This window comes from Caenispirillum bisanense (assembly GCF_900230255.1).
In the GTDB taxonomy this organism is placed as follows: Bacteria; Pseudomonadota; Alphaproteobacteria; order Rhodospirillales; family Rhodospirillaceae; genus Caenispirillum; species Caenispirillum bisanense_A.
Map to the genome: position 1 here is coordinate 383,982 of NZ_OCNJ01000002.1, position 55,795 is coordinate 439,776.

53 protein-coding genes and 1 tRNA gene (2 of these 54 only partly in view) are annotated in these 55,795 nt (G+C 70.5%); 33 read left to right on the forward strand and 21 right to left on the reverse strand.

Features of this window, described 5'->3' with window-relative positions; all coding sequences use genetic code 11:
• On the reverse strand, positions 1-1,745 hold the 5' portion of the coding sequence (locus tag CRP50_RS06320) for a cyclic nucleotide-binding domain-containing protein (RefSeq protein ID WP_141415070.1). It extends 55 nt beyond the left edge of the window; 1,745 of the gene's 1,800 nt are visible here — the first part of the coding sequence; it begins with the start codon at positions 1,743-1,745; the stop codon falls past the left edge of the window.
• A gap of 80 nt (positions 1,746-1,825) precedes the next feature.
• Positions 1,826-2,074, reverse strand: coding sequence for a hypothetical protein (locus CRP50_RS06325; RefSeq protein WP_097278135.1), 249 nt, complete (start codon positions 2,072-2,074; stop codon positions 1,826-1,828).
• A 476-nt stretch (positions 2,075-2,550) separates the two neighbouring features.
• Between CRP50_RS06325 and ggt the strand changes: the two genes are divergently transcribed.
• The 3 genes from ggt to CRP50_RS06340 are packed head-to-tail and all read left to right on the forward strand — an operon-like array spanning position 2,551 to position 6,456.
• Positions 2,551-4,386 (forward strand): gamma-glutamyltransferase, encoded by a 1,836-nt coding sequence (ggt, locus tag CRP50_RS06330; RefSeq protein WP_097278136.1) that lies wholly within the window; start codon positions 2,551-2,553, stop codon positions 4,384-4,386.
• Positions 4,387-4,433: 47 nt separating this feature from the next.
• Positions 4,434-5,786 carry an amidase gene (locus tag CRP50_RS06335; RefSeq protein ID WP_245913387.1) on the forward strand — a complete coding sequence of 451 codons (1,353 nt, stop codon included), beginning with the start codon at positions 4,434-4,436 and terminating at the stop codon, positions 5,784-5,786.
• Positions 5,776-6,456, forward strand: a complete 681-nt coding sequence (locus tag CRP50_RS06340) for a flavin reductase family protein (protein WP_097278138.1) — start codon at positions 5,776-5,778, stop codon at positions 6,454-6,456. Before CRP50_RS06335 ends, CRP50_RS06340 begins: the two co-directional genes overlap by 11 nt.
• Positions 6,457-6,529: 73 nt before the next feature.
• Here CRP50_RS06340 and CRP50_RS06345 read toward each other — a convergent pair whose 3' ends face one another.
• Positions 6,530-6,730 carry a hypothetical protein gene (locus CRP50_RS06345; RefSeq protein ID WP_141415071.1) on the reverse strand — a complete coding sequence of 67 codons (201 nt, stop codon included), beginning with the start codon at positions 6,728-6,730 and terminating at the stop codon, positions 6,530-6,532.
• A 522-nt stretch (positions 6,731-7,252) separates the two neighbouring features.
• Between CRP50_RS06345 and CRP50_RS06350 the strand changes: the two genes are divergently transcribed.
• From CRP50_RS06350 to CRP50_RS06360, 3 genes are read left to right on the forward strand one after another with little or no spacing between them, the layout of a single operon-like run.
• Positions 7,253-8,227 carry a DMT family transporter gene (locus CRP50_RS06350; RefSeq protein ID WP_097278140.1) on the forward strand — a complete coding sequence of 325 codons (975 nt, stop codon included), beginning with the start codon at positions 7,253-7,255 and terminating at the stop codon, positions 8,225-8,227.
• 56 nt (positions 8,228-8,283) lie between these two features.
• A complete protein-coding gene (locus tag CRP50_RS06355; RefSeq protein ID WP_097278141.1) occupies positions 8,284-8,532 on the forward strand; it encodes an antitoxin in 249 nt (82 codons plus the stop codon).
• Positions 8,529-8,945 (forward strand): type II toxin-antitoxin system VapC family toxin, encoded by a 417-nt coding sequence (locus CRP50_RS06360; RefSeq protein ID WP_097278142.1) that lies wholly within the window; start codon positions 8,529-8,531, stop codon positions 8,943-8,945. The genes CRP50_RS06355 and CRP50_RS06360 overlap by 4 nt, the downstream gene beginning before the upstream one ends.
• A 74-nt stretch (positions 8,946-9,019) precedes the next feature.
• Here CRP50_RS06360 and acnA read toward each other — a convergent pair whose 3' ends face one another.
• Positions 9,020-11,704: an aconitate hydratase AcnA gene (acnA, locus tag CRP50_RS06365; RefSeq protein ID WP_097278143.1), complete on the reverse strand. Its 2,685-nt coding sequence runs from the start codon at positions 11,702-11,704 to the stop codon at positions 9,020-9,022.
• Between the two features lie 505 nt (positions 11,705-12,209).
• On the opposite strand from acnA, the gene CRP50_RS06370 reads away from it, so the two are divergent.
• The 10 genes from CRP50_RS06370 (at position 12,210) to CRP50_RS06415 (ending at position 23,715) form a co-directional block, all read left to right on the forward strand.
• Positions 12,210-14,189, forward strand: coding sequence for an AMP-binding protein (locus tag CRP50_RS06370; protein ID WP_097278144.1), 1,980 nt, complete (start codon positions 12,210-12,212; stop codon positions 14,187-14,189).
• Between the two features lie 81 nt (positions 14,190-14,270).
• A complete protein-coding gene (locus CRP50_RS06375) occupies positions 14,271-15,080 on the forward strand; it encodes an ABC transporter ATP-binding protein (protein WP_097278145.1) in 810 nt (269 codons plus the stop codon).
• A 36-nt stretch (positions 15,081-15,116) separates the two neighbouring features.
• Positions 15,117-16,052 (forward strand): branched-chain amino acid ABC transporter permease, encoded by a 936-nt coding sequence (locus CRP50_RS06380; RefSeq protein WP_097278146.1) that lies wholly within the window; start codon positions 15,117-15,119, stop codon positions 16,050-16,052.
• A gap of 20 nt (positions 16,053-16,072) precedes the next feature.
• Positions 16,073-17,155, forward strand: coding sequence for a branched-chain amino acid ABC transporter permease (locus CRP50_RS06385; protein WP_097278147.1), 1,083 nt, complete (start codon positions 16,073-16,075; stop codon positions 17,153-17,155).
• A gap of 156 nt (positions 17,156-17,311) precedes the next feature.
• Positions 17,312-18,637, forward strand: coding sequence for an ABC transporter substrate-binding protein (locus CRP50_RS06390; protein WP_097278148.1), 1,326 nt, complete (start codon positions 17,312-17,314; stop codon positions 18,635-18,637).
• Between the two features lie 196 nt (positions 18,638-18,833).
• Entirely contained in the window at positions 18,834-19,685 is an 852-nt protein-coding gene (locus tag CRP50_RS06395; protein WP_097278149.1) for an ABC transporter ATP-binding protein, read from the forward strand.
• Positions 19,686-19,789: 104 nt separating this feature from the next.
• On the forward strand, positions 19,790-21,022 hold the full coding sequence (locus CRP50_RS06400) for a phenylacetate--CoA ligase family protein (RefSeq protein ID WP_097278150.1): 1,233 nt from the start codon (positions 19,790-19,792) through the stop codon (positions 21,020-21,022).
• Between the two features lie 541 nt (positions 21,023-21,563).
• Entirely contained in the window at positions 21,564-22,283 is a 720-nt protein-coding gene (locus tag CRP50_RS06405; protein ID WP_097278151.1) for an EI24 domain-containing protein, read from the forward strand.
• Positions 22,283-22,888, forward strand: a complete 606-nt coding sequence (locus CRP50_RS06410; RefSeq protein ID WP_097278152.1) for a hypothetical protein — start codon at positions 22,283-22,285, stop codon at positions 22,886-22,888. Before CRP50_RS06405 ends, CRP50_RS06410 begins: the two co-directional genes overlap by 1 nt.
• A gap of 95 nt (positions 22,889-22,983) precedes the next feature.
• The gene (locus CRP50_RS06415) at positions 22,984-23,715 is read left to right on the forward strand and encodes an SIMPL domain-containing protein (protein WP_097278153.1); all 732 of its coding nucleotides are present in this window, start codon (positions 22,984-22,986) and stop codon (positions 23,713-23,715) included.
• Between the two features lie 54 nt (positions 23,716-23,769).
• Here CRP50_RS06415 and holA read toward each other — a convergent pair whose 3' ends face one another.
• The 4 genes from holA to CRP50_RS06435 form a co-directional block, all read right to left on the reverse strand.
• Positions 23,770-24,798, reverse strand: a complete 1,029-nt coding sequence (holA, locus tag CRP50_RS06420; RefSeq protein ID WP_097278154.1) for a DNA polymerase III subunit delta — start codon at positions 24,796-24,798, stop codon at positions 23,770-23,772.
• Positions 24,795-25,310 carry an LPS assembly lipoprotein LptE gene (lptE, locus tag CRP50_RS06425; protein WP_097278155.1) on the reverse strand — a complete coding sequence of 172 codons (516 nt, stop codon included), beginning with the start codon at positions 25,308-25,310 and terminating at the stop codon, positions 24,795-24,797. Before lptE ends, holA begins: the two co-directional genes overlap by 4 nt.
• A gap of 14 nt (positions 25,311-25,324) precedes the next feature.
• Positions 25,325-27,919, reverse strand: a complete 2,595-nt coding sequence (gene leuS, locus CRP50_RS06430; RefSeq protein ID WP_097278156.1) for a leucine--tRNA ligase — start codon at positions 27,917-27,919, stop codon at positions 25,325-25,327.
• 119 nt (positions 27,920-28,038) lie between these two features.
• Positions 28,039-28,620, reverse strand: coding sequence for a DUF3576 domain-containing protein (locus CRP50_RS06435; protein ID WP_097278157.1), 582 nt, complete (start codon positions 28,618-28,620; stop codon positions 28,039-28,041).
• Between the two features lie 317 nt (positions 28,621-28,937).
• Between CRP50_RS06435 and CRP50_RS06440 the strand changes: the two genes are divergently transcribed.
• Positions 28,938-30,011 carry a porin gene (locus CRP50_RS06440; protein WP_097278158.1) on the forward strand — a complete coding sequence of 358 codons (1,074 nt, stop codon included), beginning with the start codon at positions 28,938-28,940 and terminating at the stop codon, positions 30,009-30,011.
• Positions 30,012-30,216: 205 nt separating this feature from the next.
• On the opposite strand, the gene CRP50_RS06445 is transcribed toward CRP50_RS06440, so the two are convergent.
• The 3 genes from CRP50_RS06445 to CRP50_RS06455 form a co-directional block, all read right to left on the reverse strand.
• Entirely contained in the window at positions 30,217-32,298 is a 2,082-nt protein-coding gene (locus tag CRP50_RS06445; RefSeq protein WP_097278159.1) for a sulfotransferase, read from the reverse strand.
• Between the two features lie 61 nt (positions 32,299-32,359).
• Entirely contained in the window at positions 32,360-33,361 is a 1,002-nt protein-coding gene (gene cbiB / locus CRP50_RS06450; RefSeq protein ID WP_097278160.1) for an adenosylcobinamide-phosphate synthase CbiB, read from the reverse strand.
• A gap of 44 nt (positions 33,362-33,405) precedes the next feature.
• A complete protein-coding gene (locus tag CRP50_RS06455) occupies positions 33,406-34,320 on the reverse strand; it encodes a LysR family transcriptional regulator (RefSeq protein ID WP_097278161.1) in 915 nt (304 codons plus the stop codon).
• A gap of 123 nt (positions 34,321-34,443) precedes the next feature.
• On the opposite strand from CRP50_RS06455, the gene CRP50_RS06460 reads away from it, so the two are divergent.
• The 3 genes from CRP50_RS06460 to CRP50_RS06470 all read left to right on the forward strand — a co-directional run bounded on the left by CRP50_RS06460 (position 34,444) and on the right by CRP50_RS06470 (position 37,924).
• On the forward strand, positions 34,444-34,659 hold the full coding sequence (locus tag CRP50_RS06460) for a hypothetical protein (protein ID WP_097278162.1): 216 nt from the start codon (positions 34,444-34,446) through the stop codon (positions 34,657-34,659).
• A 197-nt stretch (positions 34,660-34,856) separates the two neighbouring features.
• Positions 34,857-36,047: a hypothetical protein gene (locus CRP50_RS06465; RefSeq protein ID WP_097278163.1), complete on the forward strand. Its 1,191-nt coding sequence runs from the start codon at positions 34,857-34,859 to the stop codon at positions 36,045-36,047.
• A gap of 29 nt (positions 36,048-36,076) precedes the next feature.
• On the forward strand, positions 36,077-37,924 hold the full coding sequence (locus CRP50_RS06470; protein ID WP_097278164.1) for a hypothetical protein: 1,848 nt from the start codon (positions 36,077-36,079) through the stop codon (positions 37,922-37,924).
• Between the two features lie 96 nt (positions 37,925-38,020).
• On the opposite strand, the gene CRP50_RS06475 is transcribed toward CRP50_RS06470, so the two are convergent.
• Positions 38,021-38,746 carry a bactofilin family protein gene (locus CRP50_RS06475; RefSeq protein WP_217991998.1) on the reverse strand — a complete coding sequence of 242 codons (726 nt, stop codon included), beginning with the start codon at positions 38,744-38,746 and terminating at the stop codon, positions 38,021-38,023.
• Between the two features lie 213 nt (positions 38,747-38,959).
• A complete protein-coding gene (locus tag CRP50_RS06480; protein WP_097278165.1) occupies positions 38,960-39,883 on the reverse strand; it encodes an ornithine cyclodeaminase family protein in 924 nt (307 codons plus the stop codon).
• A gap of 162 nt (positions 39,884-40,045) precedes the next feature.
• Between CRP50_RS06480 and CRP50_RS06485 the strand changes: the two genes are divergently transcribed.
• Positions 40,046-40,630, forward strand: a complete 585-nt coding sequence (locus CRP50_RS06485; RefSeq protein ID WP_097278166.1) for a TetR/AcrR family transcriptional regulator — start codon at positions 40,046-40,048, stop codon at positions 40,628-40,630.
• Positions 40,627-41,310, forward strand: a complete 684-nt coding sequence (locus tag CRP50_RS06490) for a peroxiredoxin-like family protein (RefSeq protein WP_097278167.1) — start codon at positions 40,627-40,629, stop codon at positions 41,308-41,310. Before CRP50_RS06485 ends, CRP50_RS06490 begins: the two co-directional genes overlap by 4 nt.
• On the opposite strand, the gene CRP50_RS06495 is transcribed toward CRP50_RS06490, so the two are convergent.
• The 5 genes from CRP50_RS06495 to CRP50_RS06515 all read right to left on the reverse strand — a co-directional run bounded on the left by CRP50_RS06495 (position 41,285) and on the right by CRP50_RS06515 (position 46,195).
• Positions 41,285-42,979 carry a stimulus-sensing domain-containing protein gene (locus CRP50_RS06495; RefSeq protein ID WP_097278168.1) on the reverse strand — a complete coding sequence of 565 codons (1,695 nt, stop codon included), beginning with the start codon at positions 42,977-42,979 and terminating at the stop codon, positions 41,285-41,287. The genes CRP50_RS06490 and CRP50_RS06495 overlap by 26 nt on opposite strands.
• A 40-nt stretch (positions 42,980-43,019) precedes the next feature.
• On the reverse strand, positions 43,020-43,751 hold the full coding sequence (locus CRP50_RS06500) for a response regulator transcription factor (RefSeq protein WP_097278169.1): 732 nt from the start codon (positions 43,749-43,751) through the stop codon (positions 43,020-43,022).
• Between the two features lie 94 nt (positions 43,752-43,845).
• The gene (locus CRP50_RS06505) at positions 43,846-45,219 is read right to left on the reverse strand and encodes an ATP-binding protein (RefSeq protein WP_097278170.1); all 1,374 of its coding nucleotides are present in this window, start codon (positions 45,217-45,219) and stop codon (positions 43,846-43,848) included.
• Positions 45,216-45,875 carry a response regulator transcription factor gene (locus CRP50_RS06510; protein WP_097278171.1) on the reverse strand — a complete coding sequence of 220 codons (660 nt, stop codon included), beginning with the start codon at positions 45,873-45,875 and terminating at the stop codon, positions 45,216-45,218. Before CRP50_RS06510 ends, CRP50_RS06505 begins: the two co-directional genes overlap by 4 nt.
• Positions 45,872-46,195 (reverse strand): PepSY domain-containing protein, encoded by a 324-nt coding sequence (locus CRP50_RS06515; protein ID WP_097278366.1) that lies wholly within the window; start codon positions 46,193-46,195, stop codon positions 45,872-45,874. Before CRP50_RS06515 ends, CRP50_RS06510 begins: the two co-directional genes overlap by 4 nt.
• 123 nt (positions 46,196-46,318) lie before the next feature.
• Between CRP50_RS06515 and CRP50_RS06520 the strand changes: the two genes are divergently transcribed.
• From CRP50_RS06520 to CRP50_RS06535, 4 genes are read left to right on the forward strand one after another with little or no spacing between them, the layout of a single operon-like run.
• Positions 46,319-46,540 (forward strand): hypothetical protein, encoded by a 222-nt coding sequence (locus tag CRP50_RS06520; RefSeq protein WP_097278172.1) that lies wholly within the window; start codon positions 46,319-46,321, stop codon positions 46,538-46,540.
• Positions 46,533-47,066 (forward strand): hypothetical protein, encoded by a 534-nt coding sequence (locus CRP50_RS06525; protein WP_097278173.1) that lies wholly within the window; start codon positions 46,533-46,535, stop codon positions 47,064-47,066. The genes CRP50_RS06520 and CRP50_RS06525 overlap by 8 nt, the downstream gene beginning before the upstream one ends.
• On the forward strand, positions 47,063-47,491 hold the full coding sequence (locus CRP50_RS06530) for a DUF1924 domain-containing protein (protein ID WP_097278174.1): 429 nt from the start codon (positions 47,063-47,065) through the stop codon (positions 47,489-47,491). Before CRP50_RS06525 ends, CRP50_RS06530 begins: the two co-directional genes overlap by 4 nt.
• Before the next feature lie 2 nt (positions 47,492-47,493).
• Positions 47,494-47,967: a diheme cytochrome c gene (locus CRP50_RS06535; RefSeq protein WP_097278367.1), complete on the forward strand. Its 474-nt coding sequence runs from the start codon at positions 47,494-47,496 to the stop codon at positions 47,965-47,967.
• A 13-nt stretch (positions 47,968-47,980) separates the two neighbouring features.
• On the opposite strand, the gene CRP50_RS06540 is transcribed toward CRP50_RS06535, so the two are convergent.
• The gene (locus CRP50_RS06540; protein ID WP_141415072.1) at positions 47,981-49,216 is read right to left on the reverse strand and encodes a hypothetical protein; all 1,236 of its coding nucleotides are present in this window, start codon (positions 49,214-49,216) and stop codon (positions 47,981-47,983) included.
• A gap of 285 nt (positions 49,217-49,501) precedes the next feature.
• Here CRP50_RS06540 and CRP50_RS06545 point away from each other — a divergent pair, with 285 nt between their 5' ends.
• Entirely contained in the window at positions 49,502-50,167 is a 666-nt protein-coding gene (locus CRP50_RS06545) for a hypothetical protein (protein WP_097278176.1), read from the forward strand.
• Positions 50,168-50,212: 45 nt separating this feature from the next.
• Here CRP50_RS06545 and bla read toward each other — a convergent pair whose 3' ends face one another.
• A complete protein-coding gene (bla, locus tag CRP50_RS06550; protein WP_097278177.1) occupies positions 50,213-51,100 on the reverse strand; it encodes a class A beta-lactamase in 888 nt (295 codons plus the stop codon).
• Between the two features lie 193 nt (positions 51,101-51,293).
• Here bla and CRP50_RS06555 point away from each other — a divergent pair, with 193 nt between their 5' ends.
• Positions 51,294-52,163 carry a LysR family transcriptional regulator gene (locus CRP50_RS06555; protein WP_097278178.1) on the forward strand — a complete coding sequence of 290 codons (870 nt, stop codon included), beginning with the start codon at positions 51,294-51,296 and terminating at the stop codon, positions 52,161-52,163.
• A gap of 110 nt (positions 52,164-52,273) precedes the next feature.
• On the opposite strand, the gene CRP50_RS06560 is transcribed toward CRP50_RS06555, so the two are convergent.
• Positions 52,274-52,363 (reverse strand) — tRNA-Ser (locus tag CRP50_RS06560).
• 294 nt (positions 52,364-52,657) lie between these two features.
• On the opposite strand from CRP50_RS06560, the gene rplU reads away from it, so the two are divergent.
• From rplU to CRP50_RS06585, 5 genes are all read left to right on the forward strand, one after another.
• Positions 52,658-52,957: a 50S ribosomal protein L21 gene (gene rplU / locus CRP50_RS06565; protein WP_097278179.1), complete on the forward strand. Its 300-nt coding sequence runs from the start codon at positions 52,658-52,660 to the stop codon at positions 52,955-52,957.
• Positions 52,958-52,990: 33 nt separating this feature from the next.
• Complete coding sequence (gene rpmA / locus CRP50_RS06570) at positions 52,991-53,248, forward strand: 50S ribosomal protein L27 (protein WP_097278180.1); 258 nt, start codon at positions 52,991-52,993, stop codon at positions 53,246-53,248.
• 160 nt (positions 53,249-53,408) lie between these two features.
• Positions 53,409-54,509: a GTPase ObgE gene (gene obgE, locus CRP50_RS06575; RefSeq protein WP_097278181.1), complete on the forward strand. Its 1,101-nt coding sequence runs from the start codon at positions 53,409-53,411 to the stop codon at positions 54,507-54,509.
• Entirely contained in the window at positions 54,497-55,651 is a 1,155-nt protein-coding gene (gene proB / locus CRP50_RS06580) for a glutamate 5-kinase (protein WP_097278182.1), read from the forward strand. Before obgE ends, proB begins: the two co-directional genes overlap by 13 nt.
• Before the next feature lie 26 nt (positions 55,652-55,677).
• Positions 55,678-55,795: the 5' portion of a glutamate-5-semialdehyde dehydrogenase gene (locus CRP50_RS06585; protein WP_097278183.1), read on the forward strand. It continues 1,169 nt past the right edge of the window; the window shows 118 of its 1,287 coding nt (coding positions 1-118); its start codon is at positions 55,678-55,680; the stop codon falls past the right edge of the window.

Sequence of the window (55,795 nt, forward strand, 5' to 3'; positions counted from 1 at the left end):
TCCAGGTTCTTTTCCGCCACCTTGCCCAGCGCGCGGGAGCCGAGCACCCGGTAGGTCGCGACGGCGTCGCTGAAGCACTGCACCGCCTCCACCAGCGGTGCGCCGTTGCGGGTGTGCTTGGCGAGCAGGAAGAGGGCGGCGCCGAGGGAGTTGCGGCTGGCCGCCCACAGGTGCGGCACGGTCTCCTGGCGGCGGATCAGCAGGGCGTTGCGGCTGGTGATGATGGCGCGTTCCAGGACTTCCTGGTTGCGGTGGGCGTCGCCGTAGACCTGCAGCACCTGACTGACGTTGTGCATCACCTCCGACCAGTGCCACGGGAAGGCCTGGCGGGTGAAGACGGTCAGCGCGTACTGGAAGGCGCCGACGGCCTCGCGCAGGGCGTCGGGGTTGCCCTCGGCCATGTCGAGGCGGAACAGCACGACGCCGAGCCGGTTGTGCAGGCTGCCCCAGGTGGTGGGGTCGAGCGCCCGTTCGGTGCCGTAGATGGCCTGGCGGTAGGCCTCGGCGGCGGCGTGGAAGTAGTCGGGGCTGTTGGTGCGCTCGGCGATGGCCTGGTAGGTGAGGCCGAGCTGGCGCTGCAGCGCATACCACACGTCGGCGTTCTCGGCCGGCGTCCACTCGATGGCCGAGCGCAGCACGTCGCCGCCGTACTCCTGCATGCCGCTGCCGGGGTTGAGCCCGCCGCACACCGCCGCCGCCATGCCGTAGACGGCGAAGATCTGCGCCGTCTCGATCTGGTAGAGGCCTTCCACCGGCGTGTCGATGAAGGTGCGGGCGGCGTCCAGCCAGCCCGGCAGGCGCAGGGACAGAAACTGCGCTTGGCCGTCGCCGCGCGGCTCCACCGCCGCCATGACGGCGGTGTGGAACAGCGGCGCCCAGCCTTCGTCGAAGTAGCAGGGCAGCGGCAGCCACACCAGCGGCACCGGCTGCCCGGCCTTGTCCTCGTCGGCCCAGGGGGCGGCGGTGAAATGCACCTGGATCATGCGGCCTTCGGGGTCGACCTCGCCCCACACCACCAGGTCGGCCTTGTCGTCGGCGAGCCAGCGGCGGGCGATGGCGTCGGCGCGGCGGAAGCGTTCGCCTTGCGCCAGCAGGGCATCGCCCTCGGCCGGCAGGGGCTTGCCGTGGTCCTTGGCGGTGAAGCCCTCCAACTGGCCGAGCCAGGCGACCACGTGCGGGCGCTGGGTGTCCTCGGGGTCGTTGCCGAAGGGGGCGACGAGGACGCGGAAGGGCCGCACCGCGCTGCCGCTCTCGCGCGGCTCGCCGCCGGAGGAGCGCCAGCGGCCGAACAGGCGGGTCATCAGGGTGCGGCGCCGCGGGTCCACCACCGGCGGCACGATCAGCGCGCCCTCGCCGTGCTCCACCGGCACCGGCAGGCCGGCGCCGCCGTCCCAGGCGGCGGTCATGGCGGCACGTTCGTCGGTCTCGCGCAGGCGCTGGGCGAGCTTGGCCATCACCGTCATGGCGGTGGCCGGGTCGTTCTCGATGCGGCGCAGGAATTCGCGGCGCGGCAGGACGCGCACCGAGACGTCGCCGGCGCAATAGGCGGTGCCTTCGCGCGGCCGGCTGTCGAGCAGCCCGGCCTCGCCGAACAGCTCGCCGGGGCCGGCCGTCGCCACCAGGACCGGGCCGGTGGCGCCGTCCTTGAACAGGTCGACGCGGCCGGACTGCACGATGTACGCGCTGTCCGACGTGTCCCCCTGCCGGTAGACGACGTCCCCGTCCTTGAACTTCCTGGTCTTCACGGCCCTGCGCCCCGTTCGCTCAGCGGTCGATTGTGGTCGGCGCCGCGGCGGCCGGCAACGTCTTTGACGGCCGCACCCGGTCAGTCCGCATCGCCGCCGTCTTCGCCGGGCGGCCGGTCGTACTGGATGGCGCCCTGGTAGAGCTTGGCGGTGCGGTCGCCGCGGGTGGCGGAGATGTAGCGGTTGCCGTTGTCGTCGGCGGCCATGTCGAGGCGGATGCGGCCGGCTTCCAACTCCTCGACCACGAGCTTGTCGTCGATCTCGAAGGCCTTCGCGAGGCTGCCGACCAGGGCGTTGATCTCGTTGTACATTTCGCGGTTGTCGCTCACCGCTTCATCCTTCCGTGCCGGTTTTCGGGATGGCTTCGCGCACCATAGCACCGCACGCCTGCCCCGGAAATAACGCCGGCGCAAACGAAAGCGGGCGGCGCCACGCTCGGCACCGCCCGGATCGCCTCGGGGGAGGATGTCTCTGGCAGAGCGGAAGGATAGCGCGAGGGGCGGCGATCGGCCGGCTGGTCGACGGAGGGGGAAGAGTCCCGACCGCCGCCGCCCCCGCGGGGAAGGGGATCCCCGGTGCGCTTCCGACGGGCCGGAGTGCGGATCCGGCCCGAAATGGCTCTTTCTCCACCGCGTCGCCCGGAGGGGGAGGGCTGATCGGTGGGCCGCGCTCCTATTACCGGAGTGCAGCAGTCAAGAAATAAGCGGAAGAATTCCATTGTGCAACCGAAAAAAGGTGCAACCCTGGTGGGCTCAGACGTTATGCTCGCGGCAGATGTACGAGAAGAACCCTGGGAGACTGGCGAATGTCGAGACCGATCAAGCCCTTGGCGGCTCTGCTCGTGCTGGCGATGACGGCCTGCGCGACGCCCGCGGAACAACCGCCCGAGGCGACCGCCGCCGCCGAGGCCGCCGCGACTCCGGCCGAGACGGTCACCACCACCGCCGGTGACGCCCGCGCGACGCCGGAAATCGCCACCGGCTGGGAGGCCAAGCCCCCCGCCGTCGCCCGGAAGTTCATGATTTCCGCCGCCCATCCGCTGGCGGCGCAGGCCGGCTACGACATGCTGAAGAAGGGCGGTGCGGCCATCGACGCCGCCATCGCCACCCAGGCCGTGTTGACGCTGGTGGAGCCGCAGTCGAGCGGCATCGGCGGCGGCGCCTTCATGCTGTACTGGGACGGCGAGACGCGCCGCCTGACCTCGTGGGACGGCCGCGAGACGGCGCCCGCCGCCGCCACACCCGAACGCTTCCTCGGCCCCGACGGCAAGCCGCTGGCGTTCTACGACGCCGTGGTCGGCGGCATCTCGGTCGGCGTGCCCGGCGTGCTGCGCATGCTGGAAGAGGCGCACGAGCGCGAGGGGCGCCTGCCGTGGGCGAGCCTGTTCGACCCGGCCATCAAGCTGGCGGAGGAAGGCTTCACCGTCACTCCCCGCCTGCACCAGCTGCTGGCGGAAGACGAGCACCTGCGCAAGATGCCGGCCGCCAAGGCCTACTTCTACGGCGACGACGACCAGCCCCCGGCGGTCGGCGAGCGCCTGCGCAACCCGGAACTGGCGGCCACCTTCCGCACCATCGCCCGCGGCGGCGCCGACGCCTTCTACCAGGGGGCGCTGGCGCGCGCCATCGTCGACGCGGTGAAGGGCGCGCCGCGCAATCCCGGCGACATGAGCCTCGGCGACCTCGCCGGCTACGAGGCCAAGGAACGGCCGCCGGTGTGCACCGGCTACCGCGGCCGGCTGGTCTGCGGCATGGGCCCGCCGTCGTCGGGCGGCATCGCCGTCGCCCAGATCCTCGGCCTGCTCGACACCCTGTCGCCGGCCCTGGTGGACGAGCCCATGGGCGCCAAGACCATCCACTACCTCACCCAGGCCGAGCGTCTCGCCTTCGCCGACCGCAACCTCTATGTCGCCGACGCCGACTTCGTGCAGGTGCCGGTGGCGGGGCTGCTCGACAAGGGCTACCTGCGCCAGCGCGCCCGCCTGATGAGCGCGACCGATCTGGTGGCCGAGCCCGCGGCCGGCACCCCGCCGGGCGTGGCGAAGCAGACGGCGGAGCTGGGCGTCGGCCAGGCCATCGAGCTGCCGTCGACCAGCCACATGAGCATCGTCGACGCCCGCGGCGACGCGCTGTCCATGACCACCTCCATCGAGAACGGCTTCGGCTCGCGCGTCTTCGTGAAGGGCTTCCTGCTCAACAACCAGCTGACGGACTTCGCCTTCAGCGCCAAGGACGACGACGGCCGGCTGGTGGCCAACCGGGTGGCGCCGGGCAAGCGCCCGCGCAGCTCCATGTCGCCCACCGTCGTGCTCGGCCAGAACCTGCGGCCGGTGCTGCTGACCGGCTCGCCGGGCGGCAGCCGCATCATCGGCTACACCGCCCGCAGCGTCATGAGCGTGCTCGACTGGGAACTCGACCCGCAGGAGGCGGCCAGCCTGCCGCACGCCCAGAGCCGCGGCGGCCCGACCGAGCTGGAAGCCGGTACGGCGGCGGAACTGCTCGCCGACGACTTGCGGGCGCGCGGCCACGAGGTGAAGATCACCGACATGACCAGCGGCCTGCACATGATCGCCATCGGGCCGGACGGCCGCCTCTACGGCGGTGCCGATCCGCGGCGTGAAGGCGCGGCGCTGGGCGAGTAGTCCACTCCCGCAACCCCCGACCGGAGTTTCCGCCCGCGATGACGCCCATGACCCCTCTCGCCGCCCTCCTCGCCGATCTCGAGGCGGGCCGCACCACCGCCCGTGCGCTCACGGAAACGGCCCTGGCGCGGGCGGCGGAGGGGGAGGGGCCGCGGGTCTTCACCCGGGTCGACTCCGACGCCGCCCTGGCCGCCGCCGACGTGGCGGACGGGGTGCGGGCGGCGGGGCTGGACGGCGGGCCGCTGCTCGGCCTGCCGGTATCGGTGAAGGACCTGTTCGACGTGAAGGGGCAGGTCACCCTGGCCGGCTCCGTCGTGCGTGCCGACGAGCCGCCGGCGGCGCAGGACGCGCCGGTGGTGCGCCGCCTGCGGGCGGCCGGGGCGGTGATCGTCGGGCGCACCAACATGACCGAGTTCGCCTTTTCGGGCGTCGGCCTCAACCCCCACTACGGCACGCCGAAGAACCCGTGGGACCGGGCGACGGCGCGCATCCCCGGCGGCTCGTCGTCGGGTGCGGCGGTGTCGGTGACCGACGGCATGGCGGCGGCGGCGGTCGGCACCGACACCGGCGGCAGCGTGCGCATCCCGGCCGGCCTGTGCGGCCTGACCGGTTTCAAGCCGACCCAGGCGCGGGTGACGCGCGACGGCTGCTTCCCGCTGTCGCACGCCATGGACTCCGTCGGGCCGCTGGCTCCGACGGTGGACTGCTGCGCGCTGCTCGACGCCGTGCTGGCCGGCGAGGCGCCGCAGGCCGTGACGCCGTTCCCGGTGCAGGGGCTGCGCCTCGCCGTGCCGCGCTGCCTGCTGCTCGACGACATGGACGAGGCGGTGTCGACCGCCTTCGAGACGGCGCTGCACCGCCTGTCGCAGGCCGGGGCGCAGGTGGATGGCGTGGCGGCGGAAGACCTGATCGACGAACACTACGTCGCCCGTCAGGCGGCGCAGGTGACGGCGGAGGCCTGGGCGCTGCACCGCGCCACTATCGGCCTCGCCGGCGAGCGCTACGACCCGCGGGTGCGGGACCGCATGAAGCTGGCCGAGGCGTGGTCGGCCGCCGACCTGGTCGACATGATCCACTGGCGCGACGCCTTCATCGCCCGCTGGGATCGCATGGCGGCGCCCTACGATGCCCTGATCTGGCCGACCCTGCCGACGGTGGCGCCGGCCATCGCGCAGGTCGACGCCGACGAGGCGGCCTACAACACCTGGAACCGCCTCATGCTGCGCAACACGCGGCTGGTCAACGTGCTCGACGGCTGCGCCGTGACCCTGCCGGTCCACCGGCCGGGCGAGGCGCCGGTCGGGCTGCAGGTGGTCGGCCCGCGCGGCCACGACCGGCGGGTGCTCGAAATCGCGGCCGGTGTGGAGGCCGTTCTGGCGGAGATGCGTCGTGTTCCATGAAGTCGGCCAACCCCACGGCCTGCCGTTCAACCCGTTCAAGAGCTGCGTCATCCCCCGCCCCATCGGCTGGGTGACGACGCAGGACGCGGCCGGGCGGGTCAACCTCGCGCCCTTCAGCTTCTTCAACGCCGTGGCGAGCGAGCCGCCGCTGGTGGTGCTCGGCATCAACGGCCGCCACGCGGTCGGCGGCGGCGACAAGGACACCCTGCGAAACTGCCGCGAGACCAGCGAGTTCGTGGTCAACATGGCGACCCACGATCTGCGCGACGCGCTGAACAAGACCTCCGCCCCCCTGCCGCCGGGCGAGAACGAGTTCGTCCACGCCGGCCTGACGCCGGCGCCGAGCCGCCTGATCGCGCCGCCGCGGGTGGCGGAGAGCCCGGTGCACCTGGAATGCCGCGTCCACCAGATCGTCGATCTGCCGAGCGACGATCCTGCCAGCGGCAACACCCTGGTCATCGGCCGGGTGGTCGGGGTGCACGTCGCCGACGACGCGCTGACGGCCGACGGTCGGGTGGACGTGGAGAAGATTCGCCCCATCGCCCGCCTCGGCTACCAGGACTACGCGACGGTGGAGCGCGTCTGGCAGCTCACCCGCCCCAAGGGCGGCGGCGATGCGGTGGCGGAAGGAGCGGGGGCCGCGGCCGGGGTGCCGGCGGCGCCGCGCTGAGGCCCTGAAACGCGAGAGGCCGGCGCGCCCGCGGGCGTCCGGCCTCCGTTGGTCCCTGTGGCGATGAGGCCGCTCAGGCGAGGCGCGCGCGCGCTTCGTCGATGCAGCGGTGGACGAGGTCGCGATGCAGCCCGTCGCGGGCCAGCAGCGCGTCCATGATCGGGTCGCCCATCAATTCGTCGATGGACGGTTCCTCGTTGGCAGCGTAGCGATCCGAATTGATGAAGCCGCTGTGCGGCGGCTTGAAGGACTTCAGCATCGTACCTCTGTTCATCGCATCACTCCCTTCCTGCATTCTTTTCGTTTGGACGTTTCCCAGATTTTAGCAGGAGCGTGTTCAGGGTTTTCTCTGGTGCCGGAGCGGCTTCGTCTTGCCTTTCCTGTCCCGGCAGACCAACAACGCGCGCACCGCCTTGGCGTTGTCTTACAAATTGGTAAAGCGTCGGAGGCGCCGTCGTGTTCCCTGTAGGTAGGTGACCGCGCACACGGAACAAGGTGGGACACCACTTCGTCACCGGCAAGGGGCTGTCCGTCACCACCTGTCACGAGGTCGCGACCGGTCGGGTCTTCCGTGCGCAGCCCTATTTTTCATCCGGGATAGCCGTGCTGTCGAGGCGTCCCGAGGGATATCCACAGCGTCAAAAGGTGCATTCGGTCTTATGCCGGGCGCGGCGCGCCGCGACGGAGGTCGGCACCGGCGTGCGACCGAAAGCGGCTCCGTCCGACGGTGCCGCACCGGCCGTTGCCGGGCGGTGGTGGCTCCCGGCACAGTGGTCGCTCCATCGAGGAGACCCCCATGGCCCTGCGCCGCCGCCCGCATACGCCGCCCGCCGCCGGCACCGCCCTGCCCCTGCCGGGGGCGGTGGCGCCCGCGGTCGCCGCCGCGCCGGCCGGCGACCAGGTGCTGCGCGGCATCCTCTACGTCGTGCTGGCGACCCTGCTGTTCGGCGTCATGGACGCCAGCATCAAGTGGCTGGGGGCGACCTACCCGGTGCCGCAGGTGGGCTTCTTCCGCTCGGTGTTCGGGCTGCTGCCGCTGCTGCCCATGGCGGCGCGCGGCCCCGGCGGCCTGCGCGGGGCGCTGCGCATGCAGCAGCCGGTGGGCGTGCTCGGCCGCTCGCTGCTGGCGCCGGCGGCCATGCTGTGCATCTTCGCCTCCTTCGTGCTGCTGCCGCTGGCCGAGGCCATCACCATCGGTTTCGCCGCGCCCATCGTCATGGCGGTGCTCGGCGTCTTCCTGCTGGGCGAGCGGGTGGGCTGGCGGCGCTGGGCGGCCATCCTGGCCGGCTTCGGCGGGGTGCTGATCGTGGTGCGGCCCGACGGCCTGTCGCTGAGCGTCGGCGCCGGCCTCGCCCTTGGCGGCACGCTCATCTACAGCCTGTCCATGGTGTGGGGCCGCCGCCTCATGCGGCGCGACGGCGCCATGACGCTGGCGCTCTACACCCACCTGATCGCCATCGTCGTCCTGGCGGCGGTGCTGCCGTGGAACTGGGTGACGCCGACCCTGCCCGACCTGGCGCTCATGGCCGTCATGGGCATCGCCGGCGGCTTCGCGGCGCTGTTCCTGACGCGCGGCTACCAGCTCGGCCCGGTGGCGGTGCTCGGCCCCTTCGATTACCTGAACCTGCCGGTCGCCGCCTTCTCCGGCTGGCTGATCTGGCAGGAGATCCCCGGCACCCACGTGTGGTGGGGCGCGGCCGTCATCGTCGGCAGCGGGCTCTACATCGTCCACCGCGAGCGTCAGGCCAAGGCGGGCGGCAGCGGGGCCTGACATTGCCGGAGCGGGGCGCCGGGTCTATATTGGCGGTATAGACCAGGAGGCGCCCCATGCCGCGACCCCAGACCGCCAAGCTGTTCATGAACGGCCGCAGCCAGGCCGTCCGCCTGCCCCAGGAGTTCCGCTTCGAGGGCGAGGAAGTGCGCATCCACCGCGAAGGCAACCGGGTGATCCTGGAGCCGGTGACCTTCGACGCCGAGGGCTGGCTCGGCGAGATCGCAGGGCTGGCCGAAGAGGGTGACTTCATGCCCCAGGGGCGTGAGCAGCCGGTCGCTCAGGATCGGGAGCCTCTGGAGTGAGTTGCGCGGTCGACAGCAACGTCTGCATCGCGATCCTGCGGAACAAGGCTCCGATCGTCGCGCGCAGGCTCGCGGCGGAATTCGCCGCCGGGCGCACCGTCGCGCTGCCGTCCATCGTCCTGTTCGAACTGCGCTACGGCATCGAGCGCAGTCCCCGTCCCGATCACAACCGGCGTCAACTCGAGGCGCTCCTGAAGGCACCGTTCCGGCACCTTCCTTTCGAGGAAGAGGACGCCGTCATCGCGGCTCGCATCCGCGCCGATCTCGCCGCCGCCGGAACGCCCATCGGGGCCTACGACATCCTGATCGCCGCCCAGGCGCTCCGCACCGGCAGCACGCTCGTCACCAACAACACGGGCGAGTTCCGCCGCGTCCAGGGCCTCGCCCTCGCCGACTGGACCGCGTCCTCCTGACCCCGCCAAAAGCAGAAGCCCCCGACCTCGCGGCCGGGGGCTTCGCTTCACGTCCTGCGTCTGCGCGCGTGGCCTCAGGAGGCCAGGTTGCGCAGCACGTACTGCAGGATGCCGCCGTGGCGGTAGTACTCGACCTCGTCCAGGGTGTCGATGCGGCACAGCACCTGGATGGTCTCCGACGAGCCGTCGGCGCGATGGATCGTCACGTCGACGTCCTGGCGCGGCTTGATGCCGTCGGCGATGCCGGTGATGTCGAAGGTCTCGGTGCCGTCGAGCTTCAGGGTCTTGCGGTCCATGCCGTCCTTGAACTGCAGGGGCAGCACGCCCATGCCGACCAGGTTGGAGCGGTGGATACGCTCGAAGCTCTCGACGATCACGGCCTTGACGCCAAGCAGGTTGGTGCCCTTGGCCGCCCAGTCGCGCGACGAGCCGGTGCCGTATTCCTTGCCGGCCACCACGACGAGCGGGGTGCCGGTTTCGGCGTACTTCATGGCAGCGTCGTAGATCGGCATGACGTCACCGGTGGGCTGGTGCTTGGTCACGCCGCCCTCGGTGCCGGGCGCCATTTCGTTGCGGATGCGGATGTTGGCGAAGGTGCCGCGCATCATGACTTCGTGGTTGCCGCGGCGGGCGCCGTAGCTGTTGAAGTCCTTCTGGTCGACGCCGTTCTCCATCAGGTACTTGCCACCGGGGCTGGCGGCCTTGATGGACCCGGCCGGCGAGATGTGGTCGGTGGTGACCGAATCGGCCAGGATCGCCAGCGGCCGCATGCCCGTGAAGTCGGAGAAGCCCTTGGGGTTCTTGTCCATGTTCACGAAGTACGGCGGGTTCTTCACGTAGGTCGAGCTGTCGTCCCACGCATAGGTCTCGCCGCCGGTGACGGCGATGTTCTGCCACATCTGCGGGCCGGCGAAGACGTTGTCGTAGCGGTTGCGGAACATCGCGCTGTTGATGTTCTGCTCCACCGCGTCGGCGACTTCCTGGCTGGTGGGCCAGATGTCCTTCAGGTAGACGGGCTGGCCGTCCTTGCCGGTGCCGATGGGGTCGTTGAACAGGTCGACCTTCACCGAGCCGGCGAGCGCGTAGGCCACCACCAGCGGCGGGCTGGCGAGGTAGTTGGCCTTCACGTGCGGGCTGATGCGACCTTCGAAGTTGCGGTTGCCCGACAGCACGGCCGAAACCAGCATGTCGTTGCCGTCGATGGCATTGGCGATCGGCTCGTCGAGCGGGCCGGAGTTGCCGATGCAGGTGGTGCAGCCGAAGCCGGCGATGTTGAAGCCGACCTGGTCGAGGTAGGTCTGCAGGCCGGCCTTCTCCAGGTAGTCCTGCACGACCTGGGAGCCCGGGGCGAGCGAGGTCTTGACCCACGGCTTGCGGGAAAGGCCCTTCTCGACCGCCTTCTTGGCGACCAGACCGGCGGCCATCAGCACGCTCGGGTTCGAGGTGTTGGTGCAGGACGTGATGGCGGCGATGACGACGTCACCGTCGGACAGGGTGTAGCCCTCGCCCTTCACCTCGACCTTGCGGTCCGTGGCGGCACCCTTGCCGTCGGCGGCGAAGGTCTGCTCGAAGCTGGCCGGCACGCCCGACAGGGCGATGCGGTCCTGCGGACGCTTCGGACCGGCGAGCGACGGCTCGACGGTGCCCATGTCCAGCTCCAGGGTGTCGGTGAACACCGGGTCCGGGGTGGAGGCGTCGCGCCACATGCCCTGGGCCTTGGCGTAGGCTTCGGTCAGGGCGATCTGCTCGTCGGTGCGGCCGGTGGTGCGCATGTAGCGCAGGGTCTCGGCGTCGACCGGGAAGATGCCGCAGGTGGCGCCGTATTCCGGGCCCATGTTGCCGATGGTGGCGCGGTCGGCCAGCGGCAGGTTGTCGAGGCCGGGGCCGTAGAATTCCACGAACTTGCCGACCACGCCCTTCTTGCGCAGCATCTGCACGACGGTCAGCACGAGGTCGGTGGCGGTGATGCCCTCGGCCATCTTGCCGGTCAGCTTGAAGCCGATGACCTCGGGGATGAGCATGGAGATCGGCTGGCCGAGCATGGCCGCTTCCGCCTCGATGCCGCCCACGCCCCAGCCCAGCACGCCCAGGCCGTTGACCATGGTGGTGTGGCTGTCGGTGCCGACGAGGGTGTCGGGGTAGGCGATGGTGCGGCCCGATTCGTCGCCGGTCCACACCACGCGGGCCAGGTGCTCCAGGTTCACCTGGTGGCAGATGCCGGCGCCCGGGGGCACGACTCGGAAGTTGTCGAACGCCTTCTGGCCCCAGCGCAGGAACGCATAGCGCTCGCCGTTGCGCTCGAACTCGATGTCCATGTTCTTCTGCAGCGCGTCGGGCGTGCCGAAGAAGTCGATCATCACCGAGTGGTCGATGACCAGGTCGACGGGGGACAGCGGGTTGATCTTCTTGGCGTCGCCGCCCATGGCGACGACGGCGTCACGCATGGCGGCCAGGTCGACCACGGCGGGCACGCCGGTGAAGTCCTGCATCAGCACGCGGGCCGGGCGATAGGCGATCTCGCGGTCGGAGCGGCGGGTCTTGAGCCATTCGGCGGCGGCCTTGACGTCGTCGACCGAGACGGTGCGGCCGTCTTCGTAGCGCAGCAGGTTCTCCAGCAGCACCTTCATGGAGTAGGGCAGGCTGGAGACGTCGCCCAGGCCGGCCTCGGCGGCGGCGCTCAGGCTGAAATAGTCGTAGTCCTTGCCGCCGACGGTAAGGGTACGGCGCGTCTTGAGGGTGTCATGGCCACACAGGGGCATGGATCGCTCCTCGGCTCAAGTGGGTGGGTACGGCAGAGTCCGCCCCGCAGGTCGGGCGATCGCCTTACACCACACTTGCGCAGGTTTGTCCAGTGCATCCGGGTAGGCCACCCACGTGTGCGCGCCGGATCACCCACCCCAGCGGGTGGGTTCCGGGCAGGGTGGGACTCGCCGGAAGTTGCGAAAGTCCAGGGTTTGCGCGCAACGGCGTGTCTCGCGGCCCGCCGGACGGGGTTCGAAAATTATCCGCCAACCCGCTTGACCCCCGCCGGAGATTCGGGTTACTTGATACAAAACAGAGGCCGTGTGTATGCAATGATGCCCCTCCAGGCATAGACGACCGAAAAACGGTCGCACGGGGCGGCGGCTTTCGCGAGGGTCAAAAGGCCGGAAAACCGGCGCCCTCGACGGCTTAGGGAGGTTGTTCGATGTCCGAGGTCCTGCCCGCACTGCGGGCTTATCATGCCCGAATTCCGTCCACCGCGCAGGCGGGGAGGGTCGCCCGATGAGCGGCATCACCTCCACCCGCGAGATGGACACGTTCCCCAAGCTCCTGCTGCACCATGTCGCGGTGCGCGGCGGCAAGGACGCCATGCGCGAGAAGGATCTCGGCATCTGGCAGAGCTGGACCTGGGCCGAGATGAAGGACGAGATCTTCGCCTTCGCCGGCGGCCTGGCGGCGCTCGGCCTGAAGCGTGGCGAGGTGCTCGCCATCGTCGGCGACAACCGGCCGCACATGTACTGGGCCATGGTCGCCGCGCAGTGCCTGGGCGCGACCCCGGTGCCCATGTACCAGGACTCGGTGGCCGAGGAGATGCAGTACGTCCTCGACCACGCCGAGGCCCGCATCGCCGTCGTCGAGGACCAGGAGCAGGTCGACAAGCTGCTCGAGATCAAGGACCGCTGCCCCAAGCTCGAAACCTTCGTCTACGAGGACGAACGGGGCATGCGCCACTACGACCAGCCCTTCCTGCACGCCTACGGCAAGGTGCAGGAGATGGGCCGGGACTTCCTGAAGAAGAACCCCGGCTTCATCGAGGCGGAAATCGCCAAGACCAAGGGCTCCGACATCGGCATCATGCTCTATACCTCGGGCACGACCGGCAAGCCCAAGGGCGTGATGCTGTCCTACGACAACGTGCTGATCACCGCGCGCAACGCCTCCGCCCTCGAAGGGCTGAGCGATGCCGAGGAGACGGTGGCCTACCTGCCCATGGCGTGGGTCGGCGACCACATCTTCTCGCTCGCCCAGGCCTATGTCTGCGGCTACACGGTCAACTGCCCGGAAAGCGGCGACACGCTGATGATCGACCTGCGCGAGATCGGGCCGACCTACTACTTCGCCCCGCCGCGCATCTATGAAAACCTGCTGACCTCGGTGATGATCCGCATGGAAGATGCGGCGCCGATGAAGCGGAAGATGTTCAACTACTTCATGGACGTCGCCAAGACGTGCGGCCCGCAGATCCTGGACGGCAAGCCGGTTCCCTTCGGTGACCGCTTCAAGTACTGGCTGGGCAACATCCTGGTCTACGGCCCGCTGAAGAACGTGCTCGGCCTGTCGCGCCTCAAGCTGGCCTACACCGCCGGCGAGGCCATCGGGCCGGAGATCTTCGACTTCTACCGCTCGCTCGGCATCAACACCAAGCAGCTCTACGGCCAGACCGAGGCCTCGGTGTTCGTCTGCGTGCAGCCGACCGGCGCCATCAAGTCCGACACCGTCGGCCTGCCGGCCCCCGAGGTCGAGGTCAAGATCGACGACAACGGCGAGGTGCTCTACCGCAGCCCCGGCGTGTTCGTCGGCTACTACAAGAACCCCGAGGGCACGGCCGAGACCAAGGACGCCGACAACTGGGTGAAGACCGGCGACGCCGGCTTCTTCGACGGTGACGGCCAGCTGAAGATCATCGACCGCGCCAAGGACGTGGGCAAGCTGACCAACGGCGGCATGTTCCCGCCCAAGTACCTGGAAAACAAGCTCAAGTTCTTCCCGTTCATCAAGGAAGCGGTGGCCTTCGGCCACGAGCGCGACTACGTGACCGCCTTCGTCAACATCGACCTGGAAGCCTGCGGCAACTGGGCGGAACGGCGCGGCATCCCGTACTCGGGCTTCCAGGACCTGGCCGCCCGCGGCGAGATCTACGACCTGATCGAAGAGTGCGTGCAGAAGGTGAATGCGGACCTCAAGAAGGATCCCATGCTGTCGCACTGCCAGATCCGGCGGTTCCTCACCCTTCACAAGGAACTGGACGCCGACGACGGCGAACTGACCCGCACCCGCAAGGTGCGCCGCCGGTTCATCGCCGAGCGCTATGCGGCGCAGATCGACGCCCTCTACAGCGGCGTGCCGATGGTGAAGGTGGAAAGCGAGGTGACCTTCGAGGACGGCCGCAAGGGCGTGCTGAAGGCCGACCTCAAGATCCGCGACGTCAAGGGCTTCGAGGCGGCGGCGCCGACCGAGACGGCCTTGCGCAAGACCGCCTGACGCACCGGGCTCAACCCACAGTCACGCCGGGCAGCCGCCGCAAGAGCGGCGCCCGAGGAAGAAACACCAGGGAGGCACTGCATGTCCGCCACAGGCCAGGACACGGGCAGGCGCATCGGCGACGTGGTGCTGAAGGTCGACAACATCTCGTTGTCCTTCGGCGGCGTCCGCGCCCTCACCAACATCAGCTTCACCGTGCGCGAGCACGAGATCCTGTCGATCATCGGCCCGAACGGCGCCGGCAAGAGCTCCATGCTCAACGTGATCAACGGCTTCTATCATCCGCAGGAAGGCGTGATCACCTACAAGGGGCAGGCCCGCTCGCGCATGCGGCCGCACGAGGCGGCACGCCAGGGCATCGCCCGCACGTTCCAGAACATCGCCCTGTTCAAGGGCATGAGCGCGCTCGACAACATCATGACGGGCCGCAACACCATGATGAAGTCGAACATCTTCGCCCAGGCCCTGTACTGGGGCCTCGGCCAGAAGGAAGAGATCGCCCACCGCGAGCACGTGGAGCGCATCATCGACTTCCTCGAGATCGAGAGCATCCGCAAGACGCCGGTCGGGCGCCTGCCCTACGGCCTGCAGAAGCGCGTCGAACTCGGCCGTGCCCTGGCGGCGCAGCCGGAACTCCTGCTGCTCGACGAGCCCATGGCGGGCATGAACGTCGAGGAGAAGGAGGACATGTGCCGCTTCATCCTGGACGTGAACGACGAGTTCGGCACCACCATCGTGCTCATCGAGCACGACATGGGCGTGGTGATGGACATCTCCGACCGCGTGGTGGTGCTCGACTACGGCCGCAAGCTGGCCGAGGACGTGCCCGATGCGGTACGCGCCAACCAGGAAGTCATCGACGCCTACCTGGGGGTGAGCCATGCCGCGTAAGGATGCTATTCGCACTATGAGCCGAGGAGCCGCGTGATGGACTTCCTTTCTTCCGTCTTCGTCGAGCCCTTCGTGCAGATCGGCCAGTACCCGCTGTTCTTCGTGGAAGTGGTCATCGGCGGCCTGCTGTCGGGGGTGATGTACTCCCTCGTCGCGCTCGGCTTCGTGCTGATCTTCAAGGCCTCGGGCGTGTTCAACTTCGCCCAGGGCGCCATGGTGCTGTTCGCCGCCCTGTCCTTCGCCGGACTGATGGAGCACGGGCTGCACTGGTCCATCGCGCTGGTGCTGACCATGGGCATCATGGCGCTGGTCGCCATCGCCGTGGAACGCCTGGTGCTGGGCAAGCTGGTCAACCAGCCGCACATCATCCTGTTCATGGCCACCATCGGCATCACGTACTTCCTGGACGGCTTCGGCCAGACCATCTGGGGGTCGGACGTGAAGGTGCTGGACATCGGCATCCCGCAGACGCCCATCGACGTCGGCGGCGTGTTCATCAACCAGTTCGACATCTTCGCCGCCGTCGTCGCCGGCCTGCTGGTGCTGGTGCTCGCGGTGTTCTTCCAGAAGACCCGCGTCGGCCGTGCGCTGCGCGCCGTCGCCGACGACCACCAGGCGGCCCTGTCGGTCGGCATTCCGCTGAAGACCATCTGGGCCATCGTGTGGACCGTCGCCGGCCTGGTCGGCCTGGTCGCCGGCATCATGTGGGGTTCCAAGCTCGGCGTGCAGTTCTCCCTCGCCCTGGTGGCGCTGAAGGCCCTGCCGGTGCTCATCCTCGGCGGCTTCACCTCCATCCCCGGCGCCATCGTCGGCGGCCTCATCGTCGGTGTCGGCGAGAAGGTGGCGGAGGTGTTCTGGGGTGCCGCGTTCGGCGGTGCCATCGAAGACTGGTTCGCCTACATGCTCGCCCTCGTCTTCCTGCTGTTCCGGCCGCAGGGCCTGTTCGGCGAGAAGATCATCGAGCGCGTCTGAGCGAGGGGAGAGACTGAAACATGCTGTACCGTGAGGCAGGCCAGTTCAAGACGTCCTACGCCAGGGACTGGGCCATCTTCCCCATCGCGCAGGATCGCATCGTCATCCTGGGCCTTCTGGCCATCGCCGCCGTCGCCGTGCCCGTGCTGTCCAACGACTACTGGATCGGCACCATCTTCATGCCCTTCCTGGTCATGAGCATGGCGGCGCTGGGCCTGAACCTGCTGACCGGCTACGCCGGCCAGCTGTCGCTCGGCACCGGCGGCTTCATGGCGACGGGCGCCTTCGCCGCCTACAAGCTGTCCACCGCCTTCCCCGGCATGCCCATCGAAGCGGTGTTCCTGCTGTCGGGCGTGGTGACCGCCGGCGTCGGCGTGCTGTTCGGCATCCCGTCCCTGCGCATCAAGGGCTTCTATCTCGCCGTGGCGACGCTGGCCGCGCAGTTCTTCCTGCTGTGGCTGTACAACAAGGTGCCGTGGTTCACCAACTACTCCACCTCGGGCGTGATCTCGGCGCCGCCGCGCACCATCCTGTTCACCGACATCTACGTGACCGGTCCGCAGGCCGCCGCGTCCACCAAGTACCTGTTCGCCCTGGCCCTGGTCGCCATCCTGGCGCTGGCCGCCAAGAACCTGGTGCGGTCGTCCATCGGGCGGCGCTGGATGGCCGTGCGCGACATGGACATCGCGGCGGAAATCATCGGCATCAAGCCGCTGCAGACCAAGCTGTCGGCCTTTGCCATCAGCTCCTTCTACTGCGGTGTGGCGGGCGCCATGTGGGCCTTCCTCTACACCGGTTCGGTGGAGCCGCTGGCCTTCGACATCAACCGCTCCTTCCAGGTGCTGTTCATGATCATCATCGGCGGCCTCGGCTCGATCCTCGGGTCGTTCCTGGGCGCGGGCTTCATCATCGCCCTGCCGATCCTGCTGACCAACGCGCCGCACCTGCTCGGCCTCGACATCCCGGTCGACGTGGTGTCGCACCTCGAGTTCATGATCTTCGGCGCCCTCATCATCTTCTTCCTGATCGTCGAGCCGCACGGCCTCGCCCGTCTGTGGCAGATCCTGAAGGAGAAGTTGCGCCTGTGGCCCTTCCCGTATTGATCCAAGGGCCATGACCGGATCACACTGAGTTCCCGCGGCGCAAAGACCCTCGAAGAAGGTGCGGCGCCGCGTCCGGACCCGGGAATCGTCCCCGGCCGGAAGCCGCAACGAAAGAACACAGACCCGACCTAAAGGTCCAAGGGAGGACTTTCAGACATGACGTTCAAGAAGCTTTCCGCCGCCGCCATCGCGCTCGCCATCGGTTTCGGCGCGACCATGCTGACCGACACGGCCGCCATGGCCCAGGACGGCGGCCAGTACGTTCCGGGTACCGTCTACCGCTCCGGCCCCTATGCCCCGGGCGGCATTCCCTGGGCCAACGGCTACGCCGACTACTTCACCCTGCTGAACGAGCGCGACGGCGGCATCGGCGGCGTGAAGATCGTCTACGAAGAGTGCGACACCGCCTACAACAACGACAAGGGCGTCGAGTGCTACGAGAAGATGAAGGGCAACAGCCCGGCCGTCTTCCAGCCCCTGTCGACCGGCATCACCTACGCCCTGCTCGACCGCCTGAAGGCCGACAAGATCCCCATGATCACCTCGGGCCTCGGCCGGGCCGACGCCTCCGACGGCACCATCTTCCCGTGGGTCTTCACCCTGCCGGTGACCTACTGGGCCGGTGCCGACGCCATCGTGCAGCACATCGCCGCCAAGGAAGGCGACCTGAAGGGCAAGACCATCGCGCTGGTCTACCACGACAGCGCCTACGGCAAGGAGCCCATCAAGACCCTCGAGTACCTGGCCGAGAAGCACGGCTTCAAGCTGGAGCTGTTCCCGGTCGCCCACCCGGGCCTCGAGCAGAAGGCCACCTGGCTGAAGATCGGCCGTCAGCTGCGTCCCGACTACACCATCATGTGGGGCTGGGGCGTCATGAACTCGACCGCCATCAAGGAAGCGGCCGCCGTCGGTTACCCGATGGACAAGTTCATCGGCAACTGGTGGGCCGGTTCGGAAGTGGACGTCGAGGCCGCCGGTGCCGTCTCCAAGGGCTACCTGTCGGCGCAGTTCCACGGCGCCGGTGCCGACTTCCCGGTCATCAACGAGGTCAAGACCCACGTCCACGGCAAGAACAAGGGCGCCGGCCCGGCCGACGAAGTGGGTGACATCCTCTACAACCGCGGCCTGATCTCGGCCGTGTTCACCGCCGAAGGCATCAAGGTCGCGCAGGACAAGTACGGCAAGCGCCCGCTGACGCCGGAAGAGGTGCGCTGGGGCATCGAGAACATCGACCTGAGCGAAGCCCGCCTCAAGGAACTGGGCCTGACCGGCCTGCTCAACCCGGTGAAGCTGTCCTGCGCCGATCACGAAGGCGGCGGCGCCGTGCTGATCCAGCAGTGGGACGGCAAGGCCTGGAAGCCGGTCTCCGACTGGATCATGCCGAACCGCGACGAGTACCTGCGTAAGATGTACGAAGACTCCGCGGCCGCCTACGCCAAGGAGAAGAACATCGAGCCGCGCGACTGCTCGAAGGAAAGCTGAGGTAGGGGCCTTGTGCCTGCCGGGGATCGCTTCGGCGATCCCCGGCGCCCTCAGGCGCCGGGCGGGCGCATCCGCGCCCTTGGCTCCCGCCGCTTGCGCGGCGCCGGGCCGGTCGGCCCGGCCGGTCGTCGACGCGCCGCGTCGCCGTCCGGACTGCCCGCCGCGACAGAGAACCGTTTTTGCATGAGGTAAAGCCGTGAGCGAAGCCGCCGTGAAGGTCGTCGGCGAGGCGCCGGCCGCGCAGGACGCGCAGCCCATCCTCTCCGTCAACAACATCGAAGTCATCTACGACCACGTCATCCTGGTCCTCAAGGGCGTGTCGCTCCAGCTTCACGAGGGCGGCATCACCGCGCTGCTGGGCGCCAACGGCGCCGGCAAGACCACCACCCTGAAGGCCGTGTCCAACCTGCTGCGCGCCGAGCGCGGCGAGGTGACCAAGGGTTCCATCGAATACCGCGGCGAGCGCATCGACGCGCTGACGCCCTCCGACCTCGTCAAGCGCGGCGTCATCCAGGTCATGGAAGGCCGCCACTGCTTCGAGCACCTGACCGTCGAGGAGAACCTCCTCACCGGCGCCTACACCCGCCGCGACGGCAACAGTGCCGTCAAGGAAGACCTCGAGCGCGTCTACCACTACTTCCCGCGCCTGAAGGAACGCCGCAGCAGCCAGGCCGGCTATACCTCGGGCGGCGAGCAGCAGATGGTCGCCATCGGCCGCGCCATGATGGCGCGCCCCAAGGTCATCCTGCTCGACGAGCCCTCCATGGGCCTCGCGCCGCAGTTGGTCGAGGAAATCTTCGAGATCGTCAAGCAGCTGAACGAACAGGAAAACGTGTCGTTCATCCTGGCCGAGCAGAACACCATGGTGGCGCTGCGCTACGCCAAGTTCGGCTACATCCTGGAAAACGGCCGCGTGGTGATGGAAGGCGATGCCGCCCGCCTGCGCGAGAACGACGACGTGAAGGAATTCTACCTCGGCCTGTCCGGCGGCGACCGCAAGAGCTTCCGCGACGTCAAGCATTACCGCCGCCGCAAGCGCTGGCTGTAAGCGCCGACACCACGGGCGACGGGGGCCGTGCGAGCACTTGCACGGCCCCTTTCCCTGCCTATCATGCCTTCTGCATAAGACGACGACATCGGGAGCCCCGCGCCATGACCGAGCATTTCGACGCCCTGGAAACCCGCGACGCCGAGACGCGCGAGACCGCGCTGATGGCCTCCCTGCGCGACACCGTCGCCCACGCCAAGGCGGCGGCGCCCTACTTCGGCCGCCTGCTCGCCGACGTGGCGCCCGAGGATCTGCGCAGCCGCGCCGACCTGGCGGCGCTGCCGGTCACCCGCAAGCACGACCTCATCGAGCTGCAGAAGAACGACCCGCCCTTCGGCGGTCTGGTGGCGGGCGGCCTGCGCCTCGGCCACATGTTCCAGAGCCCCGGCCCGATCCATGAGCCGGAAGGCGTCGGCGACGACTACTGGCGCGCCGCCCGCGCCCTGTTCGCCGCCGGCTTCCGCCCCGGCGACCTGGTGCACAACACCTTCAGCTATCACTTCACCCCGGGCGGCTGGATCCTCGACAACGGCGCCCGCGCCCTCGGCTGCACCGTCTTCCCCGCCGGCGTCGGCCAGACGGAGTTGCAGGCCCAGGCCGTCGCCGCCATGAAGCCGGCCGGCTACACCGGCACGCCCAGCTTCCTGCGCATCATCCTGGAGAAGGCGGCGGAACTCGGCCTCGACTGCTCGTCCCTGAAGAAGGCGCTGGTGTCCGGCGAGGCGCTGCCGCCGTCGCTGCGGGCGCAGATCAAGGACCTCGGCGTGCTCGCCTATCAGGCCTACGCCACCGCCGATCTCGGCGTCATCGCCTACGAGTCCGAGGCTCTGGAGGGCATGATCTGCTCCGAGGACGCCATCGTCGAAATCGTCCGCCCCGGCACCGGCGACCCGGTGCCCGAGGGCGAGGTCGGCGAGGTGGTGGTGACGGTGTTCACCCGCGAATACCCCCTCATCCGCTTCGGCACCGGCGACATGAGCGCCGTGCTGCCCGGCATCAGCCCGTGCGGCCGCACCAACATGCGCATCAAGGGCTGGATGGGCCGCGCCGACCAGACCACCAAGGTGAAGGGCATGTTCGTCCACCCCGAGCAGGTCGCCGCCGTGGTCAAGCGCCACCCGGACCTGATGAAGGCCCGCCTCGTGGTCACCAGCGTCGACAACGTCGACCAGATGACCCTGCGCGCCGAAAGCACCTCCACCGACGCCGCCCTCGCCGCCGCCGTGGCCGACAGCCTGCGCGAGGTGGTCAAGCTGAAGGGCGCGGTGGAACTGGTGGCGCCGGGCTCGCTGCCCAACGACGGCAAGGTCATCAGCGACGAGCGGACGTACGAATAGGGCGGGGTCGGGGGCGAGGCGTCCTCCACGGCGGCCGCGGTGTACGCCGTGGACGCCCGGCTCGGTGGTCGGGCATGCCAAGTTATTGAAATTCCACCGAAAATTGTCATGGCCGGGCTCGACCCGGCCATCCACGGCGTCACCGGCCTCAGCCGTTTGTCCGCACCGTCCTTCACGGCAGGCGCCGTGCACGCCGTGGACGCCCGGCTCGGAGGCCGGGCATGACAAGGTGTTGATGCCACAGCAAAAATTGTCATGGCCGGGCTTGACCCGGCCATCCACGGCGTCACCGGCCTCGACCACCTGTCCGCACCGCCCTCCACGGCTGGCGCAGTGCACGCCGTGGATGCCCGGCTCGGAGGCCGGGCATGACAAGTGATTGAAATGTCGGAAGAAATTGACAAGGCCGGACGCGATCCGCCCATCCTCCGCGTCCCCGGTGACGTCGTGAACCCGGTCCCATTCGTACGCCCACGCTTGACACGGGGCGTCCGGCGGTGATGCTTGGGGCGCCCGTGGCAGTGCAGAGGACCGACGCCCCGTGATCGACGCCTTCGTCAAAGCCTTCGCCCAGCTTCCCGACCGCCGCATCCGGTCGGTGGTCATTCTCGGCCTGATCGCCGCGCTGGTGGTCTACGTGCTGCTCGCCGTCGGCCTCGCCTGGGCGTTGTCGTCCACCGCCGTGGTGTCGCTGCCGTGGGTGGATGCGCTGGTGGACGTGCTGGGCGGCGTCGCCGTCTTCGTGCTGTCGCTGCTGTTCTTCCCGGCGCTGACCACCGTCGTCATCGGCTTCTTCCTGGAGCAGGTGGCCGACGCGGTGGAGGACCGCCACTACCCCGGCCTGCCGCCCAACCGCGAGCAGCCGCTGGCCGAGGTGCTCGGCACCACGGTGAAGTTCGCCGCCATTACCGTCGGCCTGAACCTGGTGGCGCTGCCGCTCTACCTGTTCCTCATGCTGGTGCCGCCCATGTCGCTGGTGCTGTTCTACGCCCTGAACGGCTACCTGCTGTCGCGCGAATACTTCGAGGTGGTGGCCCTGCGTCGTGCCGACCCCGCCACCGTGCGCACCCTGCGCAAGCGGCACATGGGGCGGCTGTGGCTGGTGGGCGCCATCATCACCTTCCTGTCGACGGTGCCCTTCGTGAACATCGTCGCCGCCGTCGTCGGAACCGCCGCCATGACCCACGTCGCCACCCGCCTGTTGCGTCGCCACGACCTGCTGCCGGACACCGGTGCCGGCCTCGCCGGAGCCGGCCGCTGATGACCCCGCCGCGTCTCCTGCCCGCCGCCGCCGTGGCCGCCGTCCTCGCGCTCGCCGCCTGTACGGGCGATCGCCCGGTGCGGGTGCTGCAGGCCGACGGGACCGAGGTGCTGGTGTCCGTCGCCAATCGCTCCGCGAGCCCCGCCCGCACCTCCACGGCGGCCCCGGCAGTGCGCGAGACGCCGGTGCCGGTCGCCCCGGCGCGGACCCAGCCGGCGCCGGAACCCGTCACCACTCCCGCCGCCGCCGCGCCTGCCGAAGCCGCGTCGCCGGCGCCGCGGGAGGAGCAGGTGGCCGCCCTGCCGCGCCCGGTGCTCGATGCCAAGGCCATCGCCGCCGCGCCCGATCCCGCCGGGTTCGTCGGCAAGGCGCCGGCCGTGGTGCAGACGGCCTTCGGCGACGCCACACTGCGCCGCCGCGAGCCGCCGGCGGAGGTGTGGCAGTACCGCACCGGCGCCTGCGTCCTCGACCTCGTGTTCTATCCCGAGGGCACGGCGGGCGCCTTGCAGGTGGCGCACGTTGCGCTGCGGCCGGTGGACGCGCCGGCCATCGACGGCAAGACCTGCGCCGCCCACGTGCGGGCGCGCACGCCCGGGCGCGACTGAGCGCGGCGGAAACGAGGCAGAGGTCCGCCCTAAGGTCGCCACTTTGGCGGAGCACCGTTCCCCCACTGCACCACCATCGGGGGACCCGAGCCGCCATGAGCACCCGCACCACTTTCGTCGCCGCCGCCGTCCTGGCCGTCGGCATCGCCGCCGCCGGTGCCTTCACCGGCTGGGGCTTCCTGCACGGCCGCGAGGCGACCCGCGTCGTGTCGGTGAAGGGTCTGGCCGAGCGCGACGTGCAGGCCGACCTCGCCCTGTGGCCGCTGCGCTTCACCGCCACCGGCGACAGCCTGGACGCCGTGCAGCAGAAGATCCGCGCCGACGGCGTGGCGGTGCGCGAGTTCCTGGAAGCCAACGGCATCGGCACCGGCGAGATCCAGGTGCAGGGGCTCGAGGTGACCGACCTGTTCGCCCAGCTCTACCGCTCCGGCCCCGTCGAGAACCGCTTCATCGTCGCCCAGACCCTGCTGGTGCGCAGCCCCGAGGTGGAGCGGGTGTTCGATGCCGGCCAGAAGGTGGGCGATCTGGTGGACCGCGGCGTCGTCATCTCGTCGGAAGGCATGCCGGGCGGCACGGCACCCATCTTTCTGTTCACCCGACTGAACGACCTGAAGCCGGCCATGATCGCCGAGGCGACGGCCAACGCCCGCGCCGCCGCCGAGCAGTTCGCCCACGACTCGGGCAGCACGCTCGCCGGCATCCAGTCGGCCAATCAGGGCCTGTTCCAGATCCTGCCGCGCGACCAGGTGCCCGGCGCCATGGAAGAACGCCAGATCGAGAAGACCCTGCGGGTGGTGTCGACCGTGGAATACCGCCTGACGGACTGAAGCCCGACGGCGCGCGCCGTCGGCGCCGTCAGCGCCTTGCGGCAACTTTCTGGTTCAGCGCCTGACGGCGCCGGCGGCGCGGGCGACCTGCATGACGGCGCGGGCGCACATCTCTTCCGCCGGCAGGCCGGTGGTCTTGCAGTCCATTTCGGCCTCCAGCAGCAAGTCGAGGGCCTGGCCGATGAGCGGCACCGTCCACCGCCGCATCTGCCCCTTGAAGCGGTCGGCCACCTTGAAGAACACCGGCGGGCGCAGCGACGCCACCGCCTGATCCGCCGTCTTGCCCGCCTGCATGGCGCCGACCGCCAGGTGCAGGCGCTGGAAGTGGCGCTGCAGCGAGCGCAGCACGCCGACCGGGTTGGTGCCCTCGCGGTACAGGCGGTCGAGCACGCGCTGGGCCGTCGCGTTGTCGCCGTCGGCGACGGCATAGGCGAGATCATCGAGGCCGAGCGCCGCCGTGTCGCCGATGCAGGCGGCGACGTCGGCCAGCGACACCTGTCCCCGACCGCCCATGTAGAGCACCAGCTTGTCCAGCTCCGACCGGATGAGCTGGCGGTCGCTGCCGAGGTGCGTCAGCAAAAAGCCCATGGCGTCGGGCGAGGCGGCGAGACCGGCCGACCCCAGCACGTCGCGCACCAGCGTCTCCAGCCCCGCGCCTTCGTCGGCGTAGCAGGGCAGGGCGGCGGCGTCGTCGGCGCCCTCGCACAGCTTGCGCAGGGCCGAGGTCTTGGGCAGGTCGCCGGCTTGCAGCAGCACCAGGGCGTCGCCCTTGCCGTCTTCCAGGAAGGCCTTCACCCGCGGCGCCACGGCGTCGGCGGCATCGCGCAGGCGCACCACGCGGCGGCCGCCGGTGAGCGACAGGGCGGCGGCCTCGTCCACCAGGCGCGTCGGGTCGGCCTTGAGGTCGTCGGGGGTGAGGTCGGCGACGCGGAAGGGGTCCTGCGGGTCGTCGACCACCGTGCGCATCAGGCGGTCGATGCGCTCGCGCACCAGCCCGGTGTCGGGGCCGTAGACCAGCACCGCACGGATCTTCGGGTCGGGCCGGGCGACGAAGGCCTCGATGCGCCCGCCCTGCAGCTTCATGCCCCGGCGCGCTCCGCCAGGAAGGCGGCGATGCGCTGGATGAGGCGGTCGGCCAGGTCGCGGGCGGCGCGGTCCTCGGCCGCTTCCTCGGCGACGATGGTGGAATACTGGTTGTCGAGGATGTCGTAGCCGGCCAGCGCCGTCATGCGGTCCTGCAGCAGGACCGTGTCGCCCTGCAGGAGGCGGAAGTTGGCGCGCATCTGGATGGTGGCGCGGGTCGCCGTCGCGTCCTTCAGGATGCCGATGCGGCTGCTGTCGCGCGTGAGCGCCACGTCGAGCGTGTAGACCTTGGGCTGGTTGCGGCCGGCGGCGGCGATGGAATGTTCCATCTCGTTGCGCATGATCTGGCCCCACCGCTCGGCGATGGGCGGCACGAAGACCTTGGCCAGTTCGGCGGTCACCGCCCCGCCGCGGCTGCCGCCGCCGTAGAGGGGGCGGTAGCCGCAGGCGGCGGTGAGCGAGGCGAGGCCGGCGGCGGCCAGCCCGCGCAGGATCAGGCGGCGGGACGCCATCGGCTTCTCCTTGGTCACGCGACGATGTTCACGATCTTGTTGGGCACGACGATCACCTTGCGCGGCGCCTTGCCTTCCAGCTGCTGCTGCACGTTGGGCAGGGCGAGGGCCGCGGCTTCCGCCTGATCCTTCGGGCAGTCCTTGGGCAGGTCGAGGGTACCGCGCAGCTTGCCGTTGACCTGCACCGCCATGGTGACGGTGTCCTCCACCAGCAGGGCGGGGTCGGCCTTGGGCCATGCCGTCTCGGCCAGGATGGTGCCGTGGCCGAGGCGGGCCCACAGTTCCTCGGTGATGTGCGGCGTCATGGGGTTGAGCAGCCGCACCACCGTTTCGAGTGCGAAGCGCACGGCGGCGCCGTCGGCCTTGGCGGCATCCTTCACCGCATCGCCGATGGCGTTGGTCAGCTCGCGGATCTTGGCGACGGCGGTGTTGAAGCGCAGACCTTCCAGGTCGTCGGTGACGCCGGCGACGGTCTTGTGGGCCTGGCGCACCAGCGCCGAGTCGCCGACCGCCGCGCCGGGGGCGCCGAGGTCGACGCCCGAGTCGGCCACCAGCCGCCACAGGCGGTTGAGGTAGCGCCAGGCGCCCTCGATGCCCGAATCGGACCAGTCGAGGTCGCGGTCCGGCGGGCTGTCGGACAGCATGAACAGGCGGGCGGCGTCGGCGCCGTAGGTGTCGATGATGCGGGTCGGGTCGACGGTGTTCTTCTTCGACTTCGACATCTTCTCGGAGCGGCCGACCACGATGGGCGCGCCGTCGGAAATGCGCTTGGCGCCGCCGTCGGCGGTCTTCTCCACGTCACCCGGCTCGACCCACTTGCCGTTCTGGTCCTTGTAGGTCTCGTGGTTGATCATGCCCTGGGTGAACAGGCCCTCGAAGGGCTCGGCCACGTCCAGGTAGCCGCAGTCGCGCAGGGCGCGGGTGAAGAAGCGGCTGTAGAGCAGGTGCAGCACGGCGTGCTCGACGCCGCCGATGTACTGGTCGACGGGCAGCCAGTAGGCCGCCTTGTCCTTGCCGAAGCCCACCGTCTCCGCCTTCGGGTCGGCGAAGCGGGCGAAGTACCACGACGATTCGAAGAAGGTGTCGAAGGTGTCCGTCTCGCGCCGCGCGGCCTTGCCGCAGGTCGGGCAGTCGACGTGCTTCCAGGTCGGGTGATGGTCGAGCGGGTTGCCCGGCTTGTCGAAGGTCACGTCCTCGGGCAGCGTCACCGGCAACTGGTCTTCCGGCACCGGCACGATGCCGCAGGCGTCGCAGTGGATGACCGGCACCGGGCAGCCCCAGTAGCGCTGGCGCGACACGCCCCAGTCGCGCAGGCGGAACTGCACCGTGCCCGTGCCCTTGCCGAGGCTCTCCAGCTTCTCGATGGCGGCGCGCTTGGCCTCGGTCGTCTCCAGCCCGTCGAGGAAGCCCGAGTTCACGGCGACGCCGGGGTCGCTGTAGGCCTCGGTGGCGGTCTCGGCCAGATCGCGGGAGAAGGCGGCGACGTCGGCGTCGCGCGGGGCGACCACGGCGGTCACCGGCAGGCCGTACTTGCGGGCGAAGTCCATGTCGCGCTGGTCGTGGCCGGGGCAGCCGAAGATGGCGCCCGTGCCGTAGTCCATGAGCACGAAGTTGGCGATCCACACCGGCACGGTGCGGTCGGGGTCGAGCGGATGGCGCACCCGCAGGCCGGTGTCGAAGCCGCGCTTCTCGGCGGTCTCGATGGCCTCTTCCGAGGTGCCGATGCGGTCGCACTCGGCGACGAAGTCAGTGATGCCCGGGGTCTGGTCGGCCAGCGCCTTGGTCAGCGGGTGGTGCGGCGACAGGGCGATGAAGCTGGCGCCGAACAGGGTGTCGGGGCGGGTGGTGTAGACCTCGATGGCGGTCTGGTCGTGGCCGGCGACGGGGGCCGTCAGCTCCCAGAACACGCGCGCGCCTTCCGACTTGCCGATCCAGTTGGCCTGCATGGTGCGGACCTTTTCCGGCCAGCGCGGCAGGTGGTCCAGCGCCGCCAGCAGGTCGTCGGCGTAGTGGGTGATCTTGAGGAACCACTGGTTCAGCTCGCGGCGTTCCACCGCGGCGCCCGAGCGCCAGCCCTTGCCGTCGATCACCTGCTCGTTGGCGAGCACGGTGTTCTCCACCGGGTCCCAGTTGACCCAGCTGCGCTTCCGGTAGGCGAGGCCCGCCTTCAGGAAGTCGAGGAACATCTTCTGTTCGTGGCGGTAGTATTCCGGCTCGCAGGTGGATATCTCGCGCGACCAGTCGATGGACAGGCCCATGGGCTTGAACTGCTCGCGCATGGCGGCGATGTTCTCGCGCGTCCACTTGCCGGGGTGCACGCCGCGTTCGATGGCGGCGTTCTCGGCGGGCAGGCCGAAGGCGTCCCAGCCCATGGGATGCAGCACGTTGAAGCCCTGGGCCCGCTTGGCGCGGGCGACCACGTCACCGAGGGTGTAGTTGCGCACGTGGCCCATGTGGATGCGCCCCGAGGGGTAGGGGAACATCTCGAGCACGTAGTACTTCTGCCGCGCCGGGTCCTCGGTGGCGCGGAAGGAGTCGCGCTCGTCCCACTCGCGCTGCCACTTTTCCTCGGTTTCCTTGACGTTGTAGCGGTCGTCGGATCGCGACATCGGGGCTATCGTCCTGCTTCTTTATATCGTCGAAAGGGCGCCGCCCCCGCATGCAGGGGACGGCGCCGCCGGAAGGTCGTGGAGGCCGGCCGCCCGCGGGGCGCCGGCCGAGGGCGCGCTCAGCCTTCGTTGGAGGCGATGCGCAGCTGGCGGGCGCGGGTCAGCACCGCATCCTCCATCTCGCCGCCGACGCCGGGGGCGACGGGGGCATCGGCCCAGTTGCCCATGGGGTCGCGCACCTGGCGGAACACGTTCACCTTCACGCCGTCGGCGCGCAGCTCGCGGCCGAGGATGAAGACGTTGGCCTTGAAGCGCTCGCCGGGGGTGGCCGGGTCGGCATACCAGTCGGTGATGATGACGCCGCCGAAGGGGTCGGCCGACACCAGCGGCATGAAGGCGACGGTGTCGAGCGAGGCGCGCCACAGCCAGGCATTGACGCCGATGCCGGTGCCGCCGCCCTGGTCCTTGTCGTCGCCGCCGCCGCCGAACAGGCCGCCCTGACCGAAGATGGTCTCGCGTTCCCGCTCGCTCTGGCCGGGCTTCACCATGCGGTAGTCGCCCTGGTTCATGCCGCGATAGCGCTTGTCTTCCGGGTAGACCGCTTCCGTCTGACTGCAGGCGGCGAGGCCGAGGCCGGCAATGAGTGCGGTCGCCGTGAGCTTGAGGACGGTACGGCCGGAGGCGCAGGTGGTGCCCTTCATGAACCCTTCTCTCGTATCCATCGGTCTGTCGCGCCGCTGCAAGATGGCGCAGCGCCGCCCCCGGCGGGGGCGTGCGCGCCCCTTTATAACTCGCGGCGCGCGCCGGTGCGAGCCTTGCGTAAACCCGCGCGTGTTGCGTCGGGGCAACACTGTGCGGGAAACGACACGATCCATCGGCTCTATCAATTGACCTTTGGAGGGTGGCGTGGCTTCCTTTGGCTCACCCGCAGATGCACTGCCCCCGGGGTAGCCGCCGAGCGGGATGAATTCAAAGCTTTCGGCTTTGCCTGAACTTGCGAGAGAGAAGGAAGTCACCCATGAAGAAGGTTCTGCTTGGCACCTCCGCGCTGATCGCGGCTGGTCTCCTGGCTGCCCCGGCCTCCGCCGCTGAGAAGATCAAGCTCGGCCTCGGTGGTAAGATGGAGCAGTACTTCGGCGTCGTGTCCCAGGACGACACCGCCGCGTTCGATCCGACCGTGACCGGCATCAACACCGACGCCGAAGTCTACTTCTCGGGCGCCACCACGCTCGACAACGGCCTGACCGTCGGCGCGATGATCCAGCTCGAGGCCCAGACCAACACTGGCAACCCGAACGCTGACGAGCAGTACGCCTACATCGAAGGCGCCTTCGGTAAGATCATGGCCGGCCAGAAGGACGGCGTGCTGACCCAGATGGCGCACGAAGCCCCGCAGTACGGCCTGGCCGACGACGACGTCGCCGCCTTCTTCAACCCGGGCAACGTCCTCGGCGCGTCCTACAGCCGTCTGGCCGACACCACCGTCCAGACCAGCGACAGCGCCTCGGTGCACTACATCTCCCCGTCGCTCGCCGGCTTCACCGTCGGTGCCAGCTTCTTCCCGGCCCCGGACAGCGCCCTCCAGGCGAACACCGAGACCAGCCTGCACAACCAGTTCGAAGTCGCGCTGGCCTACAACGGCGAGTTCTCGGGCGTGGCCATCGGCGCCGACGTCGCCTACCTGCACCAGTCCGCTCCGGACGCCGGTAACCTCGAGGATCCGCACGCCTGGCGCGCCGGCCTCGTCGTCGGCTACGCCGGCTTCCAGGTCGGTGGTAGCTACCTGACCTTCCAGGACCGCGGTGGCGTCAACGACCTCGACAGCAACGTCTGGAACGCCGGTATCGGCTACAAGACCGGCCCGTACGGCGTGTCGCTGGTGTACCTGCAGTCGGACGTCGATCTGGCCGCCAACACCGACAACGACGCCGAATACCGTCAGTGGTCGCTGCATGGCACCTACGCCATGGGCCCGGGCGTCACCCTGGCTGCCGCCCTGTTCCACGCCACGGGCGAGCTGGACTTCGCTGCCGGCAACGACCTGGACGCGGACGGCACCGGTGGTATCGTCGGCCTGCAGCTCTCCTTCTAAGAGAGTCGCCGGTTCGCCGGTTACGGTACGGGATGGGGGAGCGGCCTTGGCCGCTCCCCTTTTCCTTTTGCGGCGGCCGCGGGGCCGCCGTTCGTGCGTTCGGGGCCTGCCGGCGGCCGAGCGCACGGGCCGCGCCCGGCGCAAGCCGGGAACGGGCAGGGGCACGGGAACGGGGCGACGGAAAAGGGCGGCGCGGGCGCCGCCGTCAGGGTGTGATGCCGAGGGCGTCCAGCAGTGGGCCGATGTGGGCCTCGTACTTGCGCCAGCGCTCCACCGAGCCCTTGTAGATGGGCTGGCGCACCTGCCAGACGCTGGCCGTGGAGACGGTGCGCTTGTTTTCGGTGTGACGCGCCATGGCCTCGTGCCAGGGCAGGCCGACGTGGTCGATCATGCGGCGGCTCTGCGCTTCGGCGTCGGCCACCACGTCTTCGTAGACCACGTCGAGGATGGGCGTCGGCACCACCGTCTTCCAATGCTCCATCAACCGCTCGTAGTGGCGGTAGAAGTGGCCGATGTAGCCCAGGTCGTAGCCATAGTCGTGCTGGCCGCCGAAGTTCTGGAAGAAGATCGACAGGCAGGTGTCCACCGGGTTGCGGCGGCAGTGCAGCACGCGCGCCTTGGGGAACAGCAGGGCGATGAGGCCGAGTCGGGTCGAGTTGCCGGGCAGCTTGTCGGTCACCCGTGCCGCCGTGGCATCGACGCGCTTCAGGTGCTCGAGGTAGACGTCGATGTACTGCGCCAGCTCCGTGGCCGGCACCTCGGGCAGGCGCTCGGGGTAGCCGTAGCGGCGCTTGAACATGCGCTCGATCAGGTTGAAGTCAGGCAGTTCGTCGCCGGCGGCCACGTCGGGGTGGCTCGACAGGATCTGCTCGACCAGCGTGGTGCCCGACCGCGGCATGCCGAGGATCATCACCGGCCGGTCCGAGTCGCTGCCCCAGCCGGCGCGTTCGGCGAAGAAGGCGGGGGTGAAGGTCTCGATCACCGCCGCCACGTGGTCTTCCCAGGCCGGCGGGTCGTACCGGCAGGTGGCGTTCTTCAGGGCGTTGGCGCGGGCGTAGTAGGGGAAGGCGAGGTCGGGTTCGCCGACGTCGTCGTGCGCCTTGCCGAGGGCGAAGAACAGGTCGACGCGGTCGTCCTCGGTGCCGGTGGCGGATTCGGCGACGGTGCGCATGCGGTCGAACAGCGGGTCGTCCAGCCGGATCTTGCCGGAGCGGGCATAGCCGCGCAGTGCCCGCGTGCTGTCGGGCTGTTCCGCCAGCAGCTTCAGGTAGCCCTCGCGCGCCTCGTCGAAGCGGCCCTCGCGCACGGAAATGTCGGCCGACAGCAGACGCATGCCCGCATGATCCGGCATGCGCGCCAGGAAGCCGTCCAACCGCTCGCGCGCCTCGGCGAAGCGACCGCGGCCGATGTAGGCGCGCACCAGGTTCTCGTGGATCTCGCCGACGCCCTGCGCCGCGGCGGCGGCCCGCTCGGCCATCTCCAGCGCCTCGTCGGTCTTCAGCAGGCCGTCGAGCATGAGGGCGAGGTTGTTGAGGAACAGCGCATTGCCCGGCTGCAGCGCGAGGGCGGCGCGGTATTCGGCTTCCGCCTCCTCCAGCCGGTCCAGCTGGTGCAGCAGCTTGGCGAGGTTGAAGCGGGCGTCGGCCGCCTTGGGGGCCAGTTCCACCGCCTTGCGGGCGAAGCTCAGCGCCTCGTCGGTGCGGCCTTCGCTGCCGAGCAGGATGCCGAGGTTCATGTAGGGCTGTGCCGCCGTCGGGGCGATGACCGTGCACTTGCGCAGGATCTTCACCGCCTCGGCCGTGTCGCCGCGCAGCATGAGGGCGGTGCCCAGGTTGTTGAGCGCCTCGCCGAACTCGGGCTTCAGGCGCACGGCGGTGCGGAAGGCGGCGAGCGCGTCGTCGAGCCGGCCGAGGCGCTGCCGGCACCAGCCGAGCAGGTTCCACGCCACGGCGTCGCGGCGGGCGAGGCGCACCGCCTCCGCCAGCGCCGCTTCCGCCGCCGGCACGTCGCCGAGGCCGATTTCCACCTTGCCCAGGTTCACCAGCGAATCGGCGTCGCCCGGCGCGGCGGCGACGGCCTTGCGCAGCAGGTCGCGGGCCGGCGGCAGGTTGCCGGTCTGCGCCGCGATGACGCCGAGCCCGGCCAGCGCCTGCGCCTGGCGCGGGTTGGTCTTGAGGATCTGGCGGTAGATCTGCTCCGCCGCTTGCAGGCGCCCGGCCGCGTGGTGCGTCTGCGCCTGGCGCAGCGCCTGCGAAAGGGTGGCGGCGGGGGCTGAATGCTGGCTCATGCGGACCTGTCCTCCTGAACGGCGGCACTCTAGCCGGTGAAGCGGAACCGCGCCAAGCCCTTCAGCGCCCGATGGTCAGCCACGCCGCCACCACCAGCACCGCCTGCACCACGCAGGCCGCCGCCAGCACGCGCAGGGCGCGGCGGATGTCGGCGGCGCCGGCGTCGCGGCGGCCCGATCCGATCCACGGGTCGTCGACCGTGTAGCCGGGGTAGGTGCGCGGCCCGGCGATGGCGAGGCCGAGGGCGCCGGCCATGGCGGCCTCCGGCCAGCCGGCGTTGGGGCTGCGGTGCTTGCGGGCGTCGCGCAGCATGGTCGCCAGCGCCGCCGTCGGGCTGCCGCCGGCGATGGGGGCGGCGGCGGCCACCAGCAGGCCGGACAGGCGCGCCGGGATCAGGTTCAGCAGGTCGTCGAAGCGGGCGGAGGCCCAGCCGAAGGCGCGGTAGCGGTCGGTCTTGTGGCCGATCATGCTGTCGAGGGTATTGACCACCTTGTAGGCCAGCATGCCCGGCAGGCCGAGCAGCACGTACCAGAACACCGGCGCGACGATGCCGTCGGAGAAGTTCTCGGCGCAGGATTCGATGGCGGCGCGCGACACGCCGGCACCGTCCAGCGCCTTGGGGTCGCGCCCGACGATCATGGCGACCGCCGCCCGCCCGCCGGCGAGCCCGCCGCTCTCCAGCCCCTTGGCCACCGCGGCGACGTGGTCGTAGAGGCTGCGCTGGGCGACCAGCGTCACCAGCAGGAACAGCTCCAGCACCCAGCCGTAGGGCAGCCACGCGGCAATGGCCTGCACCACGCCGCCGACCGCCACCGCACCGGCCACCATCACCACCAGCAGCAGCGCGCCGCGCACCCGGCGGGCGCGGTCGCCGCGCCCGGGCTTGTTGAGGCGCCGCTCGAACCAGCCGATGATGCGGCCGATGACCACCACCGGGTGCGGCACGAAGCGGAACAGGAACGGCATCTCGCCCAGGTAGGCGTCGAGCACCAGGGCGGTCAGCAGCAGCAGGAAGGGGTCGAAGGCCCCTCCCGGATGGAAGGCGAGCGGCAGGGTCGGCATGACGGCGGAGAATGCGGCGGCGCGCCGCCGCGCGCAAGCCCTCCCTAGCTCTTGAACGGTTCCGGCAGCGCCTTGTCCCAATAGGGCTCGCGGCCCCAGCGCTCGGCCAGGAAGGCGACGAAGGCGCGCACCTTGGGCGGCACGAAGCGGGCGGTGGGGTAGACCGCCCACACCGCCACGTCGGAGGCGATGGACCATTCCGGCAGCAGCGGCACCAGCTCGCCCCGCGCCAGATGCTCGCCCAGGTCCCAGCTCGACTTGCGGGCGATGCCGAGGCCGCCGACGCAGGCGTCGCGCAGCACCTCGCCGTGGTTGGTCTTCAGTGGGCCGGAAACGCGCACGTTGCGCCGCCCCAGCGGCCCCTGGAAGTCCCACACGAAGAGGTCGTTGTTCACCAGGCACTCGTGGTGCGCCAGGTCCTCGGGCACCTTGGGCGTGCCGCGGCGGGCGAGATAGCTCGGCGCCGCCACCACGATGCGGCGGTTGGGGGCGAGGCGGCGGGCGACCAGGGTCGAGTCCTTGGGCGCGCTGATGCGGATGGCGAGGTCGAAGCCGTCCTCCACGATGTCCACCAGGCTGTCGGACATGTGCAGGTCCATGGTCACGCCGGGGTTTTCCAGCATGAACCCGGGCACCAGCGGCGAGACGTGCATGCGCCCGAAGCTGGCCGGCACCGTCACCCGCAGGTGGCCGTGCGGCGTGCCGTCGGGGCGCACGGCGGCGAGCGCCTCCTCCATCTCCGCCACGATGCGCTGGGCGTGGGCGTGGAAGGCGGTGCCTTCCTCGGTCGCCGTCACCGCCCGCGTGGTCCGGTGCAGCAGGCGGGCGCCGACGCGGTTCTCCAGCGCGGCGATGCGTTTGGACGCCACCGCCGGCGACAACCCCAGCTCCCGCCCCGCCGCCGACAGGTTGCCGGCCGCGACCGCCTTCACGAATAGCGCCAGATCTTCGAGATCCATGGGGGCACCTTCAACGTTATGGAATAAGTGATGTTACAACAGCATGGATTATCAATGCCAGGTCGAGAGCCTATGGTCGGAGACATGACCCCCACCTCCCAACCCGACGCCGAGGAGGATGCCATGTCCCAGCCGTCCCTGTTTTCCGAGTATCCCGCCGTTCAGGTCCGCGCGCGCGCCGTGCAATCCGGCTTGCAGGCAGCCCGCCTGGAGCGGTCGCAGGCCGCCTTCGACCTGGTGCAGCGCCTGCGCGCGCTGATCGCACAGCCGTTCCGGCGCCGGCAGACGGTGGCGGTGCCGCCGCGTGGCGTCCGCATCGCCGTGTGCAACGACTGCTGACGCATCAGCAGGGTGTGCATTTGTCACTGACGCAACCGAGACTTGATCTTCGGCACGCTCGAAGGAGATAATCCCGGCGGTTTACCCCTGCCTCTTCCGGTCTCCGGGAGCGGCCAGCCGCCGGGAGACGTGCCATTCTGAGCGAAGACGACGTCAAGGAGCTGCGCAAGCTCGTCGCCCTGTCGCGCCGCCAGCCGGTGAACTTCGGCTTCTGCCTCGGCAAGAAGGCGCCGGAGGACGTGCTGCTGCTGCACAAGATCAAGTCGCCGAAGATGCTGGGCCGGGCCGCCAAGGAAGCCGGCACCTCGCCCAAGATCCTGTTCGGTACCTTCGCCACCGAAGAGAAGGTCGTCACCCTGACCTGCGAGGTGGCGCCGATCACCGGCATCGCCCGCCGCGTCCGCATGCTGCTGCGCCAGGCCAAGCTCAACCTCACCATCCGTGTGCTCGGCCCCGACGGCGAGGTCGCCGAGGAGGACCGCGACGACGAGGACGAGGACGAGGACGCGGAGGCGGAGGCGGAGGCGGAGTCGGGGGAGCAGGCGTCCGGCGGCGGCCCCGACGAGTCGGCGGCTGACCAGGATCGCGGCGATGCCGCCGCTTATGATGGCCTGCGGGACGAGATCGTGGCGCTCGGCCGCGACCATCGGGCGGAGCTGTCCGATCAGGCCGCCGCCCGCCTGTCGGCCGTGCTGAAGGCCGCCGATGCCGCCCGCACCGCCGGACGCATCGCCGACGGCCTCGCACTGCTGCGGCAGGTGCAGGGCGAGTTGGATACCGCGCTTGCCGACGGCGGCGGTGGCGAAGCGTCGGACGGCCCCTCCGCCAATGCGGTCGCGGCGGCCCGCGCCGCCCTGGTGGCGCTGGCCGAGCGCACCCGCGACCGCCTGTCCCCCGACGCCCTCAAGCGCATGTCCGCCGAGTTGAAGGCTGCCGACGCTCTCGCCCGTGCCGGCGACCTCGCCGGTGCCCTGGCCGGTCTGCGCGCCCTGACGCGGGTGCTGGAGCAGGCGTCGGGCGGGGCCGATCTGCTGCCGGTGTGGACCGCCGCGCGCGAAGACCTCGACCGCCAGATCGAGCTGTTGAAGGCGGCGCTGCGCAGCTTCCGCCACCCGGACCTCGACCGCATCGCCGAGGTTGGTTTCAACGCCTTCACCGACGGGCGCAACACGGCGCTCATGGCGGCGCTGTTCGACTTCAAGCAGAGCCCGACGCCGCAGGCCGCCGCCAAGGTGGAGGCCGCCATTGCGCGCTACGAGGAGCTTCTGGGCTCGGGCAGCGTGCTCGACGACTACGACGACAACCCCTTCGGCGTGCGGGTGACCCTGCGCCAGACCCTGACCCGCGGCCTCGACGCCCTGCGCGCCGGGCTGGTGGGTCGGGGATGATGCAAGGCTGATGGGCCGGGAGACGCGCGATGGAACCGAATTACACCCTGCCGCCGCAGGTCAATGACTGGACGAACCAGGTCTTCAACGGCCTCGGGATGCAACGAACGGTGCCCGACACCATGGACATCGTCGACGAGCCGATCCTCAGCCTGGAGGAACAGCAGCGAATCGAGCGCGAGATCGTCGTCCGCGAGCAAATGGCGCAGGTCGGCTGCGCGTGGCACGGCTATGCCGCGGCCAACAAGTCGACGGTCGGCGTCCGCCCGGAAACGGGGCCGGGGGGACGGTACACCAACGTCAGGATCGCCGGGCGTCCGGCACCCAAGCACGGCGGCAGTCAGGGCCAGCATACCACTGCGTTCTGCGCCAACCGCGAAGCCGTGGCTTCGGTGATCGTCGGCCGGACGGAGCAGACCGCACGACAGGACCTGGCGTACCTGTTCGAATGCCTCGGCCGACTGCCGGCGATAGTGGATCCTGCTCAACCCGTGCCCGACCACGTGTTGAACGACATCGCCGCCTATTCGAACCCGCAGACCACGGCGGGCCTCGCGGTTTCCGACATCGCCGTCTATTACCTGGAGCTGCGCGATGCCATTCCCGGCGCGTCCCTTAACACGGGTATCAACGGACTGACGGATACGTCGGGCCGCGCCAACATCGTGGGCAAAGGCGAGGGCGCGCATCTGAAGCCGCTGCGCGAGGCGGAAACCCATGCCATGGGGAACGGGACGTTCACGCAGCAGGACGTCACCGCGATCGCAGAGACCCTCTGCAAACTCTACGATGACACGTCGGAAGGGAACCTGCCGCCGGAGGCCGTTCCGAACCAGCGCGTGACGTTCCTGATGACGGTCGCCCAGGCTTTTCCGGAGCTGCTCAAGAACAACGATGTACGTCAGACCGTGCTGAATGGCGTGACGCAAGGGCTGACGCAGGAGCAGGCGACCTATGCGGCCCAGCAGGTCGAGGCCATCGCCAACCGACTCGCCGGGCGGAATGAACTGAAGCAAAGGCCCAAGCCTGCGGCCTTCGCCGCCTCCATTCACGATGGTCGCATCGACTTCGACGCGCGCCCCGATTCGATCAAGGACGGGGGAAGCATGGGCGATCACACCACCGCCATGCAGCTGATGAAGAATGCCGCGACGAAGCTGCTGTTGCCGCGGGGAGCCGAAACCACCAACGGTGATCTGAAGGCGTCGTTGAAGGCCTTGAAGGCCGATTTCTCGCTGGAGCGCTTCGCCTTCATTCCGCAGCCCGATGGGGAGATCGACGGATCGTCGCTGGCCGCGCCGTATCAGGAGCGCTTGAAGGCGACGGAGAAGAACCTGGAAGTGATCGACGCCTGCATCGCGGCTCTCGAGGTCAGCAACGCCGGCGAAGCGCCCGATGTCGAGTTCCTTCTGGAATGCGCCGAGGCCTACCTCCAATTGATGGACGACAGGCCCACGGCCGTCGTCTACGGCGGTCTCGCGGAAGGATCGGGCGAAGGGACCACGGTCGCCCTTCTCGATGAGATCGAGAGCGGACAAAGGCAGTTCTCCGACCCTCGGGAACTGTTCGAAATCGCCCTCGGGATGTTTGACAGCCGGAGTGCGAGCCGGGGGGCGGCCATGTTCGGTGGCGAGGACTACCTGTTCCGGGTCGGGGAGGAGTTCATGTTCTTCCTCAAGTCCGCCTACCCGAACATCTCGGCAGTGCTTGAAGAAGCTGCCGGCGAAGGCGGTGTCGTCCCGTTCATTATCGAGCATGTCGAACAGGTGGGAGGCCTCGGCAAGAAGGACACCGAATACGAGGAGCAGGTGACGGACGTGCCGGAGTTCACCATGAGTCTCCGGCCCCGAAAGCCCAAGAACTATAGTGACTACTAAACAATAAAGGGCGGCCGTGTTTTCACGGTCCGCCCTTCGGTAGTCTCTCTTCTCTCGGTCTCTCTCCCGACGCCTTCCGGGCGGTCGAGAGGGGCGTCAGGCCGGTTGGGCGGCCTGGGGCGGGGTGGTGGTGCCGTCGTCGGGCTTGGCCTTGGGCTCCGACCCAGGGCCCGACGGGCGGTAGGAGGAGGACGCGCCGCCGGCGCTGCTGGAGGCGCTGCGCTTTTCCGCTTCCGACAGCAGTTCCAGGCTGCCCGACAGGCGACCGCCGTGTTCCACTTCCAGGGCGCCGTAGCGCACCGTGCCGCTGATGGAGCCGGTGGCGCGCACCAGCAGGCGGTCGCGCACCGTCAGGTCGCCGTCGAAGGCGCCGGCCACTTCGGCCGTGTCGACGGTCACCTTGCCGCTGAACACGCCGCCCTTGGCGATGGCGATGTGGTGGCTGTCCATCGCCGCTTCGATGGTGCCTTCCACCACCAGCGTGTCGCAGGCGGCGATCTCGCCTTTCAGCTTGATGTTCGGGCCGACGATGAGGGTGCTTTCGGTGCTGCGGCGTTCTTCCGCGCCGCTCGCGGCCGGAGCCGCCGCACTTCCCGCCGCCGCCGCCGCGCCGGCGCCCGACTCGTTGCCGAGCCAGGACGGACGCGCCGCCCCTTCCATCGGCTTGCCGCCGACCGTGGGGCCGCCGGCCGCCGGCGGCGGTGCCGCGGCGCCGGGGTTGGCCGGAGCCCCGGGACGGCCGTAGGACGTGCCGGACGTGCGTCCGTCGTCGGTCGGCTGGGCCGGTTCGTTGTGTTCCCTGCGTGCAATCAAGGACCGCATGCGGTGGACCTCCTTCCGTGTTTTCCAGAGCGCCCCTAGAGTAGCCGCGAACGCCGCCCGATTCTGTGACAAGGACGGGGCAAACTACTGCTCGAAAGTTCGCTGCGACTCGGCAGAATCCTTCGAGTTGCTGCGGCGCGGCAACAGCCGTCGCGCGGACCCCTCGGGGCGGCGCGCGACGGCGTCATGCGCTCTGCATGTCGGAAGGCGGCGTCAGCGCGTCGCTTCGTAGGCGAGCGCCGCCGCCACCAGGTCCTCCAGCGCCGTGCCGACGCTCTTGAACAGGGTGATCTCGCTGTCGGAGGTGCGGCCGGGCACCTCGCCGCGGGTCAGGCGGAACAGGTCGCCGCGCACGGCGTCGGGGCCGATGACGCCGGCCGCGATGGGCTGGGTGAGGTCGCCGGCTTCCTTCAGGGCGCCGTCGGTGTCGATGAAGACGGAGGCGCGCGTCACCCCGTCGTCGTCGGTCTCGCGCATCTGCGGCGTGAACCCGCCGGCCATGTCCAGGTGCTGGCCCGGCTTCAGCCAGGCGCCCGGCACCACCGGGGTCTTCGACGTGGTGACGCAGGAGATCACGTCGGCCGCCTCCACCGCCGCCCGCAGGTCGGTCGCCATTTCGACGCCCTCCAGCCCGTCGGCCAGGGCCTGTGCCTTGGCGGCGTCGCGGCCGTAGACCAGGGTGCGGGCGTAGGGGCGCACGGCGCGGTGGGCGGCGATGAAGTGCGGCGCCAGCGCGCCGGTGCCCACCACCAGCAGGGTGCGGGCGTCCTTGCGCGCCAGATAGTCGGCGCCGAGTGCCGAGGCGGCGGCGGTGCGCCGGCGGGTCAGTTCGGTGCCGTCGAGCACGGCGAGCGGCAGGCCGGTGTCGGCCTCGCACAGATAGTAGATGCCCATGACCGACGACAGGTCGCGCTTGGGGTTGTCGGCGAAGACGCTGACGATCTTCACGCCCATGTAGGCGCCTTCCCGCCACGCCGGCATGAGCAGCAGCATACCGCGCGCCGCCGCCGCGTCGGGCAGCGGGTGGTGGTGGCGCAGCGGCACCGTCGCGCCGGCGGCGAAGCCCTCGCGCAGGGCCTCCACCAGGGCACGGGGCTCGAGCGCACGGGCGACGTCGTCGGCGGTCAGCAGGCGCATGGGGGCGGTTTCTCCGTGTTGTTCAGGATTGAAGCATCCAGCATGGCCGAAGGGATGGCGCGCTGTCGACCCGTCTGCGTCCTTGCAACCGGGACCAGACGGTCCATAATCATCGGGAAGAATCTCCGCTGCCTCCCCTGGACCCCGCTGGACCGCCCCTGCATGCCCCGCACCCGGGACTTCGACTGCGACACGGCGCTCGACGCGGCCCTGCGCCTGTTCTGGAGCAAGGGCTACGAGGCGGCGTCGCTGGCCGAGCTGACGGCCGCCATGGGGCTGTCCAAGTCGAGCCTCTACAACACCTTCGGCGACAAGCAGGCGCTGTTCCGCGCCGCCGTCGACCGCTACGAGCAGGTCCACATGGCGCAGGCCCTGGCGGTGCTGGCCGATGCCCGGCGCCCGGTGCCGCTGCGGGTGGAAGCCTTCCTGCGCCGCATCCTGGTGGCGCGGTTCGGCGACGGCGACCGGCGCGGCTGCTTCATCGGCAACACGGCGGCCGAAGTGGCGCCGCACGACCCGCACATGGCGGCCCGCGTCGCCGCCGCCTTCCGCCGCATCGAGGACGCGCTCGCCGCCGCCCTGGAGGAAGGGCGCGAGACCGGCGAAGTGGCGCCCGACGCCGACGCCCGCGCGCTCGCCCGCTTCTTCACCGCCACGGCGCAGGGGCTGCGCCTGCTGTCCAAGGCCGATGCCGACCCGCGCGCCCTCGACGACGTGGTGCGCGTCGCCCTGTCGGTGCTGCGATGACCGGCGCCGCGGAAAGGACCGTACCGCCGCCGGCCGAGGCCATTCCGGCGCTGGAGCCGCGACTGGCCGCGCTGCGCCGCATGGCGCCGACGCGCCTCGGGCCGGAGGTTCTGGCGATCTTCGAGTTCCACATCCAGCAGACCCTGCGCAGTGGCCTCGGCCGCGATGCCCCCGCCGTCGGCACCCGACCGCCGCCGTTGCCGGCGGGGGCGCCGACGCCGGCGCCCGCCGGGCCGCTGGTGGTGACGTGGTTCCGCGGCGGCTGGTGCCTGTATTGCCGCGAGGCGCTGGAGGCTCTGCGGGACGCACTGCCCCTGGTGACTGCCGCCGGCGCCACCCTGGTCGCCGTGTCGCCGCAGACGCCCGCCGCCAATGCCGCCACGGCGGCGGACCTGGCGCTGCCCTTCCCGCTGCTGTCCGATCCGGGCGCGGCGGCGGCGCAGGCCTGGGGGCTCGCGGTCGAGCTGGACGACACCATGCGGCGGCTGTACCTGGAACTCGGCCGCGACCTGCCGGCGGTGAACGATCCGGCGGACCCGTGGCGCCTGCCGCTGCCGGCGACCTTCGTGCTGGCCGCCGACGGGCGGGTGGCGTGGCGCTTCGTGCACGGCGACTACAGCCGGCGGGCGGAGCCGGCCGACGTGGTGGCCGCCGTCAGGTCGTCGTGCTGGTCCGGCTGAGCCGCCCGCCGTCGCGCACCGATCGGCGCTCGGCTTCGGCAGGGTCGGCCGGCAGGGTCACGACGAAGCGGGCGCCGACCACCCGGCCCTCCGGCCCCTTGCGGTTCTCCGCCCGGATGGCGCCGCGATGGGCATCGACGATCTGCTTGGAAATGGACAGGCCGAGGCCGGAATGGGTGCCGAACTTCTCGCCCGCCGGCCGCTGGGTGTAGAAGCGATTGAAGATGTCGCGCTCCTTGCCCGGCGGGATGCCCGGCCCTTCGTCCTCCACCGTCACCCGCACCACGGTCTCGTCGCGCACCGCCTTGACCGTCACCGTGCCGCCCGGCGGGCTGAAGCTGGCGGCGTTGCCCATGAGGTTGCGGAACACCTGGGCGAGGCGCCCTTCCAGCCCCGGCACCACCAGTTCGTCGTCCTCCGGTGCCTGCAGCACGAAGCGCGGCGCGCCCTCGGCATCGCTGGCGTCGTGGATGGTGACCAGCGTCTCCAGCAGCACCCGCAGGGCGACCGGCTCCACCTCGGCGCGCGACAGTTCGGCATCCAGGCGCGAGGCGTCGGAGATGTCGGAGATCAGGCGGTTCATGCGCTGCACGTCGTCGAGGATGACGGCCATGAGGCGGCGCTGCTGCTCCGGGTCCTTGATGCGCGCCGTGGTCTCGACGGCGCTGCGCAGCGAGGTGAGCGGGTTCTTGATCTCGTGCGCCACGTCGGCGGCGAAGGCCTCGATGGCGTCCATGCGGTGCCACAGCGTCTCGGTCATTTCGCGCAAGGAGGCCGACAGGTCGCCGATCTCGTCGCGGCGGGACGACAGGTCGGGGATGGTCTGGGCGCGGCCGTGGCCCGACCGCACCCGCTCCGCCGCCACCGCCAGGCGGGTGAGCGGGCGGGCGATGGCGGCGGCGAGGTAGAGCGACAGCAGCACCGTGGCGCCCAGCGTCACGGCGGCGAGTTTCAGGACCGCGAGGCGCACCTCGAAGACGCTGCGGTCGACCTCGTCGGCACCCTTGGACACCATGACGGCGCCCACCACCTGCTTGTAATGCTGCACCGGCACGGCCGCCGACAGCACCATGGTGCCGTCGCGGCGGCGGCGCACGCTGGAGCCGGACTCGCCCACTTCCAGCGCGACCACCACCTCGTCGTAGTCGCCGGCGGTCTGTTCGGGGCGCTCGATGTAGGGCTGCACGTCGCGGCGGAAGGCGATGGAGCCGCGCAGCCAGTCGTAGGCGCGGCGCAGCTGGCCCATGAGGCTCTTGTCTTCCACCGGCGGCAGGTCGGACACTTGCACGGCGCCGCCGTGGCCGACCAGCAGGCGGCTGTCGCCGACCAGCAGGCCGTTGCCGTCGAACAGCCGCACCCGCATGCCGCCCAGGTCCGCCAGGCGCCGCACCATCTGGCGCGCCGTGTCGGCGTTGATGGAATGGGTGGTCATGGGGATGAGCGGCACGGCGCTGCCCGCGTAGCCTTGCGCTTCCACCGCCCCTTCGCCGACGGCGGCGGCGATGAGTTCGGCCTGCGTGCGCAGGGCCTGCAGCTCGCCCGACACCAGCGCTTCCTCGTACTGGTCGAGGTAGAGCATGCCGACCGCCAGCAGGGCCGGCGCGACCAGGTTGACCGCCAGGATGCGGCGGGTCAGCGGGCTCAGCCACTTGCGGCGGCGGCGGCGCATCCGGCGTTCGGCGCGGGCGCGGCGACGGTCGGCGCGGGCTTCAGGCGTCCTTATAGCGATATCCGACACCGTAGAGGGTCTCGATCTGGGCGAACTCGGGATCGACGGCGCGGAACTTCTTGCGCAGGCGCTTGATGTGGCTGTCGATGGTGCGGTCGTCGACGTAGATGCTCTCGCCGTAGGCGATGTCGATGAGCTGGTCGCGGCTCTTCACATGGCCGGGGCGCTGGGCGAGCGCCTGCAGGATGAGGAACTCGGTGACCGTCAGGTCGACGGCCTCGCCCTTCCAGGTGACCATGTGGCGGGCCGGGTCGACGATCATGTCGCCGCGCCGCAGGGCATCGGGCGAGATTTCCGCCGGCGCCCCCGGCGCCGCCCCGGCGGCGGCGGCGGCCGCGTCGGCGCGGGCCTCGGCACGGCGCAGGATGGAGCGGATGCGCTCGATGAGCAGGCGCTGGCTGAACGGCTTCTTGATGTAGTCGTCGGCGCCCATGCGCAGGCCGAGCAGCTCGTCCACCTCGTCGTCCTTGGAGGTGAGGAAGATGATCGGCATGTCGGTCTGCTTGCGCAGGCGCTGCAGCAGTTCCATGCCGTCCATGCGCGGCATCTTGATGTCGAGCACGGCGAGGTCGGCCGGCCTGGCGCTCAGGCCGTCCAGCGCCTCGGCGCCGTCGGTGTAGGTGGTGACCTTGAAGCCCTCGGACTCGAGCAGGATCGAGACCGAGGTCAGAATGTTGCGATCGTCGTCCACCAGGGCGATGGTCTTGCTCACCCGTCGTCTCCCGAAACTCGTGGGCCGTCATGATCCGGCGGATCGTGGCGGCGCATTATGGCGAAAATGAAGCCCGGCGGCGATGCTTTCCGCGTCAGGCCCGGCCGGCGGGTGACGCGCTGCGCGGCAGGCGCAGGACGGCGCGGCAGCCGCCGCCGGGGGCGTCGTCCAGCGCGACCTCGCCGCCGTAGAGCCGTGCGAGGTCGCGGGCGATGGCGAGGCCGAGGCCGGTGCCGGGCACGCTTTCGTCGAGCCGCCGGCCGCGGTCGAACACGGCGGCGCGCTGGTCGGCGGGCAGGCCGGGGCCGTCGTCGTCGACCACGATCTCCAGCCGTTCCGGCCCCAGGGCGGCGGCGGTGACGGTGACCTGCGTCGCTGCCCACTTGGCGGCGTTGTCGATGAGGTTGCCGGCCATTTCCTGCAGGTCCTGGGCGTCGCCGCGGAAGGCCAGGTCGGGCGGCACGGCGACGGTCACCGGGCGGTCGTTGAGGCGGCCGACGGCACGCGCCAGCGGCTCCAGCGTCGCCGCCACCGGCGCCCGGATGCCGGGCAGGTCGCGGGCGGCGGCGGCGCGGGCGCGGGCGAGGTTGGCCTCCACCTGGCGGCGCATGGCCTCCACCTGCTCGGCCAGCACCGCCGCCGCCTCGCCGTGACCGGCGCCGCCCAGGTCCTGCGCTTCGGCGGCGATGACGGCGAGCGGCGTCTTCAGGCCGTGGGCGAGGTCGCCGGCCTGCCGGCGGGCGCGGGCGACGGTCTCGCGCTCGTGGTCGAGCAGGGCGTTGAGGTCGTCCACCAGCGGCGTCACCTCGGCCGGGAAGCTGCCGGCGAGGCGGTCGGCCCGGCCGCGGCGCACGTCCAGCACCTGCCGCCGCAACCGCCGCAAGGGGTGCAGCACCGCCGCGCCCTGCGCCGCCGCCGCCAGCACCAGGGCACCGCCGAGCACCACGAAGGCGACGGAGAGGTCGCGGGTGAAGCGCCCGACCGCCGCCTCCACCGCCGCGGCATCGTGGGCCACCGCCACCACCACCGGCGCCTCGCGCTCGGGCAACGTGATGCGTCGTTCGGCGGTCAGCAGGGCGGCGCCGCGCGGCCCCGTCAGGCGGTGGAGGTGGACCTCGCCGTCCTGCGGCAGGTCGGGCGGCAGGGCGAGGGCGGCATCCCACAGCGAGCGCGACCGCACCTCCGGCGGCACGCCCACCTGCCAGTAGAAGCCCGACAGCGGGCGCCCGAAACGCGGGTCGGAGGGCGGCCGCTCCACCGTCAGGGCACCGTCGGGGCCGACGGCGAGGCCGGCGATGACCTGATCCATGTCCAGCACCAGCGCCTCGCGCGCCTGGGCCTCCACATGGCCGCGGAACAGGTCCACCAGCACCCAGCCGCCGGCGGCCAGCGCCACGCCGATCCACAGCACGGCCCCGAGCAGCATGCGCCGCCCGAGCGAGGCGGCCCGCGGCGTCGCCCGCGTCATGCCGGCGGCACCCGGTAGCCGAGGCCGCGTACCGTCTCGATGAGGTCGGCGCCGAGCTTGCGGCGCAGGCGTCCGACGAAGACTTCCAGCGTGTTGCTGTCGCGGTCGAAATCCTGGGCGTAGACGTGTTCCGTCAGGCGCGACCGGCTCACCACCTCGCCCCGGTGCAGCATGAGGTAGGCGAGCACCCGGTACTCGTGGGCGGTCAGCGCCACCGGCTCGCCGGCCTTGGTGACGGCGCTGGCGCGCGGGTCGAGCACGACGTCGCCCACCTGCACCCGCGGATCGGCCTGTCCCGCCGCCCGGCGGATGAGGGCGCGCAGGCGGGCGAGCAGTTCCTCGACGTTGAACGGCTTGGTGACGTAGTCGTCGGCGCCGGCGTCGAGCCCGGCCACCTTGTCGCTCCACGAATCGCGGGCGGTGAGCACGAGGACCGGCATGGCCCGCCCCGCCGCCCGCCAGCGCCGCAGCACGGTGGCGCCGTCGACGCGCGGCAGCCCGAGGTCGAGGACGACGGCGTCGTAGTCCTCCGTCTCACCCAGGATTTCGGCGCGTTCGCCGTCGTAGGCCGTGTCGACGGCATAGCCGGCGGCCTGCAGGGCGCGTTCCAGCTGCAGGGTGAGGCGCGGCTCGTCCTCCACCACCAGGACCCTCATCGGTGCTTGCCCTTCGTTTCGAGAAGCGCGCCCGTGCCGGCGTCGAAGACCTGTTCGATCACCCGTCCCTCGGGCGTCAGGATCTTCAGCTCGTAGATCAGGCGGCCGTGCTCGTTCTCCAGTTCCACCTCCAGAAGGCGGCCGTCGTCCTCGACGCCGGTGCGTGCCAGCAGGTCGGCGAGCGGTAGGACGTCGCCGGCCTGCAGGGCGCGGCGGGCGCGGTCGTGGTCGTGGTCGCGGCGCGCCTCGTCGTCGTCGGCATGGACGGGGCCGGCGAGGGCGAGGACGCAGGCGAGGGCGAGCAGCGGTGTCGTCTTCATGTCCACAGCATAACGCCGTTGGCTGAACCGCGCCTGAACGATCGTCGGCGGCCCTTCAGGCTGGGTTCAGGAAGACCTTGCTAGACCGGGGGGCATCACGAGGCATCCACAGGAGAGATCGCCATGATCGTCAAGATGGTCCTGCAGGGCCTGGCCGCCGCCGCGGTGATCGCCGGCGCCGGCTTCGCCTGGGCCGCGGCGACCGGCTCGCCCGACCTGTCCGCGGCCGTTGCCACCGCCGCTACCGCTGCAACTGCTACCGCCACCGACACCGGCTACCTGCCGTACCCCGCCGGACGTGGCGGCCACGACGACGAGCACGGGGAGGACCGCGACGATGACTGACGCTTCGCCCGCGGCCGCGCCGCCGCGCCGCCGTCTCGCCATGCCGGCCATGCGGGCGTGGCACGCCGTGATCGCCGGCGGCTTCCTGGTCGCCTGGCTGACCGGCGACAGCGACGCGCTCTACATCCCCCATCAGGTCGCGGGGTACGCCGTGCTGGGTGCGGTGGTCCTGCGGCTGGTCGCCGGCCTGGTCGCGACCAAGGCGCCGTGGCGCCTGCCGCGCCCGTCCCTCGCTGCGGCGCGGGCATGGCTCGCCACCGGCCGCGGCCGCAACCCGCTGTTCGCCTGGTTCGCCGTCGCCCTGCTGGTGACGGTCGGGGTGGCCGCCGCCTCCGGCATGGCGGCGCACTGGATCGTCTGGCTGGAGGATCTGCACGAAGGGGCGTCCACCGTCTCGCTGTGGGTCGTGCTCGGCCACATCGCCTTCATCCTGTTCCTGTTCGGCGGCCGCCGTGTCGTCGCCGCCCTGTGGCGCCGGATCGCCGCCGCCGTCCGCCCCTCCATCGCCGAGGAAACCGCCCGATGAGACTCCGCACCCTGACCGCCGCCGTGCTGCTGCAGGGGGTCGCCGCCGCTCCGGCGCAGGCCGCCGGAGCGGCCGAGCGCGCCGCCCTGCTCGACGGCTACGCCGCCGCGGCGAAGGCCGCCGACGCCGCCTTCGCCGGGTTCTCCGCCGCCCGCGGCGAGACCTTCTACCGCACCGAATGGGCGGGCGGCGAGCCGCGTACGCCGTCGTGCGCCGCCTGCCATACGGCCGACCCGCGCCAGCCGGGCCGCAACGCCAAGACCGGCCGGCCCATCGAGCCGGTGGCCGTGTCGGTGACGCCATCCCGCTTCACCGACCCCGACGAGGTGGAGAAGCAGTTCCGCCGCGACTGCGAGGCCGTGCTCGGCCGGGCCTGCACGGCGCAGGAAAAGGGCGACTACATCACCTTCCTGGCGGGGCAGTGACCATGCGCGTGATCCCAGCTTTCCTCGTCGCCGCCGTCGTTCTCGCCGCCGGCCCGGCGCTCGCCGACTCGGACGAGTGGGTGCCGCCGGTGACCGACGCCCTCACCCGCGCCGAGTGCGGCGATTGCCACATGGCCTTCCAGCCCGCCTTCCTGCCGGCACGGTCGTGGGACCGCCTGATGGACGGCCTGTCGGACCACTTCGGCGACGACGCCTCGCTGCCGGCCGAGAAAGTCGCCGCCATCCGCGCCTACCTGACCGCCAACGCCGGCGACGTGCGGCCCGAGGGGGCGGCGCGCGGCTACATGCGCCGGGTCGCGCCCGACGGCGTGCCGCTGCGCATCACCGAGAACCCCGCCTTCCTGCGCGAGCACGACTTCCGGCCCGCCGTCTGGCAGCGGCCCGACGTGGTGACCAAGTCCAACTGCCTCGCCTGCCACCGTCAGGCCGACCGCGGCCTCTACGAAGACGACTGACGCGGGGCATGACTCAGTCCCGGATGCGGCGGCCGGTGAAGGGGTTCCAGCCTTCCGCCGCCAGCACCGCCCAGGCGGTGGCGCCCAGGTGGGGCAGGCGATAGTAGAAGAAGTCGTCGGTGGTGCTGTCCGGCCCGATGGCGAGGCCGGTCGCGAGGCGCTCGTCCTTGGTCGCCCACAGCAGGCCGCCGGGGCTCTCCTGCGCCAGCGCCTCGGCCAGGAAACCGGTCGCAGCGTCGGTGCGCCCGGCCAGGGCGAAGACCAGGGCGGCCTGTGCCGTGCCCTCCGTCCAGAAGCCCGGCCGTCCGGCGGCGAAGGAAACGCCGCCGTCGCTCGCGAAGTCCGCCGCCACGTGATCCAGTGCCCGCCGCCAGTCGGCCGGGGCGTCGGCCAGCAGCAACGGCCACAACTGGGCGTCGAGGCCAGAGACGCCGTCGTTGCGCGTCACGCCGTCGGGCAGGGTGCCGGTGGCGAAGCGGCCCGCGGCGGCCCTCCACTGGGCGTCGAGGAAGCGGCGCGCCGCCGCCGCCGGGCCGGCCCAGCGGTCGCCGGCCCCGTCGCGGCGGTCGAGCCAGGTGAAGAGGGCGGCGGCGTCGGCCGCGTGTTCCGTCGATTTCCACGTCAGCGCCCGCGGCGCCGCCTCGCCGCCGTGGACCCCGCCGCGGAACCCGCCGGCGCCGCGGTCGTCGGCAGTGGCGCTGACGATCCACTGCGCCAACCGCTCCGCCGCGTCGGCGAGGGCGGGCGCCTGCGGTGCATCCGGCGTCGCCTCGGCGACGGTCAGCAGCGCGAGCCCGGCCCAGGCGACGTTCCCCGTCGCGGTGCCGACCTGATAGTCGTCCTCCAGCCACCGTCCGGCCGCCGCGTCCCACCAGCCGTGGGGTGGCGGCGGCGCTGCCTGCGGTCCGGCCCGATAGGCGTTGCGCAGCCGCCCCTCCGGCCCCGCCCGGTCGGCGGTGGCGGCCAGGGCCAGCGCGGCGGCGATGCGGCGGGCCTCGGCGGGGCGGCCGCAGGCGGTCAGGGCGATGGCGGCCAGGGCGTTGTCGTAGGTGAAGGCGGCGCCGGCCAGGGCCGGATCGTCCACGTCCTCCCAACTCGCCAGGAAGACCGGGGCATCACCGGCAGCCGCCGCCACCCGCGCGGCCAGGGCATCGCAGGCCGCCGTTCCGCCGTCGGCGCGGGCGAAGGCGGGTGGCGCGACGGCCACCGTCAGCAGGGCGAGCAGGAGGGGCAGGGCGAAGCGGACCATGGTGTCGTTATGCCACGGCGGTTGCGGGTCGTCGCGGCCCATCTCGCCCCCGGGGAAAGACGCCGACGGAAGCAACGGAAGGCATGAGGCGTCTCTCCTGAATGTCTCGAAGGGTAGAGGTGCCGGATAACCCTTATGATAAACAAAAGCACGGTGCGTTGTTCTCGTGCGTCATGTCATGGTGCAGCCGTGTTCCGGAAGAGATATTGCGTATTTCTTCAAAACGAAACCGAGCTTCCGGTCACGTTTCTGCAAAAATGACTTCAAGGTGATACGGAGATCCCTATGCTTCTCTTCAACCGAATAAAGGGCGCCGCGCGCCTGGCCGCAGTCACCGCCTTCGCGGTGGGTGGCGTCACGGCCACGGCCGAGGCTGCCTCCATCTCCATCACGCCCGGTGCGACGGAGGGGGCCACCACCGTCACCGGCACCGGCAGCGCCTGTGGGGGTGGGTCGTCCTTCGGGTCGTTCACGTCGTGCACCGCCGGCGGCAACGCCAAGGCCGACACGGTGACGGCGGCGCTGGCCGCCGAGCTGACCAACTATTCCGAGGTCGACCTGACCGGCGGCTACTATCCCGGCAAGCCGGACGGCGCCATCACCAAGCTCGGCAGCGAGTTCAAGGGTGGCGACACCAACACCTTCACCTTCAGCGGGCTGCCGCAGGACACGCTGTTCATCTCGCTGAAGCAGGGCAATGCGTTCGAGATCTTCAACGTCGCCCAGTACGCCAGCCGCGACATGCTGCTGGCGGTGACCCATACGCTCGGCACCGACACCAGCAACATCGCCATCTGGACCGGCAGCGTGCCGGGCGTGGCGCCGGTGCCGCTGCCGGCCGCCGGCCTGCTGTTCGTCCCGGCGCTGGCCGGCCTCTACGCCGCCGGCCGCATCCGCCGGAAGAAGGCGGCGGTGCAGACCGCAGGCCCGGCGACCGCCCAGGTCGCCTGACCCCAAGACGGGCCGCCGCACCCGCGGCGGCCCATTCCTTCGCCCTCACATCGTCGCGGCGATGCGGCCGACTTCGGCGAGCACGGCGTTGCGGGCGTCGGCCGAGGCGCCGCGGACTTCGTAGTAGGCGGTGACCACCAGCGGCGGCCGGGTGTTCGGCCAGACAGCGGCCACGTCGGCGGCGGTGCCGCTGCCGTTGGTGCCGGTCTTGTCGCCGACCAGCCAGGTGGCGGGGAAGCCGGCGCGCAGGCGGGCGTCGCCGGTGCGGTTGGTGACGAGCCAGCCCCGCAGCAGGTCCCGCGACCGCCGCGACAGAGCCTCCTCGAACAGCAGTGCATGCAGGGTGGCGGCCATGGACGCCGGCGCGACCGTGTCGCGCTCGTCGCCCGCATGGTCGTGCTCGTTCAGCGCCGGCTCGGTGCGATCGAAGCGCGACACCGCATCACCGAGGCCGCGCACGAAGGCGGTGAGGGCGGCCGGCCCGCCGGAGGCGGCGTGCAGCAGGTTGGCGGCGGCGTTGTCGCTCATGGTGACGGCGGCGTCGCACAACTGGGCGACCGTCATGCCGGGCGTGCCAACGAAGGTTTCCGCCACCGGCGACCAGGGGACGAGGTCGGCCTTCCCGACCGGGATGCGGCGGTCCAGGGTCTCCTGGCCGGCGTCCACCCGGCGCAGGACGTGGGCGGCGAGCAGTGCCTTGAAGGTGCTGCAGGCGAGGAAGCGCTCGTCCTGCCGCCAGCCCGTGCGGGCGCCCGTGGCGACGTCCAGGATGGTGACGCCGAGGCGGCCGCCGTGGCGCCGCTCCAGGTCGGCCAGACGGGCGCCCGGGTCGGAAACGGCGGTGGCGGTCTCGGCGCGGAGGGGAACGGAGGCGAGCGCGGGCGCCGCCAGCAGGGCGCCGATCAGCGCGCTGCGACGTGTCAGGCTGGGCATGGTGGGAGTGATCCTCTCGAACGGGGAGGGGGGCAGGGCGACGCCGGCGGCGGGCCGGCGCTCTCCGGTCAAGCGATAGGCGAGCCCGCCGCGGCGGACAAACGATGCTTTGTCCGCAGAGCCATGAGATGTTCTCAGGTGTCCCACGGGATGGCCGCGCGATACTCTCGGGCGCCCTGCCGGAGAGACCTTCATGGACGTGTCCCAGTTGCCGCTCAATGCCTTGCGCGCCTTCGAAGCGTCGGCGCGCCTCGGCAGCTTCACCCGCGCGGGCATGGAGTTGCGGGTGACGCAGACGGCGGTCAGTCACCAGGTCAAGGCGCTGGAGGCGGTGCTCGGGGTGAAGCTGTTCGACCGGCTGCCGCGCGGCCTCGCGCTCACCGACGAGGCGCACGTGCTGCTGCCGGTGCTGACCGACGCCTTCCGCCGCATGAGCGTCACCCTCAGCCGGTTCGAGCAGGGCGACTTCCAGGAAGTGCTGACGGTGGGCGTGGTGGCGACCTTCGCCATGGGCTGGCTGCTGCCGCGGCTGCCGGACTTCGCGCAGGCCCACCCGCATATAGACCTGCGCCTGAAGACCAACGACAACACCGCCGACATGCTGATCGACGGGCTCGACGTGTTCATCCGGTTCGGCGACGGTGCGTGGACGGGCATGGACGCCGTGCCGCTGATGGAAGCGCCGCTGGGCCCGGTGTGCGCCCCGGCGGTGGCGGCCCGCCTGCGGCGGCCGGCCGATCTGGCCGGCGAGCACCTGCTGCGGTCCTACCGCCGCGACGAATGGCCGGCGTGGTTCAGCGCCGCCGGGCTGGAGGTGCCGACCCTGCGCGGCTGGATGTTCGATTCGTCCCTCAGCCTCGCCGAGGCGGCCGCCCGCGGCACCGGCGTGGCGCTGGTGCCGGCGGCGATGTTCACCGAGCAGTTGGCAGCCGGGCGCATCGTGCGGCCCTTCGACATCACCGTCACCACCGGCCGCTACTGGCTGACCCGCCTGAAATCGCGCACCGAGACGGCCGCCATGAAGGCCTTCCGGCAGTGGATCGGGACGCAGGCGGCATCATAGGCCGCGGTGCGGCGGCACATGGACGTGCGACGGCCAGCCAGAACCCAACCGCCGACACCGGATCGCGTCAGCGGAAAGGTTGGGAAAGCGGGCCTGATGGGAAGGGAAGATGGCGGAGAGGGTGGGATTCGAACCCACGGTACCCTCGCGGGTACAACGGTTTTCGAGACCGCCCCGTTCGACCGCTCCGGCACCTCTCCGCACTGAAAAGGCCGCAGTTTTTGGCGTCGGTCGCTTGCGGGAGGCCGATACATAGCGTAAGGTCCCGGGCAGTGCAACAACGCTGTTGCAGATTTTTTCGCCGCCCGCCGCCGGCCCGCATTCCAGGGCCGGATGCTCCGTCGGGTGGACCCGTCCGCAGGGGAAAGAACACCTGCGCCCCCTCTCGCAATGTCCGGATCGGGCATTGACAGGCGGGGCGTCGTCTGTATATTTCCCCGCTCCATCCGCGGGGCCCAGCTCCGCCCACGTTTCGCAGTCAAGGTTGCACCACCATGTTCGCAGTCATCAAGACCGGCGGGAAGCAGTACAAGGTCGCGCAGGACGACGTCATCGCCATCGAGAAGCTGTCGTCCGAGGCCGGCGAGGCCGTCACGTTCGACAACGTGCTGATGGTCGGCGACAAGGTCGGCGCCCCGATCGTGGACGGCGCGTCCGTGACGGGCGAGGTCCTGAAGCAGTTCCGCGACGACAAGGTGATCGTCTTCAAGAAGAAGCGTCGCCAGAACTACCGCCGCAAGAACGGCCACCGCCAGTACAAGACCCTGGTCAAGATCACCGGCATCACCGGCTGATCCCGGGTCCGCTAGAGTTCAAGGAGAGCACGAATGGCTCATAAGAAGGCAGGCGGTTCGTCCCGCAACGGTCGCGACTCCGCCGGTAAGCGCCTCGGCGTGAAGAAGTTCGGCGGCGAGAAGGTCATCGCCGGCAACATCATCGTCCGCCAGTGCGGCACGAAGTGGCATCCGGGCGAAGGCGTCGGCCTCGGCCGCGACTTCACCATCTTCGCCGTGCGCGATGGCGCCGTGAAGTTCCACACCGGCTACAAGGGCCGCGTGTTCGTGTCGGTGGACCCGACGGCCTAAGCTCCGGCTCGGGCCTCGACCGACCGGTCGGATAAGAGGGGAACGGATCGCACCGTTCCCCTCTTTTCGTTTGTCCGGATCGCCCCACATTGCAGGCGCGGGGCCGCGCCGCTTCCAGGCATCGCGCCCCGCCGACGTTTCCAATGAAAGTGCGCGTTCGATGAAGTTCCTCGACCAGGCCAAGATCTACGTCCGCTCCGGCAACGGCGGGAACGGGTGCGTCGCGTTCCGGCGCGAGAAATTCATCGAATACGGCGGCCCCGACGGCGGCGACGGCGGGCGCGGCGGCGACATCGTGTTCGAGGCGGCCGCCAACCTGAACACCCTCATCGACTTCCGCTACCAGCAGCACTTCAAGGCCGAGCGCGGCCACGACGGCGCCGGCCGCGACATGCACGGCCGCGGTGGCCACGACCTGATCGTCAAGGTGCCGGTCGGCACGCAGATCCTCGCCGACGACCAGGAGGAAGTGCTGGCCGACATGGTGCGCCCCGGCCAGCGGGTGACCCTGCTGAAGGGCGGCAACGGCGGCTGGGGCAACGCCCGCTTCAAGACGTCCACCAACCAGGCGCCGCGCAACGCGAATCCGGGCCAGGAAGGCGAGGAGATGTGGGTCTGGCTGCGGCTGAAGCTCATCGCCGACGCCGGCCTGGTCGGCCTGCCCAACGCCGGCAAGTCCACCTTCCTCGGCGCCGTCACGCGCGCCCGGCCGAAGGTGGCCGACTATCCGTTCACCACGCTGCACCCGAACCTGGGCGTCGCCTATGTGAACAACACGGAATTCGTCATCGCCGACATCCCCGGCCTGATCGAGGGTGCGAGCGAGGGCGCCGGCCTCGGCACCCGCTTCCTCGGCCATGTGGAGCGCTGCGGCGTGCTGCTGCATCTGGTCGACGGCACCGATTACGACAACGTGGCGCAGCACTACCGCACCATCCGGCACGAGCTGGAGGAATACGGCGGCGGCCTGGCGGAAAAGCCGGAGCTGATCGCGATCACCAAGACCGACGCCCTGATCCCCGAGATCGTCGACGAACTGCGCGACGCACTGGCCGCCGAATCGGGCCAGCGCAAGGAGGACATCCTGGCGATTTCCTCCGTCGCGCGGCAGGGGCTCGATCCGGTGCTGCACCGCATGCTGGGCTATGTGATGGAGGCGCGCGCCGCCCGCCACGCCGAGGACGGCGGCTATGCCGACGAGGTGGTGGAGGAGGCCGACGGCGACGCGCAGGAGCAGGAGAACGGCGAATGGCGGCCCTGATCGACTCGGCGGACACGGCGGCGGAGCGCTCGCCGCTCGCGCAGGCCAAGCGCATCATCGTCAAGATCGGCTCGGCCCTGCTGGTGGACGAGGCGCGCGGCGAGGTGCAGCGGGCGTGGCTCGACACCGTGGCCGACGACATTGCCGCCTGCAAGGCGCGCGGGCAGGAGGTGATCGTGGTCACCTCGGGCTCCATCGCCGTCGGCCGGCGTCACCTCGGCCTGCCCAAGGGGCCGCTGAAGCTGGAGGAAAAGCAGGCCGCCGCCGCCACCGGGCAGGGGCGACTCGCGCACGCCTACCAGGAGACGCTGGCCCGCCACGGCATCACGGCGGCGCAGGTGCTGCTGACCATCGGCGACACCGAGGACCGGCGGCGCTATCTCAACGGCCGCAACACGCTCGATACCCTGCTGCGCCATGGCGCCGTGCCGGTCATCAACGAGAACGACACGGTGGCGACCACCGAGATCCGCTTCGGCGACAACGACCGCCTGGCCGCCCGAGTCGCCATGATGATCGGCGCCGATGCGCTGGTGCTGCTGTCTGACATCGACGGGCTCTACACCGCCGATCCCAAGGTCTCCCCCGATGCCCGCCTGATCCCGGAAGTGCGCGAGATGACGCCGGAGATCGAGGCCATGGCCGGCGAGGCGCGGCCGGGCTACGGTTCCGGCGGCATGGTCACCAAGCTCATGGCGGCGCGCATCTGCATGGGCGCCGGTACCCGCATGGCCATCGGCCTCGGCAAGGTGCTCCACCCGCTGCGCACCCTGGAACAGACCGGCCGCTGCACCTGGTTCATCCCCAAGGAAACGCCGCGCACCGCCCGCAAGAACTGGATCGCCGGCCGCCTGCGCCCCGCCGGCACGCTGCACGTCGACGACGGCGCCGCCCAGGCGCTGGCCGCCGGGCGCTCGCTGCTGCCGGCCGGCGTGACGACGGTGGAAGGCACCTTCGAGCGCGGCGACGCCGTGCAGATCAAGGACGCCGACGGCCGCGTCATCGCCAAGGGGCTCATCGCCTACAACAGCCACGACGCCATCCTCATCGCCGGCCACAAGACCGCAGACATCGAAGACCTGCTCGGCTACCGTGGCCGCGACGAAATGATCCACCGGGACGATCTCGTCCTGGACGTCTGACATCAAAGGGAGAAGGACCGCCCGCCATGACCACCGCCGCCCTCGCCGAAACCACCGACGTCCGCGACCTGATGGCCGAAATCGGCCGCCGTGCCCGTGCGGCCGGCCTGGTGCTCGCGCGCACGCCGGCGGCGCCGAAGGATG

Coding starts and splice junctions, on each gene's coding strand:
- ggt (WP_097278136.1), top strand. CDS start 2,551: ATGTCGAGACCGATCAAGCCCTTGGCGGCTCTGCTCGTGCTGGCGATG.
- CRP50_RS06335 (WP_245913387.1), top strand. CDS start 4,434: ATGACCCCTCTCGCCGCCCTCCTCGCCGATCTCGAGGCGGGCCGCACC.
- CRP50_RS06345 (WP_141415071.1), bottom strand. CDS start 6,730: ATGAACAGAGGTACGATGCTGAAGTCCTTCAAGCCGCCGCACAGCGGC.
- CRP50_RS06350 (WP_097278140.1), top strand. CDS start 7,253: ATGGCCCTGCGCCGCCGCCCGCATACGCCGCCCGCCGCCGGCACCGCC.
- CRP50_RS06355 (WP_097278141.1), top strand. CDS start 8,284: ATGCCGCGACCCCAGACCGCCAAGCTGTTCATGAACGGCCGCAGCCAG.
- acnA (WP_097278143.1), bottom strand. CDS start 11,704: ATGCCCCTGTGTGGCCATGACACCCTCAAGACGCGCCGTACCCTTACC.
- CRP50_RS06370 (WP_097278144.1), top strand. CDS start 12,210: ATGAGCGGCATCACCTCCACCCGCGAGATGGACACGTTCCCCAAGCTC.
- CRP50_RS06375 (WP_097278145.1), top strand. CDS start 14,271: ATGTCCGCCACAGGCCAGGACACGGGCAGGCGCATCGGCGACGTGGTG.
- CRP50_RS06380 (WP_097278146.1), top strand. CDS start 15,117: ATGGACTTCCTTTCTTCCGTCTTCGTCGAGCCCTTCGTGCAGATCGGC.
- CRP50_RS06385 (WP_097278147.1), top strand. CDS start 16,073: ATGCTGTACCGTGAGGCAGGCCAGTTCAAGACGTCCTACGCCAGGGAC.
- CRP50_RS06390 (WP_097278148.1), top strand. CDS start 17,312: ATGACGTTCAAGAAGCTTTCCGCCGCCGCCATCGCGCTCGCCATCGGT.
- CRP50_RS06400 (WP_097278150.1), top strand. CDS start 19,790: ATGACCGAGCATTTCGACGCCCTGGAAACCCGCGACGCCGAGACGCGC.
- CRP50_RS06410 (WP_097278152.1), top strand. CDS start 22,283: ATGACCCCGCCGCGTCTCCTGCCCGCCGCCGCCGTGGCCGCCGTCCTC.
- CRP50_RS06415 (WP_097278153.1), top strand. CDS start 22,984: ATGAGCACCCGCACCACTTTCGTCGCCGCCGCCGTCCTGGCCGTCGGC.
- holA (WP_097278154.1), bottom strand. CDS start 24,798: ATGAAGCTGCAGGGCGGGCGCATCGAGGCCTTCGTCGCCCGGCCCGAC.
- lptE (WP_097278155.1), bottom strand. CDS start 25,310: ATGGCGTCCCGCCGCCTGATCCTGCGCGGGCTGGCCGCCGCCGGCCTC.
- leuS (WP_097278156.1), bottom strand. CDS start 27,919: ATGTCGCGATCCGACGACCGCTACAACGTCAAGGAAACCGAGGAAAAG.
- CRP50_RS06435 (WP_097278157.1), bottom strand. CDS start 28,620: ATGAAGGGCACCACCTGCGCCTCCGGCCGTACCGTCCTCAAGCTCACG.
- CRP50_RS06440 (WP_097278158.1), top strand. CDS start 28,938: ATGAAGAAGGTTCTGCTTGGCACCTCCGCGCTGATCGCGGCTGGTCTC.
- CRP50_RS06445 (WP_097278159.1), bottom strand. CDS start 32,298: ATGAGCCAGCATTCAGCCCCCGCCGCCACCCTTTCGCAGGCGCTGCGC.
- cbiB (WP_097278160.1), bottom strand. CDS start 33,361: ATGCCGACCCTGCCGCTCGCCTTCCATCCGGGAGGGGCCTTCGACCCC.
- CRP50_RS06455 (WP_097278161.1), bottom strand. CDS start 34,320: ATGGATCTCGAAGATCTGGCGCTATTCGTGAAGGCGGTCGCGGCCGGC.
- CRP50_RS06460 (WP_097278162.1), top strand. CDS start 34,444: ATGTCCCAGCCGTCCCTGTTTTCCGAGTATCCCGCCGTTCAGGTCCGC.
- CRP50_RS06470 (WP_097278164.1), top strand. CDS start 36,077: ATGGAACCGAATTACACCCTGCCGCCGCAGGTCAATGACTGGACGAAC.
- CRP50_RS06475 (WP_217991998.1), bottom strand. CDS start 38,746: ATGCGGTCCTTGATTGCACGCAGGGAACACAACGAACCGGCCCAGCCG.
- CRP50_RS06480 (WP_097278165.1), bottom strand. CDS start 39,883: ATGCGCCTGCTGACCGCCGACGACGTCGCCCGTGCGCTCGAGCCCCGT.
- CRP50_RS06485 (WP_097278166.1), top strand. CDS start 40,046: ATGCCCCGCACCCGGGACTTCGACTGCGACACGGCGCTCGACGCGGCC.
- CRP50_RS06490 (WP_097278167.1), top strand. CDS start 40,627: ATGACCGGCGCCGCGGAAAGGACCGTACCGCCGCCGGCCGAGGCCATT.
- CRP50_RS06495 (WP_097278168.1), bottom strand. CDS start 42,979: ATGCGCCGCCGCCGCCGCAAGTGGCTGAGCCCGCTGACCCGCCGCATC.
- CRP50_RS06505 (WP_097278170.1), bottom strand. CDS start 45,219: ATGACGCGGGCGACGCCGCGGGCCGCCTCGCTCGGGCGGCGCATGCTG.
- CRP50_RS06510 (WP_097278171.1), bottom strand. CDS start 45,875: ATGAGGGTCCTGGTGGTGGAGGACGAGCCGCGCCTCACCCTGCAGCTG.
- CRP50_RS06515 (WP_097278366.1), bottom strand. CDS start 46,195: ATGAAGACGACACCGCTGCTCGCCCTCGCCTGCGTCCTCGCCCTCGCC.
- CRP50_RS06520 (WP_097278172.1), top strand. CDS start 46,319: ATGATCGTCAAGATGGTCCTGCAGGGCCTGGCCGCCGCCGCGGTGATC.
- CRP50_RS06525 (WP_097278173.1), top strand. CDS start 46,533: ATGACTGACGCTTCGCCCGCGGCCGCGCCGCCGCGCCGCCGTCTCGCC.
- CRP50_RS06530 (WP_097278174.1), top strand. CDS start 47,063: ATGAGACTCCGCACCCTGACCGCCGCCGTGCTGCTGCAGGGGGTCGCC.
- CRP50_RS06535 (WP_097278367.1), top strand. CDS start 47,494: ATGCGCGTGATCCCAGCTTTCCTCGTCGCCGCCGTCGTTCTCGCCGCC.
- CRP50_RS06540 (WP_141415072.1), bottom strand. CDS start 49,216: ATGGTCCGCTTCGCCCTGCCCCTCCTGCTCGCCCTGCTGACGGTGGCC.
- CRP50_RS06545 (WP_097278176.1), top strand. CDS start 49,502: ATGCTTCTCTTCAACCGAATAAAGGGCGCCGCGCGCCTGGCCGCAGTC.
- bla (WP_097278177.1), bottom strand. CDS start 51,100: ATGCCCAGCCTGACACGTCGCAGCGCGCTGATCGGCGCCCTGCTGGCG.
- CRP50_RS06555 (WP_097278178.1), top strand. CDS start 51,294: ATGGACGTGTCCCAGTTGCCGCTCAATGCCTTGCGCGCCTTCGAAGCG.
- rplU (WP_097278179.1), top strand. CDS start 52,658: ATGTTCGCAGTCATCAAGACCGGCGGGAAGCAGTACAAGGTCGCGCAG.
- rpmA (WP_097278180.1), top strand. CDS start 52,991: ATGGCTCATAAGAAGGCAGGCGGTTCGTCCCGCAACGGTCGCGACTCC.
- obgE (WP_097278181.1), top strand. CDS start 53,409: ATGAAGTTCCTCGACCAGGCCAAGATCTACGTCCGCTCCGGCAACGGC.
- proB (WP_097278182.1), top strand. CDS start 54,497: ATGGCGGCCCTGATCGACTCGGCGGACACGGCGGCGGAGCGCTCGCCG.